Annotated in this window: 45 protein-coding genes and 2 pseudogenes; 20 read left to right on the top strand and 27 right to left on the bottom strand. The window is 74.0% G+C overall.

All coding sequences use genetic code 11. From position 1 onward, the window contains the following. Nucleotides 1-231 precede the first annotated feature (231 nt). Nucleotides 232-1,167: an NADP-dependent oxidoreductase gene (locus V9U70_RS11335; protein WP_336674394.1), complete on the bottom strand. Its 936-nt coding sequence runs from the start codon at nucleotides 1,165-1,167 to the stop codon at nucleotides 232-234. Nucleotides 1,168-1,327: 160 nt separating this feature from the next. Here V9U70_RS11335 and V9U70_RS11330 point away from each other — a divergent pair, with 160 nt between their 5' ends. Then, nucleotides 1,328-2,350 carry a phosphotransferase family protein gene (locus tag V9U70_RS11330; protein WP_336674393.1) on the top strand — a complete coding sequence of 341 codons (1,023 nt, stop codon included), beginning with the start codon at nucleotides 1,328-1,330 and terminating at the stop codon, nucleotides 2,348-2,350. 5 nt (nucleotides 2,351-2,355) lie between these two features. Next, the gene (locus V9U70_RS11325; RefSeq protein WP_336674392.1) at nucleotides 2,356-3,570 is read left to right on the top strand and encodes an acyl-CoA dehydrogenase family protein; all 1,215 of its coding nucleotides are present in this window, start codon (nucleotides 2,356-2,358) and stop codon (nucleotides 3,568-3,570) included. A gap of 115 nt (nucleotides 3,571-3,685) precedes the next feature. On the opposite strand, the gene V9U70_RS11320 is transcribed toward V9U70_RS11325, so the two are convergent. From V9U70_RS11320 to V9U70_RS11310, 3 genes are all read right to left on the bottom strand, one after another. After that, a complete protein-coding gene (locus tag V9U70_RS11320) occupies nucleotides 3,686-5,023 on the bottom strand; it encodes a M28 family metallopeptidase (protein WP_336674390.1) in 1,338 nt (445 codons plus the stop codon). 374 nt (nucleotides 5,024-5,397) lie between these two features. Beyond that, on the bottom strand, nucleotides 5,398-5,991 hold the full coding sequence (locus tag V9U70_RS11315) for a TetR/AcrR family transcriptional regulator (RefSeq protein WP_336674388.1): 594 nt from the start codon (nucleotides 5,989-5,991) through the stop codon (nucleotides 5,398-5,400). A gap of 249 nt (nucleotides 5,992-6,240) precedes the next feature. Further along, nucleotides 6,241-7,011, bottom strand: a complete 771-nt coding sequence (locus tag V9U70_RS11310) for an SDR family oxidoreductase (protein WP_336674387.1) — start codon at nucleotides 7,009-7,011, stop codon at nucleotides 6,241-6,243. Between the two features lie 197 nt (nucleotides 7,012-7,208). On the opposite strand from V9U70_RS11310, the gene V9U70_RS11305 reads away from it, so the two are divergent. Next, entirely contained in the window at nucleotides 7,209-8,495 is a 1,287-nt protein-coding gene (locus V9U70_RS11305; RefSeq protein ID WP_336674386.1) for an exo-beta-N-acetylmuramidase NamZ family protein, read from the top strand. A gap of 189 nt (nucleotides 8,496-8,684) precedes the next feature. On the opposite strand, the gene V9U70_RS11300 is transcribed toward V9U70_RS11305, so the two are convergent. Further along, on the bottom strand, nucleotides 8,685-9,167 hold the full coding sequence (locus tag V9U70_RS11300; protein WP_336674385.1) for a GNAT family N-acetyltransferase: 483 nt from the start codon (nucleotides 9,165-9,167) through the stop codon (nucleotides 8,685-8,687). Nucleotides 9,168-9,446: 279 nt separating this feature from the next. Here V9U70_RS11300 and V9U70_RS11295 point away from each other — a divergent pair, with 279 nt between their 5' ends. Next, on the top strand, nucleotides 9,447-10,049 hold the full coding sequence (locus tag V9U70_RS11295; protein WP_336674384.1) for a hypothetical protein: 603 nt from the start codon (nucleotides 9,447-9,449) through the stop codon (nucleotides 10,047-10,049). 75 nt (nucleotides 10,050-10,124) lie between these two features. Here V9U70_RS11295 and soxR read toward each other — a convergent pair whose 3' ends face one another. Beyond that, nucleotides 10,125-10,592 carry a redox-sensitive transcriptional activator SoxR gene (gene soxR / locus V9U70_RS11290; protein ID WP_336674383.1) on the bottom strand — a complete coding sequence of 156 codons (468 nt, stop codon included), beginning with the start codon at nucleotides 10,590-10,592 and terminating at the stop codon, nucleotides 10,125-10,127. A 180-nt stretch (nucleotides 10,593-10,772) separates the two neighbouring features. On the opposite strand from soxR, the gene V9U70_RS11285 reads away from it, so the two are divergent. Further along, the gene (locus tag V9U70_RS11285) at nucleotides 10,773-11,234 is read left to right on the top strand and encodes a MaoC family dehydratase (RefSeq protein ID WP_336674382.1); all 462 of its coding nucleotides are present in this window, start codon (nucleotides 10,773-10,775) and stop codon (nucleotides 11,232-11,234) included. 121 nt (nucleotides 11,235-11,355) lie between these two features. On the opposite strand, the gene V9U70_RS11280 is transcribed toward V9U70_RS11285, so the two are convergent. From V9U70_RS11280 to V9U70_RS11270, 3 genes are all read right to left on the bottom strand, one after another. Then, nucleotides 11,356-12,000, bottom strand: a complete 645-nt coding sequence (locus tag V9U70_RS11280) for a TetR/AcrR family transcriptional regulator (RefSeq protein ID WP_336674380.1) — start codon at nucleotides 11,998-12,000, stop codon at nucleotides 11,356-11,358. A 110-nt stretch (nucleotides 12,001-12,110) separates the two neighbouring features. Next, nucleotides 12,111-12,401: a YiaA/YiaB family inner membrane protein gene (locus V9U70_RS11275; RefSeq protein ID WP_336674378.1), complete on the bottom strand. Its 291-nt coding sequence runs from the start codon at nucleotides 12,399-12,401 to the stop codon at nucleotides 12,111-12,113. 91 nt (nucleotides 12,402-12,492) lie between these two features. Then, nucleotides 12,493-13,644 (bottom strand): acyl-CoA dehydrogenase family protein, encoded by a 1,152-nt coding sequence (locus V9U70_RS11270; RefSeq protein WP_336674376.1) that lies wholly within the window; start codon nucleotides 13,642-13,644, stop codon nucleotides 12,493-12,495. A 63-nt stretch (nucleotides 13,645-13,707) separates the two neighbouring features. Here V9U70_RS11270 and V9U70_RS11265 point away from each other — a divergent pair, with 63 nt between their 5' ends. The 3 genes and pseudogenes from V9U70_RS11265 to V9U70_RS11255 all read left to right on the top strand — a co-directional run bounded on the left by V9U70_RS11265 (nucleotide 13,708) and on the right by V9U70_RS11255 (nucleotide 16,334). Continuing rightward, nucleotides 13,708-14,418 (top strand): TetR/AcrR family transcriptional regulator, encoded by a 711-nt coding sequence (locus V9U70_RS11265; protein WP_336674375.1) that lies wholly within the window; start codon nucleotides 13,708-13,710, stop codon nucleotides 14,416-14,418. A 14-nt stretch (nucleotides 14,419-14,432) separates the two neighbouring features. Next, nucleotides 14,433-15,172 (top strand): annotated as a pseudogene (locus tag V9U70_RS11260) (ArsR/SmtB family transcription factor); the annotation flags it as partial. 196 nt (nucleotides 15,173-15,368) lie between these two features. After that, a complete protein-coding gene (locus V9U70_RS11255; protein WP_336674374.1) occupies nucleotides 15,369-16,334 on the top strand; it encodes a DMT family transporter in 966 nt (321 codons plus the stop codon). Between the two features lie 169 nt (nucleotides 16,335-16,503). Here V9U70_RS11255 and V9U70_RS11250 read toward each other — a convergent pair whose 3' ends face one another. Further along, on the bottom strand, nucleotides 16,504-16,923 hold the full coding sequence (locus V9U70_RS11250) for a hypothetical protein (RefSeq protein WP_336674373.1): 420 nt from the start codon (nucleotides 16,921-16,923) through the stop codon (nucleotides 16,504-16,506). 371 nt (nucleotides 16,924-17,294) lie between these two features. On the opposite strand from V9U70_RS11250, the gene V9U70_RS11245 reads away from it, so the two are divergent. Further along, complete coding sequence (locus V9U70_RS11245) at nucleotides 17,295-17,864, top strand: TetR/AcrR family transcriptional regulator (RefSeq protein ID WP_336674411.1); 570 nt, start codon at nucleotides 17,295-17,297, stop codon at nucleotides 17,862-17,864. Between the two features lie 76 nt (nucleotides 17,865-17,940). Next, on the top strand, nucleotides 17,941-19,119 hold the full coding sequence (locus V9U70_RS11240; protein WP_336674372.1) for a GDSL-type esterase/lipase family protein: 1,179 nt from the start codon (nucleotides 17,941-17,943) through the stop codon (nucleotides 19,117-19,119). Between the two features lie 217 nt (nucleotides 19,120-19,336). On the opposite strand, the gene V9U70_RS11235 is transcribed toward V9U70_RS11240, so the two are convergent. The 4 genes from V9U70_RS11235 to V9U70_RS11220 all read right to left on the bottom strand — a co-directional run bounded on the left by V9U70_RS11235 (nucleotide 19,337) and on the right by V9U70_RS11220 (nucleotide 25,337). Then, nucleotides 19,337-20,416, bottom strand: a complete 1,080-nt coding sequence (locus tag V9U70_RS11235) for a Zn-dependent alcohol dehydrogenase (protein WP_336674371.1) — start codon at nucleotides 20,414-20,416, stop codon at nucleotides 19,337-19,339. A gap of 43 nt (nucleotides 20,417-20,459) precedes the next feature. Beyond that, nucleotides 20,460-21,854 (bottom strand): aldehyde dehydrogenase family protein, encoded by a 1,395-nt coding sequence (locus tag V9U70_RS11230; protein WP_336674369.1) that lies wholly within the window; start codon nucleotides 21,852-21,854, stop codon nucleotides 20,460-20,462. Between the two features lie 376 nt (nucleotides 21,855-22,230). Next, nucleotides 22,231-24,426: a molybdopterin-dependent oxidoreductase gene (locus V9U70_RS11225; RefSeq protein WP_336674368.1), complete on the bottom strand. Its 2,196-nt coding sequence runs from the start codon at nucleotides 24,424-24,426 to the stop codon at nucleotides 22,231-22,233. A gap of 290 nt (nucleotides 24,427-24,716) precedes the next feature. Then, nucleotides 24,717-25,337, bottom strand: a complete 621-nt coding sequence (locus V9U70_RS11220; protein ID WP_336674367.1) for a TetR/AcrR family transcriptional regulator — start codon at nucleotides 25,335-25,337, stop codon at nucleotides 24,717-24,719. Between the two features lie 186 nt (nucleotides 25,338-25,523). Between V9U70_RS11220 and hmgA the strand changes: the two genes are divergently transcribed. The 4 genes from hmgA to V9U70_RS11200 all read left to right on the top strand — a co-directional run bounded on the left by hmgA (nucleotide 25,524) and on the right by V9U70_RS11200 (nucleotide 30,383). Further along, nucleotides 25,524-26,843 (top strand): homogentisate 1,2-dioxygenase, encoded by a 1,320-nt coding sequence (gene hmgA, locus V9U70_RS11215; RefSeq protein WP_336674366.1) that lies wholly within the window; start codon nucleotides 25,524-25,526, stop codon nucleotides 26,841-26,843. A 100-nt stretch (nucleotides 26,844-26,943) separates the two neighbouring features. Continuing rightward, the gene (locus V9U70_RS11210; RefSeq protein ID WP_336674409.1) at nucleotides 26,944-27,702 is read left to right on the top strand and encodes a GntR family transcriptional regulator; all 759 of its coding nucleotides are present in this window, start codon (nucleotides 26,944-26,946) and stop codon (nucleotides 27,700-27,702) included. 71 nt (nucleotides 27,703-27,773) lie between these two features. Then, complete coding sequence (locus V9U70_RS11205) at nucleotides 27,774-29,048, top strand: type ISP restriction/modification enzyme (protein ID WP_336674365.1); 1,275 nt, start codon at nucleotides 27,774-27,776, stop codon at nucleotides 29,046-29,048. A gap of 138 nt (nucleotides 29,049-29,186) precedes the next feature. Continuing rightward, complete coding sequence (locus V9U70_RS11200; RefSeq protein WP_336674364.1) at nucleotides 29,187-30,383, top strand: CaiB/BaiF CoA transferase family protein; 1,197 nt, start codon at nucleotides 29,187-29,189, stop codon at nucleotides 30,381-30,383. Between the two features lie 47 nt (nucleotides 30,384-30,430). On the opposite strand, the gene V9U70_RS11195 is transcribed toward V9U70_RS11200, so the two are convergent. Then, nucleotides 30,431-30,694 carry a hypothetical protein gene (locus V9U70_RS11195; protein ID WP_336674363.1) on the bottom strand — a complete coding sequence of 88 codons (264 nt, stop codon included), beginning with the start codon at nucleotides 30,692-30,694 and terminating at the stop codon, nucleotides 30,431-30,433. Nucleotides 30,695-30,939: 245 nt separating this feature from the next. After that, the gene (locus tag V9U70_RS11190; protein WP_336674362.1) at nucleotides 30,940-31,743 is read right to left on the bottom strand and encodes an SGNH/GDSL hydrolase family protein; all 804 of its coding nucleotides are present in this window, start codon (nucleotides 31,741-31,743) and stop codon (nucleotides 30,940-30,942) included. Between the two features lie 235 nt (nucleotides 31,744-31,978). Between V9U70_RS11190 and V9U70_RS11185 the strand changes: the two genes are divergently transcribed. Next, nucleotides 31,979-33,076 (top strand): DUF5925 domain-containing protein, encoded by a 1,098-nt coding sequence (locus V9U70_RS11185; protein WP_336674361.1) that lies wholly within the window; start codon nucleotides 31,979-31,981, stop codon nucleotides 33,074-33,076. Between the two features lie 52 nt (nucleotides 33,077-33,128). Here V9U70_RS11185 and V9U70_RS11180 read toward each other — a convergent pair whose 3' ends face one another. Continuing rightward, nucleotides 33,129-33,503, bottom strand: a complete 375-nt coding sequence (locus tag V9U70_RS11180; protein WP_336674360.1) for a GntR family transcriptional regulator — start codon at nucleotides 33,501-33,503, stop codon at nucleotides 33,129-33,131. A 129-nt stretch (nucleotides 33,504-33,632) separates the two neighbouring features. On the opposite strand from V9U70_RS11180, the gene V9U70_RS11175 reads away from it, so the two are divergent. Continuing rightward, a complete protein-coding gene (locus V9U70_RS11175; protein ID WP_336674359.1) occupies nucleotides 33,633-34,553 on the top strand; it encodes a GNAT family N-acetyltransferase in 921 nt (306 codons plus the stop codon). Further along, nucleotides 34,534-35,046: a ribonuclease FAU-1 family protein gene (locus V9U70_RS11170; protein ID WP_336674358.1), complete on the top strand. Its 513-nt coding sequence runs from the start codon at nucleotides 34,534-34,536 to the stop codon at nucleotides 35,044-35,046. The genes V9U70_RS11175 and V9U70_RS11170 overlap by 20 nt, the downstream gene beginning before the upstream one ends. A gap of 29 nt (nucleotides 35,047-35,075) precedes the next feature. Here V9U70_RS11170 and V9U70_RS11165 read toward each other — a convergent pair. From V9U70_RS11165 to V9U70_RS11150, 4 genes and pseudogenes are all read right to left on the bottom strand, one after another. Beyond that, a pseudogene (locus tag V9U70_RS11165) lies at nucleotides 35,076-35,395 on the bottom strand (NUDIX hydrolase); the annotation flags it as partial. Nucleotides 35,396-35,430: 35 nt separating this feature from the next. Then, a complete protein-coding gene (locus V9U70_RS11160) occupies nucleotides 35,431-36,324 on the bottom strand; it encodes an esterase/lipase family protein (RefSeq protein ID WP_336674357.1) in 894 nt (297 codons plus the stop codon). 283 nt (nucleotides 36,325-36,607) lie between these two features. Next, nucleotides 36,608-37,618, bottom strand: coding sequence for a DNA polymerase Y family protein (locus V9U70_RS11155; protein ID WP_336674356.1), 1,011 nt, complete (start codon nucleotides 37,616-37,618; stop codon nucleotides 36,608-36,610). Further along, the gene (locus V9U70_RS11150) at nucleotides 37,615-41,175 is read right to left on the bottom strand and encodes a DNA polymerase III subunit alpha (protein ID WP_336674355.1); all 3,561 of its coding nucleotides are present in this window, start codon (nucleotides 41,173-41,175) and stop codon (nucleotides 37,615-37,617) included. Before V9U70_RS11150 ends, V9U70_RS11155 begins: the two co-directional genes overlap by 4 nt. 217 nt (nucleotides 41,176-41,392) lie before the next feature. Here V9U70_RS11150 and V9U70_RS11145 point away from each other — a divergent pair, with 217 nt between their 5' ends. Beyond that, the gene (locus V9U70_RS11145) at nucleotides 41,393-42,451 is read left to right on the top strand and encodes a DUF3533 domain-containing protein (RefSeq protein ID WP_336674354.1); all 1,059 of its coding nucleotides are present in this window, start codon (nucleotides 41,393-41,395) and stop codon (nucleotides 42,449-42,451) included. Between the two features lie 129 nt (nucleotides 42,452-42,580). Here the strand turns inward: V9U70_RS11145 and V9U70_RS11140 are convergent, their stop codons facing one another. The 4 genes from V9U70_RS11140 to V9U70_RS11125 form a co-directional block, all read right to left on the bottom strand. After that, the gene (locus tag V9U70_RS11140) at nucleotides 42,581-46,096 is read right to left on the bottom strand and encodes a HelD family protein (RefSeq protein ID WP_336674353.1); all 3,516 of its coding nucleotides are present in this window, start codon (nucleotides 46,094-46,096) and stop codon (nucleotides 42,581-42,583) included. Between the two features lie 279 nt (nucleotides 46,097-46,375). Further along, entirely contained in the window at nucleotides 46,376-47,272 is an 897-nt protein-coding gene (locus tag V9U70_RS11135) for a S1 family peptidase (RefSeq protein ID WP_336674352.1), read from the bottom strand. A 234-nt stretch (nucleotides 47,273-47,506) separates the two neighbouring features. Further along, the gene (locus tag V9U70_RS11130) at nucleotides 47,507-48,316 is read right to left on the bottom strand and encodes a DUF1684 domain-containing protein (RefSeq protein ID WP_336674351.1); all 810 of its coding nucleotides are present in this window, start codon (nucleotides 48,314-48,316) and stop codon (nucleotides 47,507-47,509) included. A 120-nt stretch (nucleotides 48,317-48,436) separates the two neighbouring features. Next, a complete protein-coding gene (locus tag V9U70_RS11125) occupies nucleotides 48,437-49,633 on the bottom strand; it encodes a DUF5685 family protein (RefSeq protein ID WP_336674350.1) in 1,197 nt (398 codons plus the stop codon). Nucleotides 49,634-49,942: 309 nt separating this feature from the next. Between V9U70_RS11125 and V9U70_RS11120 the strand changes: the two genes are divergently transcribed. Beyond that, on the top strand, nucleotides 49,943-50,386 hold the full coding sequence (locus V9U70_RS11120; protein WP_336674349.1) for a cell division protein SepF: 444 nt from the start codon (nucleotides 49,943-49,945) through the stop codon (nucleotides 50,384-50,386). Between the two features lie 65 nt (nucleotides 50,387-50,451). Here V9U70_RS11120 and V9U70_RS11115 read toward each other — a convergent pair whose 3' ends face one another. Both V9U70_RS11115 and V9U70_RS11110 read right to left on the bottom strand, forming a co-directional pair. Next, nucleotides 50,452-51,672, bottom strand: coding sequence for an acyl-CoA dehydrogenase family protein (locus V9U70_RS11115; RefSeq protein WP_336674348.1), 1,221 nt, complete (start codon nucleotides 51,670-51,672; stop codon nucleotides 50,452-50,454). Between the two features lie 103 nt (nucleotides 51,673-51,775). Continuing rightward, the gene (locus tag V9U70_RS11110; RefSeq protein WP_336674347.1) at nucleotides 51,776-53,461 is read right to left on the bottom strand and encodes an MFS transporter; all 1,686 of its coding nucleotides are present in this window, start codon (nucleotides 53,459-53,461) and stop codon (nucleotides 51,776-51,778) included. Between the two features lie 500 nt (nucleotides 53,462-53,961). Here V9U70_RS11110 and V9U70_RS11105 point away from each other — a divergent pair, with 500 nt between their 5' ends. Further along, complete coding sequence (locus V9U70_RS11105) at nucleotides 53,962-54,972, top strand: phosphatase PAP2 family protein (RefSeq protein ID WP_336674346.1); 1,011 nt, start codon at nucleotides 53,962-53,964, stop codon at nucleotides 54,970-54,972. The last annotated feature ends 63 nt before the right edge of the window (nucleotides 54,973-55,035 follow it).

Raw genomic sequence — 55,035 nt, 5'->3', positions numbered from 1 at the left:
CAACCCCGAACCACCCCACACCGAACTCGGACGCCTTGACGAAAGACATAGAGGCACCCCCCGTCATGTCCCCGGCCTCCCTGCGCGGCCCGCCCCGCCGCGACGGCCCGCCCGGCCGCCGACGCCGGGCCCCGGCGTCGGCGGCCGGGAACGCGGCAACCGGGAACGCGGCGGTCGGTCGCCGCCGGGAAGGGCCCCGGGAGGGCGTCGCCCGCCCCGGAGCCGCGCTCCTCAGTGGTCCCAGTCCACCGTCACCACGATCTTGCCGCGGGTCCGTCCCTCCGCGTTGAGCCGGTGTGCCTCGGCCGCCTGCTCCAGCGGGAACACCCGGTCCACGTGGACGGTGACGACGCCCTGCTCCGCCAGTTCCGCCAGGTGCGCCAGGTCGGTGGCGTCGGGGCGCACGAAGGCGTAGCGGCCGCCGTACGAGAAGACCTCGCTGTCCACGATGGAGGCGAGCCGGCCGTCCGGCACGAGCGTCTCCGCGGAGACCCGCAGGGCGTCGCCGCCCACCGTGTCGAAGGCGGCGTCGATGCCCTGGGGGGCCAGCTCGCGCAGCCGGTCGGCGAGGCCTTCGCCGTACTCCACGGGCTCCGCGCCGAGGCTGCGCAGGTGGTCGTGGTTGCGGGCGCTGGCGGAGCCGATGACCCGGCAGCCGGTGTGCCGGGCGATCTGCACGGCGAGTGATCCGACGCCGCCCGCCGCCGCATGGATCAGGACGGTGTCGCCGGAGCGGACCTTCAGCGTGCGGTGCAGCACCTGGTAGGCGGTCAGCCCGGCCAACGGCAGCCCCGCGGCCTCCTCGAAGCTCAGGCTCAGGGGCTTGCGGGCCAGGGTGCGCACAGGTGCGGCGACGTACTCGGCGAAGGTGCCGCGTGACAGGAAGTCCTCCCGCACGTAACCGATGACCTCGTCGCCCACCGCGAACTCGTCGACGGCGACGCCGGGTTGCACCACGACCCCTGAGACGTCCCAGCCGGGGATCACCGGGAAGACGGCTTCGATCGCACCGTCCAGATGGCCTTCGCGGGCCTTCCGGTCCACCGGGTTGACGGCGGCGGCCCGCACCTTCACCAGGACCGAGTCGGGGCCGACCGTGGGATCGGGCCGCTCACCGTATTCCATGACGTCTTCGGAGCCGTACGTGGGGTAACTGATCGCCTTCATCCCTCGACCTTGCGTGCAGAGCGCGGGCTTTGCAACCCGGCGCCGCGCCGTCGGGCAGAGCGGCCGCCTCCCGGCCACCGGATCAGGGGAGGCACTGGACGACATACCGACTGGTCGGCATCATGGTCGGCGACCGTTCCGTCGCCCGGAGGTGCGCACCATGAGCTCAGTTCCCCCACCAGGTCTCGATCCCGGCCCGCTGCGCCGCCATCTCGACCGCGAGCGGCCGGGGATGGTCAGCGGGCCCCTCGAAGCGAGGCTGATCGAGGGCGGCCGCTCCAACCTCACGTACGTCGTCACCGACGGGCCGGGCCGGTGGGTGGTGCGCAGGCCGCCGCTCGGCCACGTGCTGGCCACCGCGCACGACATGAAGCGCGAGCACCGCGTGATCAGCGGCCTGCACCCCACCGCCGTGCCGGTGCCGGAGCCTCTGCTGCTCTGCGAGGACGACTCGGTGATCGGCGCGCCGTTCTACGTCATGGAGTACGTGGAGGGCACCCCCTACCGGACCGCGGAGCAGCTCGCCCCGCTGGGGGCCGAGCGCACCCGGGCGGCGGTCCTCGGGCTGGTGGACACCCTGGTCGATCTGCACGCCGTGGACCCCGAGGCCGTGGGGCTGGGGGACTTCGGACGCCCCGACGGCTTCCTGGACCGGCAGTTGCGGCGCTGGGGCAAGCAGCTGGACGCCTCGCGCAGCCGTGAGCTGGCCGGCGTCGACGAGCTGCACACCGCACTCGGCCGCGGGCTGCCCCGCTCCCCCGCCCCCACCGTCGTCCACGGCGACTACCGCCTCGACAACGTCCTGATCGGCGCCGACGACCGGATCAAGGCCGTCCTCGACTGGGAGATGTCCACGCTCGGCGATCCGCTGACCGACCTGGGGCTGCTCGCGATGTACAGCTGCCGACTGGACCTGCCCCGGTCGCCGGTCTCCACCACCAGCGGCGCGGCCGGTCACCCGACCCCCGCCGAGCTGGTCGAGCGGTACGCGGCCCGCTCGGGCCGGGACACCTCCGCCGTCTCCTGGTACACCGCGTTCGCCTGGTTCAAGCTCGCCGTGATCCTGGAGGGCATCCACTACCGCTACACCCTCGGCCAGACCGTCGGCGCGGGCTTCGACCGGATCGGCGAACTCGTCCCCGTCTTCATCGAGCACGGCCTCACCACTCTTCAGGAAGGCTGAACGCCATGGATTTCGCATTCGACGCCCGTACCGAGGAACTGCGGGGCAGGCTGCTCGCCTTCATGGACGAGCACGTGTATCCGGCGGAGCGGACGGCGGAGGACCAGCGGGCGCTGCTCGCCTCTCCGTGGGACACCCCCGCGGTGGTGGAGGAGCTGAAGGCCGAGGCCCGCCGGCAGGGCCTGTGGAACCTCTTCCTGCCCGACGCGGAGTACGGGGCAGGGCTCACCAACCTCCAGTACGCGCCACTCGCGGAGATCACCGGCCGCTCGCCGCACCTCGCGCCGACCGCGCTGAACTGCGCGGCCCCGGACACGGGGAACATGGAGCTCCTCGCCCAGTTCGCCTCCAGCGAGCAGAAGAAGCGGTGGCTGGAGCCGCTGCTGGCCGGGGAGATCCGGTCCGCGTTCGCCATGACGGAGCCGGAGGTGGCCTCGTCGGACGCGACGAACGTCGAGACCCGGATCGTCCGGGACGGCGACGACTATGTCGTCAGCGGCCGCAAGTGGTACATCTCCGGGGCGATGAACCCCGACTGCGCCGTCTTCATCGTGATGGGCAAGACCGATCCGGACGGCGACGACATCCGCCGCCAGCAGTCGATGATCCTGGTGCCGCGCGACGCGCCTGGGCTCGAAGTGCGGCGCGCCATGCGGGTGTACGGGTACGAGGACCATTCCCACGGCGGCCACGCCGAGGTGGTCTTCCACGACGTGCGGGTGCCCGCGGCCAACCTGATCGGTGAGGAGGGCGGGGGCTTCGCCATCGCGCAGGCGCGGCTGGGCCCCGGGCGCATCCACCACTGCATGCGGCTGATCGGGATGGCGGAGCGGGCCATCGAGCTGATGTGCCGCCGGGCGGTCTCGCGCACGGCGTTCGGCAAGCCGCTCGCCCAGCAGGGAGTCGTGCAGAACTGGATCGCGGACGCACGGGTCGCGGTGGAGCAGTCGCGGCTGCTGGTGCTGAAGACGGCCTGGCTGATGGACACCGTGGGCAACAGGGGCGCGCACACCGAGATCCAGGCCATCAAGATCGCCACCCCGCGAGCGGTGGTGGACATCCTGGACTCCGCGGTGCAGCTGCACGGCGCGGGCGGGGTCAGCCAGGACTTCCCGCTGGCGGAGCTGTGGGCGGCGGCGCGTACGCTGCGGCTCGCGGACGGGCCGGACGAGGTGCACCAGCGGTCGCTGGCCCGGCGGGAGCTCAAGCAGTACCTCTGAACCGCGTGCGGCCCCCTCCCGAGGAGGGGGCCGCAGCGCGAGGGGCCGGCGGCCGGCGCCCGTGGTCAGGTCCGCCGGCCCGGGCCGGTGCGCGCCGGACGGCGCGCGGAGGCGGTCAGAAGGTGAGCTTCCAGCTGTCGACGTACCCGGTGTCCTGGCGGGCGACGTCCTGGACCCGGAGCCTCCAGGTGCCGTTGGCCGCCTCGCCGGAGGCGTTGACCGTGTAGGTCGTGATGACGTTGTCGGCGGAGTCGCCGCTGCTGGAGTTCTTCAGCCGGTAGGCGCTGCCGTCCGGCGCCACCAGGTCGACGACCAGGTCCCCGCGCCAGGTGTGCTTGATGTCCACGCCCACCCGCAGGGCGGACGGGGCGTTGCCCGTCCGGCCGGTGACCGCGATCGGCGAGGTCACGGCCGCTCCGGCGTCCGGGATGGCGACGTCGGCGGTGTTGGTGAACACGTCCCCGTCGGTGGGCGGCTCGCCCGCGTCGGCGGAGAGGGTCCAGATCGCGTGGGCGGCCGCGTCGCTGTTGCGGTCCAGTGCGGTGTCGTTGATGTTGCTCGTGGTGTCGCACGACGAGTGGTAGCAGCGGTCGAACGCCTGCCCCGCGGTGCCGCCCCACTTCTGCGCCTGGGCCGCGGACTTGGTGTATCCGGCGCCGGTGAAGAGCCCGCCGACCGGTACGCCGACGTTCTTGAACGGTGCGTGGTCGGAGCGGCCGTCGCCTTCGGTCTCGATCTCGGTCGGGACCGACAGTCCGGCGAAGTAGTCCTTGAACGTCTTCTCGATGACGGGGTCGTCGTCGTAGACGAAGTAGCCGGCGTTGGGCGAGCCGATCATGTCGAAGTTGAGGTAGCCGGACAGCCGGGAACGCTCGGTGGTCGGCAGATTGTTGACGTAGTGCCTCGAACCGATGAGCCCCAGCTCCTCCGCGCCCCACCAGGCGAACCGCAGGTGCTTGTCGGGCTGGTACTGGGCGCGGGAGACGGCGAGCGCGGTCTCCAGCACGGCGGCGGAGCCGGAGCCGTTGTCGTTGATTCCGGCGCCGGAGGAGACCGAGTCCAGGTGGGCCCCGGCCATCAGCACCTGGTCGGGGTCGCCGCCGGGCCAGTCGGCTATCAGGTTGTAGCCGACGGCGCCACTGGCCGTGAACTGCTGGAGGGTCGTGGTGTATCCGGCCGCGTCGAGCTTGGCCTTCACGTAGTCGACGGACGCCTTGTAGCCCGGACGGCCGTGGCCGCGGTTGCCGCCGTTGGCGGTCGCGATCGACTGGAGCTGCGTGAGGTGGGCCTTGACGTTGGCCACGGGTATGTCGGGCGCCGCGGCGGCGGCTGCCGCCGAAGGCGCCGTCCCGGCCGCGTGGACGGCGGGCGCCGCGGCCCCGAGGACGGCGGCGAGGGCGACGGCGGTGACGGCCGCCGCGGATCTGCGCAGGGCGAAGCGGTTCGGTCTCATTCACGGGCTCCGGATTCCGTTGGGGATGGACGGAACGTGCGGGGGGCACCCGGCCACGCGGTGCCGGCCGGGTCCTGGAGCAGGGGTGCTTCTTCCGGACACGTGTACCGGGGCGTCGAGCCCGGCGCCGTCCGGAGGGGAGACCCAGAGGTGCGCGATGCGTGACCGATGCTCAAGGAAATGACCGTGCTCCGTCAAGAGCGGAAACCGGACAGTTCTGTCCTGTGAACGGACAGGCGGCGCCCGTTTCCCGCGGCGCGACCCTCGTGCGCCGCGTTCCGGGGGCAGGACGTACGGCATGTCTCCAGGCTCGCCCCGGTCGGCGGAGCAGGCCAGTGGAGGCCGCCGCGCGGCCCGCCGCCGGCCTCCCGGCCCTACGGGCGCAGCGCCCGGAGCAGGAGGTCCGCGAGGTGGTCGGCGACCTCCTGGCGGCTCAGCGGGCCGTTGGGGCGGTACCAGGTGGAGAGGTGGTGCACCGAGCCGAAGTGGTAGTCGACGACCAGGTCGGCGGGGGTGGCGCGGGAGAACACCCCGTCGCGCTGCCCTTCCTCGACCAGCGCCCGGAAGCGCTCGTGGTAGCGGCGGCGCTCCAGCCGCACCTGCCGGTTCTTCTCGGGGCTCAGGTGGTGCATGGAGCGGAAGAAGATCGCGGCGTCGTCGAGGTTGTCGAGGGTCGTGACGACCACGTCGGCCGCCGCGTCGCGCAGCCGCCGCTCGATGGGCGCGTCGGTGTCCGCGACGGCGTCCAGGCGCTCCTGCTGGAGCCGCAGGACCCGGGCGTAGACCTCCTGGAGCAGGTCCTCCTTGGAGCCGAAGTAGTGGTAGAGCGCCCCCTTGGTGACGCCCGCCGCTTCGACGATCTCCTGGACCGACGTGCGGTCGTAGCCCTGCTCCGCGAAGAGCCGGGTGGCGGCGGCCAGCAGCCTCTGGGGGACGGGGGTGCCGTTCCCGTCCGTCGCCTTGGCCATGAGCCGCCACCTTTCTTTCGTACCGTACGTGCGCTGTTTCGACGCCGTTCCCCTGGGGTGAACGCGGTCCCCACCTGAGGATCTTCCCACTCGCCGTCTTCGGCGGCTCCGTCAGGATCTCCGCCCGGCGCGGGGCGCCCGAGGCCCCGGGGCCGCCGGGGCGGCGTCCGGCCCGGCCGGGCGGGCGGGCGACGAGCCTCCCCGGGCGGGCCTCACCGGGACGAGGCCCGGCCGCGCGCACCGGGTCCGTCACACGCCCCGCTCCTCCCAGGCGCGCTGGAGGCGGTTCATGCCCCCCAGCCAGCGGTCGGGGTCGGCGGCGCGGGCCTGGTAGTACCCCGCCGCCTCCGGGTGCGGCAGGACCAGGAAGCGGTCGGCCGCCATCGCGTCGAACAGCGCGTCGGCGACGGCCTGCGGTTCGATGGCCCCGGGGGCCAGGACCAGCTCGCCGGCCGAGCCGGCGGCGGCGAGCATGTCGGTGCGCACGCCCTGCGGGCAGATCGCGTGGACCTTGATCCCGCGGTGGCGGTAGGTGAGCGAGAGCCATTCCGCGAAGGCGACCGCCCCGTGCTTGGTGACGCTGTAGGGAGCCGCCCCGATCATCGTCAGGAGCCCGGCGGCCGAGGCGGTGGCCACGAAGCGGCCGCTGCCGCGCTCCAGCCAGTGGGGCAGCAGCGCCCGGGCCGCGCGGACGTGGGCCATCACGTTGACGTCCCAGGCCGCGGCCCAGACCTCCTCCTCGGCGAACGCGTCGCCGGGCGAGGCCAGGCCGGCGTTGGCGCAGTAGACGTCCACCGTGCCGCCCAGCGCCTCCCTGGCCTCCTCCACGATCTCGGAGGCGTCGCCGGCGAGGGCGAAGCCGCCGATCTCCCTCGCGAGGGGCTCGATCCGCGCGGGGTCCAGGTCGTTGACGACGACCCTGGCCCCCCGCTCGGCGAAGCTGCGGGCCAGCGCGGCTCCGATGCCGCCTCCGGCCCCTGTGACCACCACTCCGGCGCCCTGCACCGCATCCATCGTCATCCCGCCCTTCCGTCCGGCCGCACCGGCAGACTAACCGGTCGGTATGTGATCGGGAAGGGGGCGGGGCGGGCCCGGGAAGGACGGGAGCCGTGCGGGTGGCCCACGGGAAATGCTCCCGGCCCGGGTCGTTCCGCGCCGCCCCGGCCCGCGCTAGCGTGCGGGGCCATGACAGTCGGTGCGATCGAGGAGGTAGCGGAATGAGCCTGTCCCGACGTGGGTTGCTGGCCGCGGGAGGCGCTGTGGGAGCGCTCGCGGCGACGGCGTCCGGTACCGGTCCCGCCGCCGCCTCGGCCGCCCTGGGCGCCGGGCACGGAGGCGGACGCGGGCGCCGCGGGGTCCGCACCGGCTTCGACCGCCTGGCGGACGACGGGTACCGGCTGCTGGAGGGCGAGAGGGTCGGCGTCGTCACCAACCCGACCGGGGTCACCGCGGACGTCCGGCACATCGTCGACGTGATGCACGCGGACCCCCGCGTGAACCTGACCGCCGTCTTCGGCCCCGAGCACGGTTTCCGGGGCACCGCCCAGGCGGGCGGCTCGCAGGGCCGACACGACGATCCGGCGACCGGGCTGCCGGTGTACGACACGTATCTGAAGAGCGGGCAGCCGCTCGCGGACGTGTTCACCGCCTCGGGCGTGGACACGGTCGTCTTCGACATCCAGGACGCGGGGTCCCGCTTCTACACCTACATCTGGACCCTGTACGACTGCATGGAGGCGGCCGCGCTCACGGGCAGGCGCCTGGTCGTGCTGGACCGGCCGAACCCGGTGACCGGGCGGGCGGCGCTCGGGCCGGTGCTGGACCCGGCGTTCGCCACGTTCGTCGGCCGCCGGGAGATCGCGCAGGCGCACGGGATGACGGTGGCGGAGCTGGCCCTGCTCTTCAACGAGGAGTTCCTCCGGAACGACCCGGTGCGCCTGGACGTGGTGACCATGTCGGGCTGGCGGCGGTCGCACTTCTTCGACGAGACCGGGCTGCCGTGGGTGCCGCCGAGCCCCAACATGCCGACGCCGGACACGGCCCTGGTCTACTCCGGCACCTGCCTCTTCGAGGGCACCAACCTGTCGGAGGGCCGGGGCACCACCCGGCCGTTCGAGCTGCTGGGCGCGGAGGGCGTCGACCGCCGCTGGGCAGCCGCGGTGAACGCGCTGGAGCTGCCGGGCGTCGCCTTCCGGGAGGCGTACTTCGCTCCGACGTTCTCCAAGTTCGCGGGCAAGACGGTGGGCGGGGTGCAACTGCACGTCCAGGACCGCGAGGCCTTCGACCCGGTCCGCACCGGCATCGCCCTGTTGGTGACGGCGAAGCGGACCTGGAGCGGCTTCGCCTGGCGGCCGGACCACTGGATCGACAAGCTCACGGGCAACGCCCGGGTCCGCACCATGATCGACGCGGGCGCGGACACCGAGGACGTGGTGGGCGCGTGGCAGGAGGACCTGGCGGCCTTCAGGGCGCGGCGGCGCCGCTGTCTCCGCTACGGCGGATAGCGGGGCGGCCGGTCACCGCCCCGCGGCGCTCCGGGGCGACGACCGCCGTACGGGAGCACGCGCGGGCCCCCGTACGGCCTGGCCTCCGCTCCCCCGCCCCGCCGGGGGGCGCGGTCCAGGGCCCGGACGGGCCCCCGACCCCCGACCCCCGGCCTCAGGCCTCAGGCCTCAGGCCTCAGGCCTCAGGCCTCAGGCGCCGAGGTTCAGCTCACCGAGGCGTTCGCCGTCCGGGGTCAGGCCGCGCTTGCGGTATCCGAGCCGCAGGTAGAACTCTTCCGGGCCGCCCTCGCCGGGGTGCCAGGTCACGGTCGAGAGCGCTCCGCCGCGTCGGCGGATCTCCTCGTTCACCGCCTCCACCGCGAACCTCCCGTAGCCCCGCCCCTGCTCGCCGGCGGCCACGGCCAGCCGCCAGAGCCCGGAGCGCGGCGGTGCTCCGGGCACTTGGGCGTCGTAGTCGAAGGGCACGTCGAAGAAGGCCATCACGAAGCCCACGACGCGCTCGCCGTCACGGATCAGCCGGGGCCAGGCGACGTCGGGATGCACATAGGCCTCGGCCAGGGACTGGGCGACCGGTGCGACGAACTTCTCCTGCTCTGGGGCGACTTCCAGCCGACAGGCGGCGAGCACGGTGTCGGGGGCGACCTTTTCGAGGCGCGGGGAGACTGCGGTCATACGGGCAGCCAACCGCACCCGGCCACACCGGTGCCACCGGATTTCTCCCGTTCGACAGGGGGCCAGGCGCCCCGGGGGCGGGCGGTGCGACCACCTGCCCGGCCGGACACGCGCGCCCCTCACCACCCGTCCGCGCGCCGATCCGCTTCCGCCGCGCACCCCCGTCCCAGGTGCGGCGTCTCAGCCAATGGACGGATGGCGTCTTTCGATGGAGCCGAAGCGGGCAGACGTACGTCCATTCCCTGACGTCCGAGGACGAACGACGGAGGTGGCAGCACCATGGCCGGTTTCCGGGGCCTTGCGAGACAGGTCCGCGATCCGCTGGGAGATCTGGCCCTGCGACGGCACTCCCTGCGCAAATGTCTGGAGATCTTCGCCCCGTACGGTCACCGGGCGACCTGGGACCATCTGTGCGCACGGCACGGAATCGATCCCGAGGACCGGGCGCCCGACCCGGAACGCCTGATGCGGGCGCTGGACGAACTGGAGGAGGCGCGGGCGGTCTGGCTCGCGTACGAGGCGGGGTTCGCCGAGCGGCGGCGGCGCGAGAAGCACGCGGGGCTGCGGCGGCCCGGCGCGTTCGACGACTGGCACCGCCGCACATGGGGCGGCCACGGGGTGGCTCGCTGCGTCGACCCCGGGGTCCATCCCACCGAGCCGCTCGCCGAGGTGCTGCGCCGCCTCATCGCCGCCCTCGGGTCCGGACCGGGCGCGGCCTGCCCGGTCTGCGGGGGCGTCGGCATCGAGTGGCGGCGGGAGCCGGCGGCGGGCCCGGTGTGCACGGGGTGCGGCATCACGGTGCCCCGGCCCGCCCTGACGGACCGGGCCCTGGCCCGCGCCCGGCCGCCGCGGTTCGCCAGGCCCACCGCGGCGGCGGCGTGAGACACCGCGCGTCCGCGCCGGTCCCTGGCCGCGCCGCCCCGGGCAAGCGGCCGCGGCACGGACGCGCGGATCGTCCTACGGGCGCCGCCCGCGCTCCGGCATCAGCCGGGAGCCGGTGATCCGCTCGCCGGAGATGTCGTCCGGGTTGGAGAGCACACAGGTCTCCAGTGACAGGCAGCCGCACCCGATGCAGTCGGTGAGGTGGTCGCGCAGCCGGTGCAGCTGCGTGATCCGCTCGTCCAGCTCCTTGCGCCAGGCCTCGGAGAGGCGGGCCCAGTCCTCGTGGTTCGGCGTCCGCCCCTCCGGCAGTTGCGCCAGCGCGTCCCGGATCGTGGCCAGCGGGATGCCGACGCGCTGAGCCGCCCGCACGAAGGCGACCCGGCGCAGCGCGTCGCGCGAGTAGCGGCGCTGGTTGCCACCGGTGCGGCGGCTGCTGATCAGGCCCTTGGACTCGTAGAAGTGCAGGGCCGAGACCGCGGCTCCGCTGCGCGCCGCGAGCTGGCCGACCGAGAGTTCGTGGAGTGTCTGCGGGATCTGTGGCACTCGCAAAACCCTACTGCTCCGGCTCGGAGCCCGGTCGGCATCATCGAAAACCCATCCGGACGACGGCCGTATTTCCGACGGCGGTGTCGTTGACAGGAGCGCAGGGCACCAGGATGCTGAGCAAGCGCTTAGACATCGCGCCGGAAGGGTGCGGCGAGCCGGAAGGCAGGGACCGGGAACATGGCAGAGCCGAAGATCTTCACATCCGCGCAGGAGCTGCGGGACGGAGTGGGCGAGCAGCTGGGGCACAGCGACTGGCTGGAGGTCGACCAGAAGCGGATCGACCTGTTCGCCGAGGCGACCGGCGACCACCAGTGGATTCACGTGGACCCGCGACGCGCCGAGGACGGCCCCTTCGGCACGACCATCGCGCACGGCTATCTGACGCTCTCCCTGCTGCCCGTTCTGGTGCCGCAGGTGCTGCGGGTCGAGGGCACGAAGATGGGCATCAACTACGGTGCCAACAAGGTGCGTTTCCCCTCGCCCGTCCCGGTGGGCTCCCGGCTGCGGGCCACGGCGGTGCTCCGGGACGTCGAGGAGGTGGGCGGCGGGGTGCAGGTCACCGCCGTCGTGACGGTCGAGCGCGAGGGCGGCGAGAAGCCGGCCTGCGTCGCGGAGTCGGTGTCCCGCTACTACTTCTGAGCCGCACCGCCGGACCGCCGCCGACGGGCGGGGCCGCGCGTCCGGTCCCGCCCACGGGCCGCGACCCCGCGCACGAGCCGCCGCCCCGTCCCGCCTGGGCCCGGCGGGGCGGGGCGGCGGGCTACCGCGGGCCGGCAGACCCGTCGGCGCGGACCTTGACCATCCGCTGGACGAGGTCGGCGTAGAGATCGCCGACCTCGTCGGGCGTACGGCTGCCCTGGGCGTCGAACCAGCGGGCCACGTCGATGCACAGGGACAGCACCGCGAGCGTGGTGCCGGCGACGTCGGGGACGTCGAACTCCCCGTTGCGCACCCCCTCGCCGATGATCCGGCGCACCACCGCGTCGCTCCGGCGGCGCAGGGCGACGATCTCCGTGCGGTGCTCGTCCCCGAGGGCGCCGAGCTCGTACTGCACGACCCGCGCCGTGGTGTGGCGCTCCGCGTGCCAGCGGACGAAGGAGCGGACGGCTCCGGCCAGCCGTTCGGCGGCCGTGCCGTCCCGGTCGGCCTCGGCCTCAAGGACGTGCAGCGCCCGCTCGTGGCCGATCTTGCTGATCCGGTGGAGCAGCTCTTCCTTGGTCTTGTAATGGATGTAGAGGGCGGCCGGGCTCATCCCGGCCCGGCCGGCGATGTCGCGGGTGGTGGTCGCGTGGTAGCCGCGCTCGGCGAAGGCGTCCACCGCGGCGACGAGGAGCCTCCGGGCCGCCTCGGGCGTGACCTCGCCCCACGGCCCGTCCTCGCCGCTCGTGTCGTCCGCCGTACTCATCGCCCAGGGCCCCTCTCCATCAGCAGGACGAACACCATACCCCGACCCTGAGCAAGCGCTTAGGGCGCGGTGCGCGGGAGCGTACGGCATCGAGCGGCGCCCGGGAGCGCTCAGAGCTTCTGGAAGGGGTCGTGCTCCGCGAGGATCTTCTCCAGCCGGGCCTGGTCCACCCGGCTGACGAGCTGCCCCGCCTCCTGCCGGTCCCTGACCACCTTGGCGAGCGTGAAGCAGGAGGTGACCAGGTAGAGCACGCCGATGGCGAGGAAGCCGCGGACCCAGGCGTCGGCGTCGAGGGAGTAGACACCGAGGGCGACCGCGCCCATGGCCACCCCGAAGGACGCGACGGCCTGCCCGTAGAAGGCACCGGTGTTCTGCTGCTTGACCGCTGTCGTCTCACTCATGGGCCCCAGCATCCGGCGTGACGAGGGGCGCCGCATCCGCGCCCGTACTCAACGCCGTACTCAGGCGTGCGTTCGAGCGCGGGGCCGGTGGTCAGAAGGCGGAGACGCCGGTCAGCGCGCGGCCGATGATGAGCTTCTGGATCTGGCTGGTGCCTTCGTAGAGCGTCATGACGCGGGCGTCCCGGAGCAGCTTGCCGACCGGGTACTCGTCGATGTATCCGTACCCGCCGAAGACCTGGAGGGCGTTGTTGGCGCAACGGACGGCGGCTTCGGAGGCGTAGAGCTTCGCCTTCGACGCGGCGGTGGCGAACTCCTGCCCCCGGTCGACGAGGTCGGCGACCCGCCAGGTGAGCAGCCGGGCGGCGTCGACGTCCACGGCGATGTCGCTGAGCAGCTCCTGGACGAGCTGGTGGCGGGCGATGGGCTTGCCGAACTGCTCGCGCTCGCCGGCATAGCGGACGGCGGCGTCCAGGGCGGCCTGCGCGATGCCGACACAGCCCGCCGCGACCGACATCCGCCCCTTGGTCAGGGCGGACATGGCGACGGAGAAGCCCTTGCCCTCGGGGCCGAGGAGGGCGCGGGCCGGTACGCGGACGCCGTCGAGGACCAGCTCGGCGGTGGCCTGGCCGCGCAGCCCCAGCTTGCCGTGGACGGGGCGCCGGGTGAGGCCGGGGGCGTCGGCGGGGACGAGGAAGGCGGAGACGCCCCGGTGGCCCGGCTCCTCGCCGGTCCGGGCGAAGAGCAGCACCACGTCGGCCCAGGTGCCGTTGGTGATGAACATCTTGGTGCCGTCGATGACGTAGTCATCGCCGTCGCGGACGGCCCTGGTGGTGAGGTTGCCCGCGTCGGACCCGGTGCCGGGCTCGGTGAGGCCGAAGCAGCCGATCGCCTCGCCCGCCGTCAGCCGGGGCAGCCACTGCCGCTTCTGCTCCTCCGTGCCCCAGGAGGCGATGGTCTTGGCGACCAGACCGAGCGACACGGAGACGATGCCCCGCACCGAGGAGTCCCCGCGTCCCAGCTCCTCCGTGACCAGGCAGTAGGCGAGGTGATCGCCGCCGGAGCCGCCGTACTCCTCGGGGACGGTCAGGCCGAGGAAGCCCAGATCGCCCAGCTTCTTCACGATCGACCGGTCGACGTCCTCCGCCCGGTCCCACGCGACGACGTGCGGCGCGACCTCACGGGCGACGAAGTCTGCGGCCAGCCGCCGGACCGCCTCCTGCTCCTGGCTGAGCTCCAGGTCCATCGTGCGCCACCTCGCTTAATTAGCACTGCTAGTTTCTGATCGGCAGGGCCTACTATGAGCCGCATGGCCCGACCGCGCAAGCCCCTCCTCAGCAGAGAGCTCATCGTCGAGGCCGCGAGCGCACTCGTGGACTCCGAAGGGCTCGACGCCGTCTCCACGCGTCGGCTGGCGGCCGTCCTGGGGGTCAGCGGCCCCTCGCTCTACAACCACTTCCGCAACAAGGAGGAGATCCTCGACGCGGTCGCCGACGCGGTCTCCGTACAGGTCGACCTGTCGATGTTCGACGCCACGGACCCGCGGGACTGGCGTGAGGCGCTGCATGACTGGGCGCTGTCCTACCGGGCGGCCCTCGCGGCGCATCCGCACATCGTCCCGGTCCTCGCCCGGGGGCCCGGCCGTCGCCCTGCGGGGCTGCGGGTGGCCGACGCGGTGTTCGGGGCGATGACCGACGCGGGCTGGCCGCCGGCCCAGGCCACCCGGATCGGGGCGTTGATGCGCTACTTCATCACCGGTTCGGCGCTGGGCTCCTTCGCCGGGGGCTTCGTCGACGACGAGAGCGCCTACGACCCCGCCGACTATCCCCACCTCGGCCAGGCCCATCTTCTGGCCGACCACCGCCGCCAGGTCGACGAGGGGGCTTTCGAGACGGGGCTGCGGGCCCTGCTGGACGGCCTCGCGCTCCAGTACGAGCAGCACGGGCGGCCGGAGGCCCCCGGCAATCCGGCGGCCCGGGCGGCCTCGCCGACGTTTCGGCGCGCGCCGAAACGTTCCTGACGCACCCTGGAACCATGGACCGTCCCCCGCGCTCCTCGGCCCGCCCGGCCCGGCCGCTGCCGCACGACGCGGCCACCCCGCGACTCGCCGCGCTGGCGGCCCTCCTCGCCGATCCGACCCGCGCCTCGTTCTGCCTGGCCCTGCTCGACGGGCGGGCCTGGACCGCCGGCGAGCTGGCCCGGTACGCCTCGGTGGCGCCGTCCACCGCCAGCGAGCACCTGGGGCGCTGATCGCGGGCGGGCTGCTCTCCGAGGAGCGGCAGGGCAGGCACCGCTACGTCCGGCTGGCCGACGAGCGGATCGCCCACCTGGTGGAGGATCTCGCCTCCCACGCGGTGCCCGGCGCGGCAGAACGGCTGCGCTCCCTGCGGGCGGCGAGCGTCGGCGGTGCGCTCGCCCGGGGACGCACCTGCTACGACCATCTCGCCGGACGGCTCGGCATCCGGATCACCGAGGCGATGACCGGCCGGGGGCTGCTGCGGCAGGACACGGGGTTCGCGCTGACCGACGCGGGGCTGGACTGGTTCGGCGTGCTCGGCGTCCGGCTGGACCGGTCCGCGCGGCGGCCCCTGGCGCGGGGCTGCCTGGACTGGACGGAGCGGCGGCCGCACCTCGCGGGGGCCGCGGGCGCGGCGCTGTGCACGCATGTGCTGGAGCAGGGCTGGTGCGAGCGGTTCGGGTCGGGGCGGGCGGTGCGGGCGACCCCGAAGGGGCTGCGAACCCTGTCGGAGCTGCTGGACATCGACCCGGCCTCCTTCGAGACGGCCCCCCAAGGCGTGACGGCGCGCCGGCCGCCTGCGCGCCCCGGCCGCCTGCGCGTCTTGACATCCCGGTGCCCCGGCTTCCCGGCGCCTCTGCTTCCCGGGCTTCCCGACTTCCCGACTTCCCGACGATTGACGGTCCCCGACAATTCGGTGGGGACCGAAGCGTCACGGTTCTACGGTCGTGGCCATGACGACGACCTCGACCCCCACGACGCACCCGACGCATCCACCGGCCCCTGTGCCCGCCCCTGGTTGGCGCGCCCCGGCCGCCGCCTGCACCACCGTCGTGCTGTGGGCCTCGGCCTTCGTCTCCATCCGCAGCGCGGGGGAGGCCTACTCCCCCGGCGCACTGGCCCTCGGGCGACTGCTGGCGGGCTCCCTCGTGCTCGGGGCGATCCTGCTCGTACGCCGCGAGGGGCTGCCCGGCAGGGGGGCCTGGCCGGGGATCATCGCCTCGGGGCTGCTGTGGTTCGGGCTGTACATGGTGGTCCTGAACTGGGGCGAGCAGGAGGTGGACGCGGGCACGGCGGCGATGCTGGTGAACACCGGGCCGATCCTGATCGCCCTGCTGGGCGCCCGGATGCTGGGCGAGGGGCTGCCGCGCCGGCTCCTGCTGGGGATGGGCGTCTCGTTCGCGGGCGCGGTGGTGGTCGGCGTCGCGATGTCCGGGGACGGCGGCTCCTCGATGCTGGGCGTGGCGCTCTGCCTGTTGGCCGCGGTGGCGTACGCGGCGGGCGTGGTGAGCCAGAAGCCGGCCCTGGCGCACGGGTCCTCGCTCCAGATCAACGCCTTCGGCTGCCTGATCGGAGCCGCCGCCTGCCTGCCGTTCACCGGGGCGCTGGTCTCCGAGGCGGCCGCCGCGCCGCTGTCCGCCACGCTGAACATGGTCTACCTGGGCGTCTTCCCGACCGCGCTGGCCTTCACGACCTGGGGCTACGCGCTGGCCCGTACCACCGCGGGCCGCATGGGGGCGACCACGTACGCGGTCCCCGCGCTCGTCGTGGCGATGGCGTGGGTCCTGCTGGACGAGGCGCCCACCCTGCTCGGTGTGGCCGGCGGGGCGCTCTGCCTGGCCGGGGTGGCCGTCTCCCGGAGCCGCCGAGAGGCCGGGGCCCCGCGCGGGGGCCCGGCCCGGCCGGAGCGCAACGGCTAGGGAGGCGCCCGTCGCGGCCCCGACGCCCCTCCCGGGCAGGTTCCGCCCCGTCGCGGTACCGGGCCGCTTCCTGGGATCACCGCGGCCAGGGCCGCACACGCCCCGCCGGCACGCCGCCCCGGCACTGCGCGGACGGCAGAGGCCCGGCGTGCTCGGCCCCGGCGCCGCCTCAGCCTCGGGGGGCGTTGCTTTCGCCCTCCGCGGCGTCCTCCTCACAGAGGAGCGCGTGGACGCGTTGCAGTACGTCGAGATGGGCGCGGTTGTGGAACTCGAGCAGCGCCTGCACGACGACCGACTCCGCGACCGCCGTCTCCCGGTGCGAGGACAACCCGAGATCGGCGAGACACGGGTGGTCCCGCTGCTGTCTGCGGACCTCGGGCGCCATGCGCTCCGCCAGTTGCTGCCGCACTTCGTCCGGGGCGTCCTCGTCGAGTGCTGCGAACTCCTCGTCGATGTCCCCGCGAGGTTCTGAGAGCTGTTTTCGGAGGGCGGCCCTCGCCCCGGGTGTGAGGATGCTGGAGTAGGCCAGCAGCAGGGACCGCTGGGTCTCGGGCAGGTCGTCGGCGAGCGTTCTGAAGTCCGGGGGCATATCGAGCGCGGCCCGGTTCGCCCCTCAGGCCCCGGACCACCGCCGGTGCGGCCCGGCGTCGTCCGGGACGGAGCCGACCACGGGGCGCCCGTGCCGGCGGCGCCGCTCGCCCAGTGCCCGGAAGATCGCTCTCAGGAGCGACGCCGGGCCGCTATGCGCGGGTAGGAAGCGTTCGACGTCGTCCGCGTCGTTCGGCGAGGCCGCTTGAGCGGCCGTCGCGCCGAGGTGGGGCGGCTGTGGGCCTTCGCCGAACCGGTCGTCGCGCTCGCCCCGTGCGGCGGAGTGCCAGCCCTTGAGGCAATACGCCATTTGCCTACAAGGCATAGGTTGAGTCATGGTGGGCGTAGGCACATGGAGAGTAGGTGATGGTTGTGGTTCGAGCAGGACTCAGCCCGGAGCGGCTGACGCTCGCCGGTGCGGAACTCGCCGACGAGGGCGGTTTCGACCAGGTGACCCTGTCCGCGCTCGCCCGGCGTTTCGACGTGAAGCCGGCGAGCTTGTACGCGCATGTGCGGAACTCCCACGACCTCAGGACCCGGATCGCGCTGTTCGCGCTGGAGGAACTGGCCGACCGGGTCGCCGACGCCGTGGCCGGGCGCGCCGGCAAGGACGCCCTGACGGCCTTCGCGAACGCCTACCGGGACTACGCCCGGGCGCACCCCGGCCGGTACGAGGCAGCGCGGTACCGGCTCGACGCGCAGACCGCCGCGGCCAGCGCCGGCGTCCGGCACGCGCAGATGACCCGGGCGATCCTGCGCGGCTACGAGCTGGCTGAGCCGGACCAGACGCACGCGGTCCGCATGCTGGGCAGCGTCTTCCACGGCTACGCCTCCCTGGAGGCAGCGGGTGGCTTCGACCACACCGACGTCGCCGCGCAGGAGTCCTGGGCCTGGACCCTGGACTGCCTCGACACCGCATTGCGGAGCCGGTCCGCCCCCTGACCGGTCACGCCCCCGCGACGGCGCCTCTCCACCGACCCGGCACCCGACCCACCCCGGAACGAAAAGACCTGAGGCGATGAGCACCGAACAGAACCTGGTCACCACCCCGATCACCGCCGACTTCCTGCGCGGCCACCTCGACGTGGAAGAGACTGCCCACGGTCTGCTGCCCCACCGGCTGCCCGCCTGGGCGCGTCGCCAGATCCCCGACGACCTGCTGGCCGTGGCCGAGGCCCAGCCCTCCGGCGTCCGGGTGGCCTTCCGTACGGGCGCCACCTCCGTCCGCCTGGACACCCTGCCGACCAAACGCGCCTACCGGGGTTTCCCGCCCCCGCCGGACGGCGTCTACGACCTCCTGGTCGACGGACGTCTCACCGCCCAGGCCACTGTGGACGGCGGGAACCTGCGCACCATCACCGACATGCAGACCCAGACCGCGGAATTCACCCCGGGCCCCGTCGGCACCGCCCACTTCACCGGCCTCCCCGCCGGCGAGAAGGACATCGAGATCTGGCTTCCGCACACGGAGATCACCGAGGTCGTCGCCCTGCGCACCGACGCCCCCGTCGAGCCGGCCCCGAAGAGCGGGCGGCGGGTGTGGCTGCACCACGGCAGCTCCATCAGCCACGGCTCCAACGCCGTCTTCCCCAGCACCATCTGGCCCGCGCTGGCCGCCTCCGCGGGCGATGTGGAGCTGATCAACCTGGGATTCGGCGGCAGCGCACTGGTCGACCCGTTCACCGCCCGCACGATGCGCGACACCCGCGCAGACCTGATCAGCCTCAAGCTCGGCATCAACGTCGTCAACAGCGACGCCATGCGCCTGCGCGCCTTCGTCCCCGCCGTCCACGGCTTCCTCGACACCATCCGCGAGGGCCACCCCACGACCCCCTTGCTCCTGGTCTCCCCCCTCCTGTGTCCGACCCACGAGAACACCCCCGGGCCTCTCATGCCGGACCTCTCCGGAGGAGCCCTGAAGTTCAGGGCCACCGGTGATCCGGCCGAGACCGCCGCCGGACGGCTGACGCTCACGATCGTCCGCGACGCCCTGGCCGACATCGTCAAGCAGCGGTCGGCCGAGGACCCCAACCTCCACTACCTCGACGGGCTCGACCTCTACGGCGAGAGCGACCACGACGAGTCCCCCCTGCCGGACGCGCTCCACCCCGGCCCCGAAGGACACCGCCGCATCGGCGAGAACTTCGCCGAGCTGGTCTTCGCCCACGACGGGCCCTTCGCCGTCACGACCGGCTGACCCGGACCCCCGTAGCCGGCGGGGAGGGCGCGAGCAGGCTCCCCCGTACCGCACCGCCGCGTAGGCGAAGCAGGACTCCGAACTCGCCACACCATCCGGGGGCTCCCCCTCCTCGTCACCGTCCTGTGGCGCGTTCCGGATCACGGAAGGGCCACCGGGGGCTCCCCGGCCGTGGACGGGGATCACTCACCGTCCGTGATCCGTTTTCGGCACCGGTCTAGAACACCACCAGCGCGCGGCCGCCCTTGCCCGCGATCATGTTGTCGAAGGCGGCGGGGATGCCGTCCAGGCCGATGTGCTCGGTGACCATCATCGACAGGTCGAAGCGGCCCGCGCGGATGTGGTCGGCCAGATCGGGCAGGTCGCGGGCCGGGTCGCTGTTGCCGTAGACGCAGCCCGTCAGGGACCGGCCCCAGTGGAAGATCTCCAGGGCGTTGAAGGTGACTTCCTGGTCCTTGCCGCCGATCCCGAGGACCGTGGCGCGCCCGCCGCGCCGGGTGGACTCCCAGGCGGCCCGGATGGTCGCGGGGCGGCCGACGCACTCCACGGCGACGTCCGCGCCCCGGCCGCCGGTCAGCTTGCGGATCTCGCGCGGGGTGGTGGCGGAGGCGACCACGTAGTCGGTCGCCCCGGCCCTGCGGGCCAGCTCCTCCTTGGCCGGGGAGACGTCGACGGCGATGATCCGGGACGCGCCCGCGATCCGGGCGGCCTGGAGCACGGCCAGGCCGACGCCGCCGATCCCGAAGACGACGACGGTCTCGCCCTCGCGGACCTTCGCGCTGTGGTGGATCGCCCCGTAGCCGGTCAGCACCGCGCAGCCGAGGAGGGCGGCGTCGGTGAGCGGGACGCCCTCGGGTGCGGGCAGCACGCAGTTGGCGGCGACGACGGTCTCCTCCGCGAAGGCCGCGACGTTCAGGCCGGGGTGGAGGTCGGCGCCGTCCGCCGTCCGGGCGTGGAGGTTGGCCATCCCCTTCAGGGCGTCCACGCAGAGCCACACCTCGCCGATCCCGCAGTGGTAGCAGACACCGCAGGAGGGGGCCCAGTTGAGGACCACGCCGTCGCCGGGGGCCAGATGCGTGACGCCCTCCCCGACCGACAGGACCGTGCCGGCGCCCTCGTGGCCGAGGACGGCGGGCACCGGGACGCGCATGGTGCCGTTGGACAGGGACAGGTCGGAGTGGCAGACCCCGGCGGCGGCGAGCGAGACGCGCACCTGGCCGGGGCCGGGCTCCGGCAGGACGATGTCGGTGATCTCCAGCGGAGCTCCGACGGCGGGCAGTACGACGGCGCGGACCACGAACAGGCTCCTCGGTGAGGGACGTCTGGGACGGTTGCGGGTTTCAGAACTGGAGCGACTTGGTCTGGAGGTACTCCGCCAGACCGTGCGGCCCCAGCTCGCGCCCGACCCCCGACTGCTTGTAACCCCCGAACGGGGCCAGGGGGTTGAACCGCCCGCCGTTGATGTCGACCTGACCGGTGTCCATCCGGCGGGCGAAGGCCACCGCCTCCTCGTCGTCGGCGGCCCACACGGCGCCGGCGAGCCCGTACACGGTGTCGTTGGCGATCCGCAGGGCGTCGTCCACGTCCTCGTACCGCAGGATCGAGACCACCGGGCCGAAGATCTCCTCGCGGGCGATCGTCATCTCCGTGGTGACGTCGGCGAATACGGTCGGGCTGACGTAGTAGCCGGTCTCCAGGGGCGCGTCCGGGCCGCCCGCGATCAGCCGGGCGCCCTCCTCCATGCCCTGCTGGATGTATCCGCGCACCCGGGCCTGCTGCCTGGCGTTGACGAGCGGGCCGACCCGCTCGCCGGGCACGTACTTCGTGACGGCGTTCGCCGCGAGCTCCACGGCCTCGTCGTACCGCTCGGCGTCCACCAGCATCCGGGTCCAGGCACTGCACGTCTGGCCGGAGTTGGTCATCACGTTGGCGATGCCGACGTTGACCGCCTTGGCGAGGTCCGCGCCGGGCAGGATCACGTTGGCGGACTTGCCGCCCAGCTCCAGGGCGACACGCTTGACGGCGGCCCCGGCGGTCGCGCCGATCTGCCGGCCCACGGCGGTGGAGCCGGTGAACGAGACCAGATCGATGTCCTCGTGGGCGGCGAGCGCCTGTCCCGCGACCGGCCCGAGGCCGGTGACGAGGTTGAAGACGCCGGGCGGCAGACCGGCCGCCTCGGTGGCTTCCGCGAAGAGCTGGGCGGTGAGCGGGGTGTCCTCCGCGGGCTTGAGGACGACGGTGCAGCCCGCCGCGAGCGCGGGGGCGACCTTGGCGACGATCTGGTGGAGCGGGTAGTTCCAGGGGGTGATCGCGCCGACCACGCCGATCGGTTCCAGCAGCACGGTGGAGTTGCCGATCCGCTCCTCGAAGGCGTGACCGGCGGCCAGTTCGGCGTAGGAGGCGGCCACCAGCACGGGCACGCCCGCGTGGACCGTCTGCGACAGCGGCAGCGGTGAGCCCAGCTCTGCCGTGATGGTCTCGGCCATCACGTCCTTGCGGGCGGCCAGCGCGTCGGCCAGCGCGGTGAGCCGGGCCGCGCGCTCCGCGGGCGGGGTCGCGGCCCAGGCGGGGAAGGCGGCGCGCGCGGCCCGCACCGCCGCGTCGACGTCCTCGGCCGTCCCCGCCGGCACATGGGCGATGACCTGCTCGTCGGCCGGGTTCACGACCGCGATCGTGTCCTGGCCGACGGCGGGCCGCCACGCGCCGTCGATGTACATCTGGTCATGGGCCTTCATGGCTGTTTCCTCCCGGACGTGCTGTGCGGAGTGCCGGAGCCGTGCGGCGCGGAGCACACGTCGCACCCGACCAAACTAGCGCCGTTAGTTTTCCGACGCCAGGGACCCTGCGGAGACGCGGGTCACGCCGGGGCCGGGCCGGAGGCGGAGCGGTGACGGGGCCGGGCTCACGGCGGAGCGCCGCCGGGGCCGGGGGCGGCCCGGTGCGCGGCGGCGCCGGACGGCACCGAAGAGGGCACCGCCGGGCGAGCGCGACGAGCGGGGCCGGCACCGCCCGCCCGGCGGCCCCGAGCAGCACCGCCGCGACCGTGGCGGCCGACGGGGCGACGGCGAGCCCGGCGTCGCACCAGTACGGCCTCGGCGGAGCACGGGCCGGTCAGCACGGTGCCACGGGAGCGGGGGTCACGGACACGGGAACGGCGTTGAGCACGGCGGTCCCGGACAGCGGGTCCAGGAGCGAGCCGTCGAGCAGCTGGTTCACGTTCGCCCCGGGCCGGGCGGCGGCCACCGACAGCCGGGCGCCGGGGCGGCTGTGGCCCCATCCGTGCGGCAGGCTCACCACCCCGCTGCGCACCGAGTCGGTGATCTCTGCGGGGGCCTCGATCCCACCGCCCGACGACTCGATCCGGGCGAGGGCCCCGTCCACGAGCCCGAGACGGGCCGCGTCGTCGGGGTGGATCTGGAGCGTGCAGACGTTGGAGCCGCCGGCGAGCGAGCCGACGTTGTGCATCCAGCTGTTGTTGGAGCGCAGATGGCGACGGCCGACGAGGACGAGCGGGGCGGGCCGGCCGCCCAGCGCCCGTCGCAGGCGCGGCAGATCGGCGGCGATCGGTCCCGGCAGCAGTTCGATGCGGCCGGAGCGGGTGCGCAGGATCTCCGGGACGCGGGGCTTCAGCGGGCCGAGGTCGATGCCGTGGGGGTGGGCCAGGAGCTGCTCCAGCGTCAGCCCGTACGGGCCGAGGCGCAGCATCAGGTCCAACCGCCGTTCGGGGCCGTTCGCGCCGGTGAGCTCGGCGGCCCGCTCCTTCGGAGCCCCGGCCCGGGTGAGCGCGGCGTCGATGGCCCGGTCGTCGACGGCGGAGGGCGGCGCGCCGTGCTTGCCGCTCACGGCGAGGACGAGGCGGGCGTGGATCTCGCTCTCGTCCATCCGCCCGTCCTCCAGCGGGACGGCGGCGCGGGTGTAGCGGACCTGGTTGTGCACGGCGAAGGTGTTCAGCGCGAAGTCGAAGTGGGCGCTCTGCGAGGGCGGCGGTGGAGGCAGGACGACGTCGGCGTGCCGGGAGGTCTCGTTGAGGTACGGGTCGACGCTGACCATGAAGTCGAGCCCGTCGGCGAGGGCCGCGTCCAGGCGGTCGCCGTCGGGCGCGGAGAGCACGGGGTTGGCCGCGATGACCACCAGGGCGCGGATGCGGCCCTCGCCGGGGGTGTCGATCTCCTCGGCAAGGGCCGCGGTGGGCAGTTCGCCCTTGGCCTCGGGGTGCCCGGAGACCCGGCTCGACCAGCGGCCGAGGGCGAAGCCCTTGCCCGGGCCGGCGGGGCGTGGGGCGCGCGCGGTGGCGGAGAGCGGGAACAGTGCGCCGCCGGGCCGGTCGAGATTGCCGGTGAGGATGTTGAGGACGTCCACCAGCCAGCTGGCGAGGGTTCCGTGCTCGACGGTGCAGCTGCCGATGCGCCCGTAGACGGCCGCGGTGGGGGCGGCGGCGAGTTCGCGGGCGATGGCGGTGATGGTGTCCGCGTCCACGTCGCAGGCGGCGGCGACGGCGTCCGGGGTGAAATCCGCCAGGGCGGCGGCGAGTTCGTCCGTTCCTTCCAGGTGTTCGGCGAGCGGACCGGGGTCGGCGAGCTTCTCCGCCAGGAGGGTCCGCGCGAGCGCGGCCAGCAGAAGCGCGTCCGCGCCGGGCCGGATCGCGACGTGCCGGTCGGCGAGGCGCGCGGTGCGGGTGCGGCGCGGGTCGATGACGGTGAGGGTGCCGCCACGCCGGCGCAGGGCCCTGAGCCGTCCGGGGAAGTCGGGGGCGGTGCAGAGGCTGCCGTTGGACTCCAGCGGGTTGGCGCCGATCAGGAGGAGGTGGTCGGTGCGGTCGAGGTCCGGTACGGGGATGGCGTGCGCGTCGCCGAAGAGCAGGCCGCTGGAGACGTGCTTGGGCATCTGGTCCAGGGTGCTCGCGGTGAACACGTTGCGGGTGCCCAGGGCGGCGAGCAACAGGGGCGGGTAGAGGGCCCCCGCCATGGTGTGCACGTTGGGGTTTCCGAGGACCACGCCGACGGCACTCGGCCCGTGGGTCGTCACCAGGTCCGGTATCCGTGCGGCGATCAGGTCGAACGCCTCGCTCCAGGCGGCCTCGCGCAGCTTTCCGTCGCCGCCGCGTACCAGGGGGACGCGCAGCCGGTCGGGGTCGGCGTCGAGCCCTCCGAAAGAAGCTCCCTTGGGGCAGATGAAGCCCCGGCTGAAGATGTCGTCGCGGTCGCCGCGCGCACCGGTGACGGCGGTCCCCTCGATGGTGAGGGTGAGGCCGCAGGTGGCCTCGCAGAGGGGGCAGATACGCGGTGCGGTACGGGATTCGTGGGACATGGGCCCTCCCCGGGGCGGCTGCGGTGACGGCACGCGGACGTGGGCCGGGTGTGGGAGCCCGGCCGGGCCGAGCATACCGACCGGTACGCATGGTGGGGAGGGCGTCGAGCGGAGGAGAAGAGGGACGGACCTTCGACCAGGGGCGACGCGGAAGACCGGCCGCGCAGACGACCGTCCGCACGGAAAGCCGGCGACGCGGAAAGCCGGCGACGCGGAAGACGGCCGGACATCGGACGAGGCCCGCGAGGCCCGGCAGGGGCCGGCCCCGCGGCGGGGAGGGGCGCCGTCGCTCAGTCGAGCGTCTGGGCGAGGTAGGAGCTGACCAGGAGGCGGGTCTCTGCGACGATGGCCGCGTCCCCCGACGCTTCCGCGCGGAAGGCCAGCTGGAGCAGCGCGTCGGCGGCCTCGACGCTCACCAGGATCGCCCGGGACAGCGCCTCGTCGGGCCGGCCGCCGAGGTGGTCGGCGAGCAGTGCGGCGAGCCGGTCCGCCAGTCGCCGGTTGGCGTCGTCGGCCGCGCCGTCGGCGGGCGAGGGCGGCCCGAAGTCGACGAGCGCGAAGCCGGGGACGCTCCGCTTCATCGCCAGGTACTCGTCGAGCATCGCGTCGACGGCGGCACGCCAGTCGGCGGCGGGGAGGTCCGCGAGCCGGTCGGCGATGCGGTCGGCGTAGGTGTCGAGGTTGCGCAGCGCGAGGGCGTCGACGAGCGCGCGCTTGTTGGGGAAGAACCGGTAGACGGAGCCGATGGGCACGTGGGCGCGCTGGGCGACGGCCCGGGTGGTGAGCTGCTCGTAGCCGGTCTCGTCGAGGAGGGCGGCGCAGGAGTCGAGTATGCGGGCCAGGCGGTCGGCGCTGCGCTGCTGCACGGGGGCGCGACGGAGGTTCGGGGGGAGATGGGGCACGGGCCCCATGATGCCGTGCCCCCTCCGTCCGGTGAACGACAGCGCCGCCGCCCGGCTCCGCGCCCCTGTCCCCCGGACACGCCACGGATGGCGCGATGTATGCCGTTGACGTGCCCCGCTCCTATTCCTACGGTGGTGCATAGGATTTGCCGTCCGGCGAATCCGAGGGTTTTCTTGGGGACCGGGAGTTGCGGGATGAGCGCGATCGACCAGGCGAGGAAGACGGCCGAGGGGCTGACGTATTCCTCCGGCTTCGGCAACGAGCACAGCTCCGAGGCGGTGCCCGGGGCGCTGCCGCACGGCCGCAACTCCCCCCAGCGCGCCCCGCTCGGGCTGTACGCGGAGCAGTTGAGCGGCTCCGCCTTCACCGAGCCGCGCGCCGGCAACCGCCGCTCCTGGCTCTACCGCATCCGCCCGTCCGCCGCCCACCCCGTCTTCGCGCGGACCGGCAACGGCGCCCTGCGCTCGGCGCCCTTCACCGAGTCCGTGCCCGACCCGAACCGGCTCCGGTGGAACCCCCTGCCCGACCCCGCGCCCGGCACCGACTTCCTGAGCGGGCTGTGGACGCTGGGCGGGAACGGGGACGCCGCCCGGCGCAGCGGCATGGCGGTGCACCTGTACCACGCCGACTCCTCGATGACGGACCGCGTCTTCAGCGACTCCGACGGCGAGCTGCTGATCGTCCCGGAGCGCGGCGGACTGCTGCTGCGCACCGAACTGGGCCTGCTGCGGGCGGAGCCGGGCCACGTCGCGCTGATCCCGCGCGGCGTCCGCTTCCGGGTGGAGCTGCTGGAGGAGACCGCGCGCGGTTACGTCTGCGAGAACTACGGCCGCCCCTTCGCGCTCCCCGACCTCGGCCCGATCGGCGCCAACGGCCTGGCGAACGCCCGGGACTTCCTCGCCCCCGTCGCCGCGTACGAGGACCACGAGGGCCCGGTGGAGGTGGTCAACAAGTTCTGCGGGAACCTCTGGTCGGCGACGTACGACCACTCGCCGCTCGACGTGGTCGCCTGGCACGGGAACCACACCCCGTACGTCTACGACCTGCGCCGGTTCAACGTGATCGGCACCATCAGCTACGACCACCCCGACCCCTCGATCTTCACGGTCCTGACCTCGCCGTCCGACACGCCCGGGCTGGCCTCGGTGGACTTCGTCGTCTTCGCCCCGCGCTGGCTGGTCGGCGAGGACACCTTCCGCCCGCCCTACTTCCACCGGAACGTGATGAGCGAGTACATGGGCCTGATCGAGGGGGCCTACGACGCCAAGGCGGACGGCTTCGTCCCCGGCGGCGGCTCCCTGCACAACATGATGTCGGCGCACGGCCCGGACCGGGAGACCTTCGAGCGGGCGAGCGCGGCCGAGCTGGAACCGCAGAAGATCGACGACGGCCTGGCCTTCATGTTCGAGACCCGCTGGCCGGTCACGGCGACCGCGCAGGCGGCCTCCGCCGGCCATCTGCAGCGCGGCTACGACGAGGTGTGGCAGGGTCTGAGCCGCCACTTCCGACCGTAGAAGGCGAAGGGGCCCGAAGCGACGGGACGGGGACGAGGACGTGAAGAAGAGCCATCGGACGGCCGGGGCGGACGCCCGGACGGACACCGGTGAGGACCCGGTGCGCCACCCGCCCGCCTTCGCCCCCGACTCCCTCGTCCTGAACCGGAAGCTGCCGCTCTGGTACCAGGTCTCGCAGTCGCTCCGGGCCTCCATACTGGGCCGCCCGCAGGACGCCTCCGCCCGCCTGCCCACCGAGGAGCAGCTCGCCGCGCACTACGGCGTCAGCGTGCTCACGATGCGCCAGGCGCTCAAGGAGCTGGAGACGGAGGGGCTGATCAGCCGGCACCGGCGGCGCGGCACGTTCATCGAGCCGCGCGCCCGGCGGGTGTCGCCGGTGCGGCTGCTGGGCTCGGTCGACGCGATCGTCGCCCAGCAGTCCGGCGAGGCCACGACCGTCCTCGGCCACGGCCCGGCGCCGGTGCCGGGCGATCTCGCCGAGTTCTTCCCCGACTGCGCCGAGGTCACCAGCTACCGGCGGCTGCGCCGGGACGGCGGGAGCGGCGAGCCCACCAACTGGGCGGAGAACGCGGTGCGTCCGGAGATCGCCGCCCGGATCGACGTCGCCGATCTCGAACGCTGGCCGATGACCAAGGTCCTGCGGGACGTCGTCGGGGTGCGGATCTCCCGGATCACCGACACGGTGGAGGCCCGGCTCGCCGACCCCGTCACCGCCGAGCTGCTCCGGGTCCCGCTGCTCAGCCCGATCCTGCACTACACGGGCGTGACCTACGACGACGAGGGGCGCGTCGTGGACGTGGCCCGCATCCGCTACCGGGGCGACCGGTTCTCGTTCTCCGTGACGGTGGAGGCCCACTGACCCCGCCCCGGGGGCGTTACCCGCGCCGTTACGATGCCCGGGAGTCACTGCGGACAGGGGAGGACGGCTCGGTGGCAGGCCACAGGCCGGCGGCGGCCGGGGCGGGCGAGGGCGCGGGAGCCCTGCCGCTGGAGGAGCTGATGCCCTGGTCCGTGCGGCCGCTGAGAACCGGCCGTTCCTGGGTGACCGGGCCCGATCCGGACGCGCTGCGGGCCCGCTGGGAGCGGCTGGCCGCCGCAGGACCCGCAGAGCAGGAGCGGCTGTTCGGCCCCACCCGTGCCCGTACGCCTCGTACGTCGGTCGCCGCGCTGCCCGGCCGGTCCGCCGGGACGGGCCGCTTCGCCCGGACGCCGGGCCGCTGCCCCGACCCCGTGAGGATTCTGCACGGCCCTTTCGACCAGCAGTGGCTGCTCCCCGACCACCGGCTGATCGACGCGGCCCGCCCGGAGCTGTGGCGGGTGGCCGACGGGCGGCAGCTCTTCGCGGTCGAGCACGGCTCCGCGCCCGGGGACCGCGGGCCCGCCCTGTCCGTGACCGCGCTGCTGCCCGACGGGCACTGCCCCGCCGGGCGGCCGGGGCGGATCAGGCCGCTCTACCGCAGGCCCGGTGGCGGGGAACCCAATCTGGCGCCGGGGCTGGCCGCCTTCCTGCACGGGCGGCTCCGCGGCCGGGCGGAGGCAGGCGCGTTCACCCCGGAGGCGGTGCTGGCCTGGGCGGTGGCCGTCGCCGGGCCCGCCCCCGCCGGCCGTCCCGTGCCCCTGCCGGTGGAGGCGGAGGTGTGGTCGGCGGGGGTGGAGCTCGGCCGGGAGCTGATCCGGGTCCAGTCGCGCGGGGCGTGGGGCGGGGAGCGCCCCCGGTTGCCGGGCGGGCGCAGGCCGTATGTGCGGGCGACCCTGCCGGCCCGGCCCGCGGGGCTCGTCTACGACGCCGGGCAGGAGGCGCTGCTCATCGGTGAGGGCCGGATCTCCCCGGTGTCCGCGGGCGCCTGGGAGTTCACGGTGGGCGGCGTGCGGGTGCTGGAGCTCTGGTTCGGGCTCCGGGCCGCGGCGGTGGCGGGCAGGGGCCCGGACGGTGCGGAGGCACAGGGGCTGGCGGCGCTCGGCACGCGCGGCTGGCCACGGGAGTGGACCTCGGAGCTCCTGGAACTGATCACCGTCCTGGCGCTCCTGGACGAGACGGCGGGGCGGCGCGAGGAGCTGCGGGCCTGGTTGGAGCGGGCGCCCCTGGTCTCCCGCGCCGAGCTGCGGGCGGCCGGGGTGCTGCCGGTACCGGACTCCGCCCGGCGTCCGGCCTCGGTCCTCGGCCACCAGGAGGAGGGCCCAGAGGGGCAGTTCGCCCTGCTATGAGCGGTGGGGCCGCCCCGCTCCGGGAGCCCCGGGGCTCGCCCGGTTCGCGGGCGCGGTGGCGCCGGGGCCCGGTGAGCGGCGCTCTCCGTACGGGCTCGGGGTGGCGAAAGCCGTGTGCAGCGGGTATGCACGGGGACCATGGACACTCAGCCACTCCCCCTCGACGGCGTCACCGTGGTGGCCGTCGAACAGGCCGTCGCCGCTCCGTTCGCCACGCGGCAGCTCGCCGACCTCGGAGCCAGGGTCATCAAGGTGGAGCGCCCGGACGGCGGCGACTTCGCCCGCGGCTACGACACGGCGGCCCGCGGGCTGGCCTCGCACTTCGTCTGGTGCAACCGCGGCAAGGAGTCGCTCGCGGTCGACCTCAAGGACCCGCGCGGCCTGGCCGTGGTGCGCGAACTCGTCGCCGGGGCCGATGTGTTCGTACAGAACCTGGCCCAGGGGGCGGCGGCCCGGCTCGGTCTCGACGCCGCGACGCTCTGCGCCGCGCACCCTCGGCTGGTGGCCGTCGACGTCTCCGGTTACGGGGTGGGCGGACCGTACGCGCACAAGCGGGCCTACGACATGCTCGTGCAGTGCGAGGCAGGCCTGGTGTCGGTGACCGGCACCGCCGGCCGGCCTGTGAAGGCGGGCATCCCCGCGGCCGACATCGCGGCGGCCATGTACGCGTTCTCCGGGGTGCTCGCGGCCTTGCTGCGGCGGGCGACGACGGGACGGGGCGGGCCGGTGGAGGTCTCCCTGCTGGACGCGCTGACCGAGTGGATGGGTCACCCGCTGCACCACGGGATGCACGGGGCTGAGCCTTTGGCCCGCACGGGGCTGGCCCACGCGGTGATCGCCCCGTACGACGCCTTCCCGACGGCGGACGGCGAACAGGTCCTCCTCTCCGTGCAGAACGACCGGGAGTGGCGACGGCTCGCGGAACAGGTGCTGGGACGACCCGAGTTGGCCGAGGACCCGGACTTCGCCACGAACGCGGCGCGCACCGCGAACCGCGAGCGGACCGACGAGGCGGTGGGCCGGGCGCTGGCGGGCCTGACGGGAGACGAGGCGCTGGAGAGGCTCGAAGCGGCGGGCGTCGCCTGCGCCCGGCTGAACACGGTGGCCGATGTGGCGGCGCATCCGCAGCTCGCGGCACGGGACCGGTGGCGGGACGTGGCGTCCCCGGTGGGGCCGCTGCGGGCGCTGCTGCCGCCCATCACCCTGCCGGGGAGCGAGGGCGCACGGATGGGCGCCGTACCGGCGCTGGGCGAACACACCGATGCGCTGCTACGGGCCCTGGGGATGACGGACGAACAGGCATCGGTGCTGCGCCGGGACGGGGTGGTCGCCTGAGCCGTCCCGAGAGGGGGCCGGTTCGAAACGCGGTGGCGTGCGGTGGGTCAGTGGCGGCCACCGAAGAGCGAACGCCGCAGCCGCCGCAGCGGGGCGAAGAGCGACACTCGCGCGCCCCTGCTCCGGCCGGCGTGCGCCGCGTCCCGCGAGATCAGCTCACGCATCAGCGACGTCGCCTCCGCCGACTCGCGCTGCGGGACGACGGGGCCGCCGAGCACCGCGAGGTGGCGGTCGAGGCGCGTGCTGGTCGCACCGCTCCCGCATGTGATGGCAGGGACACGCGCCCTGCTCCGCACCGTTATCTGTTCCATGTCACTCCCCACCCGTACGAGGGCACCCGGTCCGGGCAGGTTAACCCTATCGCCCCGTGGTGACACCTGTGCATCCCGGTCACGGGATCGCGCACACACATACGGGGGTTGACGGTCTGTTACCGAAATATTCCGGCCGCAAGGCGGCTTGGGGCCGTTCGACTGGTTTGCCCGTCGCCCCCGCGCGGGAGGCCTCCATGGGCGAGGCTCCCGCGCGGGGGCGACGGGCCGCGTGAACGCGCCGGTCAGGCCGCGGACCTGAAGACGGGGAGGTAGCCGCCCGACTGTCCGGCGGCGGTGGGGTGGTAGGACTCACCGATGTTGAGCCAGTTCACGCTGTGCAGCCAGGCGTTGCCCGAGCAGATCTCGTGCCCGGAGAAGGTCTGCCTGACGTCGCCGAAGGTGAAGCCGTGGTCCGCGGCGCGCTTGGCGGTGGCCGCGTTCAGATGGTCGGACGCGCCGTTGATGGCGGAGCGCTCCTTCTCGCTGAGTCCGGCCAGGCAGCTGCCGCTGAGCTGGTAGAAGCGGGGGTAGCCGAGGACGACGACGCGGGCGGAGGGGGCCTTGGCGCGGATCGCCCCGTACACGGAGTCCAGACGGCCTGGCAGGGTCGAGTCGACGTAGGAGCGGGCGGTGGCGATGCGGCTGAGGCAGGTGGCCTCGGACTGCAGGACGCAGGTCGTCATGACGTCGGCGAAGCCCGCGTCGTTGCCGCCGACGGAGATCGAGACGAGATCGGTCGAGGTGGTCAGGCGACCAAGCTGACTGCCCGTCACATCGTTGGTCCGAGCACCGGAGCAGGCGGCGAAGTGGAACGAGGACGGGGAGTTGGCGGCGGCCCAGAGGGCGGGGTAGGCGCGGCTGCTGCGCTTGCAGCTGGAGCCGTCGTAGCCGCCGGCGCCGACCCCGGAGGAGTAGGAGTCACCGAGGGCGACGTAGTCGACGGCCGCTGCGGACGAGTCGGCGGTCGCGACCCCCGCGCCGGTGAGGGCGAGGGCGGCGCCGAGCAGGAGAGAGGACGAGAACGCCACGAGTCTGGACATTTTCATGGGACCTCCTTGAGCAGGGGGATCTGCCTACTCCGTGGTAGCAGTCACCGCGCCCCGCCGGAAGTGTTCATGCCAAAAATTGCCGCCGAGTGCTCCCGCCCGCCCCCGGCTGTTCAACCCCCGCACTCCGGGGCGCGGCTGGTGTCCCGTCAGGTCCGACGGGTCTCCTGGCGGCCGGGCGAGGGCACGGGGAAACCGCGTGCACGCCGTGCCCCCGTGCCGGATCATGGACGGCATGTCTGCCACCACTCCCGAATCCGCTCTGCCGATCCGGCTCAACGTCGACGACAGCGATTCACCGTCCGATGTCGTCGACGCGCTCTTCCTCGGCCGCTTCGCGACGGGCGAGGAGCCCTATTCGTTCAGCTCGTCCCTCGACCGGGTCAAGGCCGGAGCGCCGCTGCTGCCGTCGCACGCGAAGGTGTTGCGGGTGGCCCGCGACGACGACCGCAGCGCCACCCTCGCCGAGGGCGACGGCTGGACGCTGCTCGCCTCCCGGTGGAACCGCGGCGCGGACGTCACCGTCACCGCCACCAGCGCGGAGCTGGCGGAGCAGATCCTCGGCGAGGCCACCGCCGGCGCGCAGGACGAGCCGGAGCCCCAGCCCGACAACGTGACCATGGGTTTCTGGTACGTCTCACCGCGCCGCGGCCCGTACCGCACGACCCGTCGGATCACCGCCGGCACCTGGGACGAGGTGCGCCCCAACTACACCGCTCCGGTGGCCGACGCCATGGACCGGCTGATGAAGGTGACCCCGGACGACATCGCGGGCCGTCTGCTCCTGCTGCACGGCCCGCCGGGCACCGGCAAGACCTCCGCCCTGCGCACCCTGGCCCGTTCCTGGCGCGACTGGTGCCAGGTCGACTGCGTACTGGATCCCGAGCGGCTGTTCAACGACGTCGGCTACCTGATGGACATCGCGATCGGCGAGGACGACGGCACGGCGAACGGCCGGTGGCGGCTGCTGCTCCTGGAGGACTGCGACGAACTGATCCGCGGCGAGGCCAGGCACACGGCGGGCCAGGCCCTGTCCCGGCTGCTGAACCTCACGGACGGGCTGCTCGGCCAGGGCCGCAACGTACTGGTGGGCGTCACCACCAACGAGGACCTGGAACGCCTGCACCCCGCGGTCGTCAGGCCCGGCCGCTGCCTGGCCAGAATCGAGGTCGGCCCGCTGAGCCGCCAGGAGTCGGCGGCCTGGCTGGGCACGGAGGAAGGGGTGGGCCGGGAGGGCAACTCGCTCGCCGAGCTGTACGCGCTGCGCCGGGGCTTCGGCCCCGCGTCGGTGCCGCGGCAGGACGCCGGGGCCGACTCCGGGCTCTACCTGTGACCCGCTGGAACGCGGCTCGGCCCGCGCGCCCCGCGCGCAGCGGCCCGCCCCCTCACCTGTCGTACGCGGCCCGCACGGCGTCCCGGGCCAGCGCCAGGGCCTGCTCCCGGGAGAGCCCGAGCCGCTCCGCGGTCTCGGCGTACCGCTGGGCGGCGGCCGCGGCCCGCTGCTCTGCGGCTCCCCCGGCGGCCGCGACGAAGGTCCCGTTGCGCCCGCGCGTCTCGATCACCCCGTCGGCCTCCAGAGCCCGGTAGGCCTTGGCCACGGTGTTGGCCGCGAGGCCCAGCTCCTCGGCGAAGCCGCGTACGGTCGGGAGCCGGTGGCCGACGGGCAGGGCACCGGACCGGGCCAGTTCGGAGAGCTGGGCGCGCAGTTGCTCATAGGGGGCGACGGCGGAGTCGGGGTCGAGGACGATCTTCTCAGTCACGGGCCCGATTGTCTCCCACGGGACGCGGCCACGGGCCGTCCTCCCCCACCGGGCACGGCCACGGGCCACTCCCCCCGGCGGAGAAAAAAGGGGAGGCGCTCGGGGCGCGGCTGCGCATACCGTCCCCGCATGACTGTGATCGTGCGTGACTTCCGGCCGTCCGACGCGGAGGCGTGGACCCGTGTCCGCCGGGCCTCGACCCCGCATATCGTGGCCACCCGCGAGCAGGTCCTCCACGACAGGGCGCACGCGCACCCCGACCGGCACTACCGGTTGCTGGTCGCGGAGGAGGACGGCGAGATCATCGGCACGGCGCAGGCCGGCATCGCCCACGACAGCGCGGAGCCGGGACAGGGGTACTTCACCCCGCACACGCTGCCCGGCCGCACCCGGCGCGGGGCGGGGTCGCTGCTGCTGAAGGCAGCGGAGGAGCACCTGGCGCATGCCGGGGCCTCGGTCCTGTACGCCTGGGTGCTGGACACGCCGGAGGGCCTCGCGTTCGCCCGCTCCCGCGGCTACCGGCCCAGCCGCTCGGCCCACTTCCTGCGCCTGGACCTCGCGGGCGGGGTCCTGCCGCCTCGTCAGGAGGTTCCGGCGGGAGTCGAACTGCGGCCCGCGACCGTCTTCGACGACGACCCGCGGCCGCTGTTCGACGCGGACGCGGAGACGACGGCTGACGAGCCGGGGGACATCCCGTACGAACTGGCGGACTACGAGGACTGGCTGTCGAACACCTGGCGCCACCCAGCGTTCGACCGGGAGTTGACGTCGGTCGTGCTGGTGGACGGCGAGGTGGCGGCGTTCAGCGCGGCCACCACCGACGGGGAGCGGACGTACGCGACCGGGATGACCGGCACCCGGCGCGCGTTCCGGGGCCGGGGGCTCGCGAAGCTGGCGAAGAACGACTCGCTGCACCGGGCGCGGGCGGCCGGGTACACGGACGCCTACACCGCCAACGACGCCGGCAACGGCCCGATGCTGGCGATCAACGAGTGGTTCGGCTACACGATCTGCGCCACGGAGGTCCGCCATGTCCGCACCCTCCCCTGAGCCCCGCGCCGCCCGCCCGGAAGACGTCGTCGTCGCCCTGGGCAAAGGCGGCCGCACCAAGATCAGGTATCCGGCGGAGCTGCTCCACGACGACGGCGTCCGCATCACCGTCCGGGCCCCGTGGGCCGCGCCCGGCGTACGGGACTTCGGCTTCGTCCGGTTCGAGCCGGGCGACGTCTTCACCGAGCACTACTGGCGTGATCGGTGGTTCGCGGTGAAAGAGGTCCGCGCGGGCGACGGCGAGCTCAAGGGCTGGTACTGCGACGTCACCCGGCCCGGCGCCCTGGCCGACGGGGTGCTGGCGGTCGAGGACCTGGACTTGGATCTGTGGGTGTCGGCGGACGGCTCGCGCATATTGCGGCTGGACGAGGACGAGTTCGGGGCGAGTGGGCTGGCGGAGCGCGACCCGGCCGCGGCCGCCGCGGCGGTACGGGCCCTGGACGAGCTGGAGCGCTTGGCCCGGACCGAGGGGCTCGCCCCGCTCTGCGGCTGATCGCCGTACGCGGCGGGCCTGCGGCGCGGTCAGGGCCGCCCGGTCCGCGGCGGGGACCGCCGGGTGGTCGAGGCCGGGGTGGAGGCGGCCAGCGGAACGGCCCGGCGGACGCCGTCCGGCTCGTACGCGATCGGGTCCCCGTCCTGGTGCCAGTGGACCAGGAAGCGCTCCCCCCTCCCGGTATCCGTCCAAGCCCGCGCGGCAGTACGCGATCATGTCGTCCGGCAGCGCGGCCAGCGGGAACCAGCCCAGCTCCGAGCACTTGTCCGGCTCCGCGTTGCGCGGCGGGCGGTCGGCGTCGTAACTCCGCGACGAAGAACCATCCCGTCCGCGCGGCGCCGGCGGCTCCCCCCGGCCGGCGCCGGCCCGTCGTCGCGCGCCGGGTCAGCCGAGCACCGAGGCGCAGGTGGTCGGGGTGGCCCGTGCAGGGTCGAGGGAGTTGGCCACTTCGTGGAAGGCGACGCGGTCGACGGTACCGATCGCCACGTGCTCGGAGAAGTCGAGCGGGCACAGGTCCTGGAGCAGCACGTTGCGTACGTTCGGCCCGTCCAGGTACTGCGTGCGGTAGGGGGTCACGACCTGGTCGTACCGGGTCGCGATGACGGTGTAGCGGACGCCGGGGACCGTGTCGCCGCCCGCGGTGAGCTTGGTGATGAAGGGGGAGCCGGCGACCTGGTCGGCGAGCCCGGGGGTCTTGTCGGTGATGAACTTCTCGACGCCCGGGAAGTGCGGCAGCAGCTTGGTGAGGCCGAGCAGCGTGGTGCCGTGGTTGTCCGGGGCGAGGCCGACGAGGGCGTTGACCTTGTCCGCGCCGCCGAGGAACTTCAGGTAGTAGTTCGGCATCATGCCGCCCTGGGAGTGGCCGACGAGGTCGGCCTCCGGGGCTCCGGTGGCGGCGAGCACCCGGTCGACGAACACGTCTAGCTGTTCGGCGGACTCGTCGATGGGGCCGAGCCCGTGGAAGAACGGCACGCCGGGAAGCTGACCGTAGTCGAGGGAGAAGACGCAGTAGCCCCGGGCGACCAGGTAGGGGGCGAGCCCCAGCCAGTTGTCGATCGCGTTCCCGAAGGTCCCGTGGACCAGGACGACGGGGCGGGGGTGGGCGGTGGAGGGCTTGCAGGAGTAGTCGTTCCAGCCCCGCGACGTGGAGGTGGCGGCGGTGGGAGCGGCCGCTGTCGCGGTCGCCGCGGGGGCGACAAGGACGGTGACGCTCAGCAGGAGGGCGGCGAGAACGCCGCGTACGCGGGGGGCGCGCATGGCGCGGGTCCAGGGCAGCATCGTGGGGACTCCTTGCGGCTCAAGGGAGGTTCGATGGCGGTGCGCCCTGCGGCCCGGACCACAGCTTTAGGTGTTCACGTCAAGTTACGCATGGGTACGGCCGGCTGGGAAGTTACGTGCCGGTAAAAAAACCGCGCGGCCTCTCCGCGGACCGCCCCGCCACCACGGCCGGCTCCGGCCGTGGTGGCGGGGGCCCGGCCCCGCGCTGCTCCCCCGCGCACGGAAGACCCGAGGGACCTTCCGCCCCGGGCATCGCGGGCAGCCGGTCCTCCCCCGCCCGGGCTCAGGCCGCGAGTCCGGCCGGCTTCACCGCATCGGGCCCGAACTTCTCCCGCAGCAGATCCGCCACCTCCTCGATCCGGCGCGCCCGCTCGTCCGCCGGATCGAAGGTGAGCTGGTGGGAGGCGCGCCCGGCGTCGCCCAGCCCCTCGGCGCGCAGCGCGATTCCCCGCACCCGGGCCCGCTGGAGCCCGAAGGACTCGTGAATCCGGTAGGCGAGCGCGGTGAGCGCGGCCGAATGCGCGGTGGGCTCCCGCAACGTCCGGCTCCGGGTCAGGGTCGCGTAACCGGTCCGGTCCGCGTACCGCACCGAGACCGCGAGCGCCCGGCACACCTGCCCCTCGCCCCGCAGCCGCGCCCCCAGCTCCTCGGTGAGCGAGAGGAGCGCGCGGCGGTGCTCACCGGGGGCCAGCTCGTCGCGCGGGAAGGAGCGTTCCGCGGCGATCGAACGGGCGGCCGCGTTCGGCTCGACCCGGCTGCGGTCGATGCCGTTGGCCCGCTCCCAGAGATCGCGCCCCGTGCGTACGCCGACGATCCGCTGGAGGGTGGCGAGGGGGGCCGCGGCGATCCGGCCGACGGAGTCCAGCCCGTAACCGCACAAGGTGCGGGCGGTCGCCGCGCCGACGCCGTCCAGGGCCGCGACCGGTAGCGGCGCGAGGAACACGGCCTCCTCGCCCCGGCCCACCACGCAGGTGCTCCCGGGCGCGGCCCGCCTGGCGGCCATCCGGGCCGCCAGGGGGCTGCCGGCTGCCCCGATCGCGCAGTCGACGCCGTGCAGGGCGAGCGCCCGGACCCGGATCAGCGAGGCCAGGCCCCGCGCGTCCCGCCCGAAGTAGCGCAGCGCGCCGCTCACGTCGGCGAGCGCCCCGTCGGGCGGGAGGGCCTCGACGACCGGGGTGAACGCGCCGAGCAGGGCGAGCAGTCCGGCGTACCCGGCGCCGTCCGGGAGCCCACCGCCCGCTCTGCGAAACCGCAGGCACAGGATGTCCGGGCCCCCCTCCCCGTCGCCGCTCATCCCGCGCTCCCCGGTGACCGGTGCCACAGCTTCCTTCCGGTGGGCGTCCCTTCGCCGGGCGGCCGGAGGTCGGCCCAGGGGTTCATCTCGTAACCGGTCTCCATCCGTATGCGGCGTCCGGGGCCGGGGTCCGGCTCTCCCTCGGTCCTCTCTTCCGGTTCTTCCTGGCCCTTCGCCGCTCCTTCGGCCAGCCGGGCCGCGACGGCGTCGAGTCCGCCGGTGCGCCGCAGTTCGGCCAGGTCCGCGAGGTTCCAGGCGGCCTCGCCGACCACGCTCAGGCTGCGCGGGCCGCGCCGCTGCACCACGCCGCGCACCAGCAGCAGCCAGGAGTGGAAGACCGTATGGGCGCAGGCGGCATGGCTGTCGTCGAAGAACGCCAGGTCGACCAGGCCCGTGCCGTCGTCCAGGGTGGTGAAGACGACCCGGCGGCCGGAGCGGATCGGCGGTGTCTGGGTGGCCGCCTTGGCTCCGGCGACCAGCACGGTCTCCCCGTGCCGGGCCTCGCGCAGCCGCTTGGCGGAGAGCGCGCCCAGCTCGTGGAGGAAAGCATGGTGATCGTCCATCAGGTGGCGTGAGACGTCCATGCTCAGCACCCCGAGTTCGGCGCTCAGCCGCTCCGCCTCGTTGAGGTCGGGCAGCCCGACGGAGCCCGTCCGGCGCCCCTCCCCCAGCGGGAGCTGGGCCCCGTGGGCCCCGGGCCGCGAGGTGCGGTGGGCGCGGTGCAGCTCGGAGAGGTGCAGCAGCAGGTCCCGGCGGTTGGCGCCGAAGGAGTCCAGCGCGCCGACCTGCGCGAGGCGCTCGGCGGCCGGGCGGCCGGGGCGGGCGCGCTGCCAGAAGTCGAGCAGGGAGGCGTAGGGCTGCCCCGCCTCGATCCGGGTGGCCTCGGCCTCACTGATGCCGTGGACGTCCGAGAGCGCCAGCCGCAGCCCCCACTTCTTCTCCCCGGCCCTCTCTCCGCCCCCATCATCAGACACCAGTTCGATTCGATGGGCGGCCGCCGACCGGTTCACGTCCAGGGGCAGCACCGGCACGCCGCGCCGCCGGGCGTCCGCGAGCAGCAGCCGCTTCGGGTACATACCGGGGTCGTGCGTGAGCAGCCCGGCGTAGAAGGCGGCCGGGTGGTGCGTCTTGAGCCAGGCCGACTGGTACGTCGGCACGGCGAAGGCGACCGCGTGCGCCTTGCAGAAACCGTAGCTGCCGAACGCCTCGATGATCTCCCAGGTCCGGGCGATCACCTCGATGCCGTAGCCCCGGGCCGCCGCGCGCTGCGCGAACCAGACCCTGATCCGGCTCTGCGACTCGGGGTGGGAGAGGCCGCGCCGCACCCGGTCCGCCTCCCCCCGGCCGCAGCCGGTCATGATGGCGACGATCTCGATGACCTGCTCGTGGAAGACGACCACGCCGTAGGTCTCGCGCAGGGGGCCTTCCAGATCGGGGTGCGGGTAGCGGATCGGCGCGCGGCCGTGCCGGGCCTCGATGAAGGGCCGGACCATGTCGGCGGCGACCGGCCCCGGCCGGAACAGCGAGATGTCGACGACCAGGTCGTGAAAGGCCGCGGGCTGGAGCCTGCCGACCAGGTCCCGCTGACCGGGCGACTCGATCTGGAAGCAGCCCAGCGTCTCGGCGCTCCTGATCAGCCGGTAGGTCTCGGGGTCGTCCGGCGGCACGGCGTCCAGGTCCACGCTCCTGCCGGAGGCGCGCTCCACCTCGGCGACGGCGTGCGCCATCGCCGACTGCATCCGCACCCCCAGCACATCGAGTTTGAGCAGACCCAGGTCCTCCACGTCCTCCTTGTCGAACTGCGCCATCGGGAAGCCCTCGCCGCTGGTGGGCATCACCGGCGTACGGTCCAGCAGCCCGGCGTCCGAGAGCAGCACTCCGCACGGGTGCATGGCGACGCCGCGCGGCAGGGCGTCGAGCCCCTCCACCAGCTCCCAGAGCCGCCCGTACCGCTCCCGGTTCCGCGCGACCTCCCTCAGCTCGGGCAACTCCTCCATCGCGGCGCGGGCGTCGCGGGCCCGGATGTGCGGGAAGGCCTTGGCGAGCCGGTCGGTCTCGGCCGGGTCCATGGAGAGCGCGGCCCCGACGTCCCGGATAGCGTGGCGCACCCGGTAGGTCTCGGGCATGGCGACGGTGGCGACGCGCTCGGGTCCGAAGCGCTGGATAATCCTGCGGTAGACGTCGAGACGGCGGGCCGACTCGACGTCGATGTCGATGTCGGGCAGCACGAAGCGGCGTTCGGACAAGAACCGCTCCATCAGCAGTCCGTGCTCGACCGGGTCCGCGTGGGCGATGCCGAGGAGATGGTTGACCAGGGAGCCGGCCCCGGAGCCGCGTGCGGTGACCCTGATCCCCATCTCCCGTACGTCGTCGACTACCTGGGCGACCGTCAGGAAGTAGGAGGCGAAGCCGTGGTGGGCGATGACGTCCAGCTCCCGGTGCATCCGCTGCCAGTAGGCGGGGTCGCGGTCGTGGCCGCGCAGCACCATCCCCGCGGCGGCCCGGGAGGCCAGCACCCGCTGGGCGGTGCGCCGGCCGGCCCCGACCAGGTGGGGCTCGGGGAAGTGGACCCCGCCCAGGCCCAGGTCGGCGGCGGGATCGACGCGGCAGGCGTCGGCGGTGCGCCGGGTCTCCGCCAGCAAGCGGGCGGCGGCGCTCCGCCCCAGACCGGCGGCGGAGGCGATCCGCTCTGCGGTCTCCCGCATCGCCTCCTCTCCCTTGAGCCAGCGCTCACCGCTGTCCAGGGGCGAGCGGCGCGGGTCGACGGGAACGAGCCGGCGGGCGGAGTCGAGCACGTCGGCGACAGGCCCCTGTCCCGGGTCCGCGTACCGGACGGCGTTGGTCAGCACGGCCCGCAGGCCCTGCTCGGCGGCGAAGCCGAGGGTGCGGGCGGCCAGCCGCAGCGACCCGGGGCCGGTGCCCGCGCGGCCGTGGTGGACGGCCTCCAGGCGCAGGTCGTCGCCGTACGCCTCCCGCCAGGGCGCGAGCAGGGCGGCGGCCCGGTCGGGGCGGCCCGCGGCGAGCGCCCGGCCCACCTCGGAGGCGGGCCCGAGCAGCACGGTCAGCCCTTCGGCGGGCAGCACGGCCCGGCCCACCCGCGGCCCGGGAGCGTCGAACGGGCCGGAGGCGACGGGCGGCCCGGAAGCGTCGGCGGCCCCGGCGCCGGCCCCCCTGGCGTGGGCCGCGGTGACGAGCCGGCACAGCTCGGCCCAGCCGCGCGCGCCGTCCCGGGCGAGGAAGGTGACCCGGGGGGCGGATTCGTCGACGAAGACGCCGCCGCGCACCGGCGTACGCGGTCGGGGCGTCCGGCCCGCGGCGGGCGGGGACGGCGCGTACGGCTCCACCGCGAGGTCCGCCCCGAAGAGCGGCCGGACCCCGGCCCCCGCCTCCCGGCAGGCCTTGGCGAAGCGGACGGCCCCGGCGAGGGTGTCGCGGTCGGTCAGCGCGAGGGCGTCCATCCCCCGCTCCGCGGCGCGCTCGGCCAGCCGTTCGGGGTGCGAGGCCCCATAACGCAGGGAGAACCCCGAAACGGTGTGCAGATGCGTGAATCCGGACATCGCACCTCCTGAACCGTTCCGTCGCTCACCACCCCGTTCTCCACCATAGACCAGTTTCGAACACTCGTACGATATCTAGTGTGCCTCCTGGCCCGCGCACCTCGTGCGCCCACGCCGAGCAGCCGGGGCGGCGGGCCGAGGGCCGGACCCGCTCCCCCTTCAGCCATTCAGCCCCGCCCCGCCTGCGCCCCCACCGCCCGGGCCGGACGGTGGGGGCATGACTTTCGTCGACGAGGTGAAGAACGCCGTCACGCCGCGGGCCGCCCTGCTCGTCATCGGTGTGCTCGGACTGCAACTGCTGTTCATCGCGTCCTACGTCGGGGCGCTGCACAACCCGAAGCCGACGGACGTCGCCTTCGGAGTGGCAGCCCCCCGGCCCATGGCCCAGCAGCTCGTCGACAGACTGGACGGGCTTCCCGGCGGGCCGCTGGACCCCCGTACGGTGAGCAGCGCCGACGAGGCTCGCGAGCAGATCATGAACCGCGACATCGACGGCGCTCTGGTCGTCTCGCCGGAGGGCCGGACCGACACGCTGCTGGTCGCCTCCGGTGGCGGAACCGCACTGGCCTCCTCGCTGGAGCGGATTCTCACCGAGGTCGACGCCTCCCAGCAGCGGACCGTGCGGACCGTGGACGTCGCCCCGGCCTCCGGCCAGGACTTCAACGGCCTCTCGTCCTTCTACCTGGTCGTCGGCTGGTGCGTGGGCGGCTACCTCTGCGCCTCGATCCTGGCGATCAGCGCCGGCGCCAAGCCCATCAACCGGCAGCGCGCGGTGATCAGGACCGGCGCCATGGCCCTGTACTCGGTGCTGGGCGGCATCGGCGGCGCGATCATCATCGGCCCGGTCCTCGGCGCGCTGCCCGGCAGCTTCTGGGGGCTGGCCGGTCTGGGCGCCCTGGTCGTCTTCGCGGTCGGCATGTTCACGCTCGCCCTGGAGGCCCTCACCGGCATCGTCGGCATCGGCCTGGCCGTCCTGATCATCGTCGTCGCGGGCAACCCGAGCGCGGGCGGCGCTTTCCCGCTGCCGATGCTCCCCGACTTCTGGCGGGCGATCGGCCCCGCCCTCCCGCCGGGGGCGGGTACCTGGACGGCCCGCTCCATCGCCTATTTCCAGGGCAACGCGGTCACCGGCCCGCTGCTGGTGCTCTCGGCCTGGGCGGTCGTCGGCACCGCCCTGACCCTGCTCGTGTCGATGCGGCGCCGGCCGGGAGCGGGGACGACAGGCGCCCCGGACGCCGCGCCGGCCCCGGGCGCCGGCGGCTCGACGGCCGTCTGAGGCCGGGCCCGTCCCCGCTGCTCGTCACCCCTTCGCTCCCACGCCCCGCCGGCCCCGCGCCCTCCTCACCGCTGCGGGGCGCGGCCCCGGCGGCGGCCCGTCCGCGAGGCCGCCCGGGGCGCCTCCGTCTCACGTCCGGTCGCCTCCCAGGGCTGCGGTGACGTCCCGGCCGCCCCAGCCGTGCTGCGGAGTGCGCCACAGGACGTGGACGCCGAAGACGTCGTGGAGGGCGGCGGCCGCCCAGTCCTCCGCCGGGGGCCCGGTCAGGACGAGGCAGAGCCGGTCGGCCTCCATGGCCAGCACGTGGTCGATCTCACGGAGACGGGCCGCTCCCGAGCGGAGGTCGGTGTAGGAGGTGAGGCCCGCGCCCAGCACCTCGTAGAGCAGACGCCCCTCGGCGGTCGCACAGGCGGCGTCGACGACCGGGTGTTCGGGCTCCGGCTGCCGGTCCGCTCGCAACAGGGCCGCCTTCAGCTCGAAGCGCACCGCCTCATGGGTCTTGCAGGTGCGGTCCGACGCGGCCGAGGCCTCCAGGAGCAGAGGGAGGCCCGCGCCCGGTCCTGCCTTCTCCGGTGCGGAGGGGACGGTGGTCGTGGTGGTCATGGCTGCGGCTTCCTCGGGCTCGGACGACATGGACGGCGGGGGCGGCCCGGACGGGGACGCTTCGGATGACTCGGGCGGCTCGGGTGCTTCCGGCGGCTCGGGAGCCGCGGGCCGGTGCGCGGGGGGCTCGGCCTTTGTCGCGGGGACGGCAGCGGCGCGGATGCGCCCCTCCACGGTCCGCCGGGCCCCGGCCAGGTCCTCGGCCCAGCCGCTGAGCTCCAGTTCGGCCCGGAACCGGTCCAGGTCCGGCGTGCCGGAGGCCGGGACGCGGCCGGTGGCGGCGAGGTCGCGCAGGGCGTTCAGACGCGCTCTGTCCGGGGAGCCGAGGACGCGCCAGACGTCCAGCCAGTCGTGCTGGTCACGGCGCAGACAGCGGTTGGCCATACCCTTGAGCTCCGAGAGCCGGGGGCGGACATCGTCCGGAACGTTCCCGCCGGCCAGTTCCTCGACGACCTTGAGCGCGGCCGCGTAGCGCGGAGCCATGGTGGGCGAGATGGGGCTGCGGCCGCGTCCGTCGACCGTGACGAAGCTGACGCCGGAGACGTGGCGGAGCACCCAGGCGTCCAGCTCCGCGCCCACGGCGGGCGGCGCGGAACCGTGGCGCACCGCCATGAGCAGGGGGCGGTCCGTGGTGGGCGAGACGGCCTCGACCCGGTAGTTGCCGCCGGTGGTGTGGCCCACCACCCGGACCCGGATGTCCGAGCCGATCTCCGGGACGTCGCTCTCCGCCGCCGGAGCGGGTTCGGCGCCGGCGGCGCGCGGCCGCGGTTTCGTCGGCTCGCCGGTGTCCGTCAGGGCGGCGGGCAGCGGCGCGGTGTGCAGGACGGTCAGGCTCTGGGTGCTCCGGGTCAGCGCGATGTAGAGCTGGCGCAGCCCGGAGGGGCCCCGGTCGGCGATGGTGGCGGGTTCGACGACGAGCACGTGGTCGTACTCCATGCCCTTGACCTGGCGGGCGGCCAGGACGGACACCGCTGCCCGCTCCTGCTCCGTGATCCCGTCGGCGGCGTCCAGGTGCCGGCGGATCTCGTCGAGCCAGCCGGAGTCGTCGGGCACGATGACGGCCACGGAGCGCAGCGTGCGTCCGTCGCTGCTGCCGACGAGGCGGACGGCCTGGGCGACGGTGTCGCCGAGCAGCTTCCACGGCGCGGTCGCGACCGTCCGCACGGCGTCCGCTCCGGCCTCCCGCACCGCCCGCGGGTAGGGGAGCGAGGGGGCGACCGCGCGGGCCAGCGGGGCGACGAACTCCATGATCTCGGCGGGGACGCGGTAACTGGTGTTCAGCTCCTCGACGCGCCAGTCGCCGTGGTCGGACAGGAGCGTGCCCAGCCGGTCCCATCCGGAGTACGGATACGGGCCGGTGGCCTGGGCGAGGTCGCCGAGCACGGTCATCGAGCCGCCTCGCGCGACGCGGCGGCGCAGAGCGCGGGCCTGCATGGGGGTGAGGTCCTGGGCCTCGTCGACGACGATGTGGCCGTAGCGGCGCGGGGGCTCGCCGGTGATGAGGTGGCGGAGCTCCTCCAGACAGACCCGGTCGTCCAGGGTCCACGGGTCGTCCTCCGCCCGGTCGGCCCGGGGGCGGTGCAGCGCGGCCCGCTCCTCCTCGTCGAGGATGCCGTCGGAGCAGGCGCGCAGCAGCTCGGGCGAGTCGTAGAGGCTCCGCAGGGCTTCGCGAGCGCCGGGCGAGGGCCAGGCGCGGTCGAGGAGGCGCTCCACCTGCCGGTTGCGTTCCAGGCTGCGGCGGATCGTGCCGTCCGCGCCGCGCCGCGGGGCCAGGGCGGCCAGTTCTCCGAGGAGCCGGTCGACGAGCAGGCTGCGGAAGCGGTCGCGGCGCTCGCGGTGGGCCCCCTCCCCGCCACGAGCCTCCTCGAACAGGGCGTGGACCTCCGTACGGGGAACGCGCAGCGTCGTGCTGCCCGCGGTGACGGTGAAGGCCGGCTCTTCGCCCTCGAAGGAGGGAGCGGCGAGGAGGCCGTCGATGGCCTCCGGGCGGCACTCGTGCTCGACGCGACGCCGCAGGACGGCCGACATCCGCTCGTCGGACTTCACCAGCCGCGCCTGCGGGGTGTCGTCGCCGGGCGCCTCGCCGTCCCACAGGCGGGAGAGCTGCACGGCGTTGACGTCGCGGGTACCCAGCGTGGGCAGGACCTGGCCGACGTAGTCGAGGAACCGCTGGTGCGGTCCGATGACGAGGATGTCCGGGGCCTTGAAGTGGTCGTTGTTGACGAGCCAGGTCACCCGGTGCAGCCCGACGGCGGACTTTCCCGTGCCCGGCCCGCCCTGCACGACGAGGATGTCGGAGGGGGAGCCGGTGACCAGGTCCATCTGGTCGCGGCGGATGGTTTCGACGATGTCCCGCATGCGGCCGCTGCGGGAGCGCTGGAGTTCACGGAGCAGGAAGTCGTCGGGCTGGAGCGGTTCGCGGCGCCGCCTCCGGGCGGTCTCGGCGGGGGCAGGGGCCGGCGGGCGGCCTCCCGGCGCGGCGCCCGCCTCCTCCACCGCCGCTCCTTCGTCGCCGGAGGGCTCCGGCACGGCGGTGTCGTCCCCGGCCGGCCGGGGCGCCGGCACGGCCGGCAGCACGGGAGGGGTGGGGGCCGGGACAGCGGGCGCGATGTCGTCGAAGTAGTCCTCGACGACGCGCTGCACACAGCGCAGCTGCCGCCGCAGGGTGATGTCGCCGGGCGCCTGGGGCCGCACCGCGGCCCACTTCGTCGCCAGCGGGCTGGTCCACAGCACGACGACGGTGTCCCGGGTCCGGACGTCGGAGACGGCACGCCGTCCGATGTACCAGGGCCGGGGCTCGCTCCCCGGCTCGTCCGGCGCGTCCACGCGTCCGGTGACCAGTGACTCGCCGCCGAGTCCGTCGTACGCCGCCGCCTTCTCCTGCGCGTCGAGCCGGTTGGCGATGCCGTCCTTGTTGCTGGCGGCGGCTGTGGCCGCCGCCGTCCCGGTCATCTCGGCGAGCCGCTCTGCGTAGCAGTCGTACGCGCGGTCCACGGCCTTCTGCTCATCGGCGATGACCTGATCGCGTGTGGTGGTGTTCATCTGCTGTCCCTCCCTGGCGGCGTCCGGCGGAACGTCGCTGCGGGTATGCACCCGCAGCGCCAACTTAACCACCGAAAGAGGGCCCCGTGACTGCCGGTCAGAACACCGGGCCGGCGGTGGCCGCGGACGGCTCCTGCCATCGGCGGGCACCCGTCGCGCCGCTGCCCGGCCTGCCGCTCACCCGTACCGCGACGCCCGGGCGGACAAGCGGGAGCCCCCGCCCGGAGTTCCGGGCGGGGGCTCGCGTCAGGAATACGTCTGGCCCGTCGACGGGGCCGGTCAGTACACGGCGACGCCGTACGCGCTCAGCGCCTCTGTGACCGGCTGGAAGAAGGTCGTACCGCCGGTGCGGCAGTTGCCGCTGCCGCCCGAGGTGAGACCGATCGCCCGGGTGCCGGAGTACAGCGGGCCGCCGGAGTCGCCGGGCTCGGCGCACACGTTGGTGCGGATCATGCCGTAGACGACGTCGCCGCCCCCGTAGTTGACGGTGGCGTTGAGCCCGGTGACCGAACCGCCGTGGGTGCCGGTGGTGGAGCCCCGGCGGGTGACGGACATTCCGACGGTGGCGTTGGCGGCGCTGGTGATGTCCTGGCCGCCGACCGTGCCGTCCTTGGGAATGGTGCTGTTGGTGTAACGCACGATGCCGTAGTCGTTGTTCGGGAAGCTGGACCCGGCGGTCGTGCCGAGCACGGTGGTGCGGCCGGAGTTCGCCCACCAGGTGCTCGCGCCGTCGGTGCAGTGACCGGCGGTCAGGAAGTAGTAGGTGCTGCCACTGCGGACGTTGAAGCCGAGCGAGCAGCGCCCGGTGTTCGAGTAGATCGCGTCGCCGCCGGAGATCAGCTTGCTGAACTTCCCGGGCGTGCGCTCGATGCGCAGGGCGTCGGCGTTGGCGCCGGCCGACTTCTTGATCCGGTTGATCTCCGCCTGCGAGACCGTGCTGTCCACGGTGACGACCAGGCGCTTGGACTGCGGGTCGATGTTCCAGGCGGTTCCCGCGATGTCGGCTTCGAGTACGGCGTCGCTCGCCGCGTTCAGCTGGGTGGCGCTGAACGTGCCGACGGTCTCCGCGCTGGCGGTGGGGATGGCGAGCGCCGCGACGGCGGCGAGCCCCGCGAGAACGGCCGTGGTACGGACGCGTCCGGCGGTCTTGGGGCTGGTGGTGCGCTTGATCCTCACTTCGGGTTCCTCCGAGGGGAATCGGGGGCCCTCCTGTGGGGTGGCGGGCCCGTGAGGCGCCGTCAGAGGCGGTCCGGATTCCGGATTTGCCGTGCCCCTGACAATCGCTGACGGGAGTATCGAGGCGGCCGGACAGGCCGCGCAAGCGCATCTTTCAGCCACACGGGGTCCCGTACGCCCATCGACCCCCGGCAGCCGCTGGGGCCGCCGGGGGCCGCAGGGCCCTCGCGCGCCTCAGGCGTCGATCCTGTTCCGCTCCCCCGCCGGGACGGGCGCCGGCAGGGTGTTGCCCGGGGGCGGGAAGGGGCAGATGAAGTGATCGGCGAAGGCGCACGGCGGCAGCAGCGCGCGGTTGAAGTCGACGCTGACGCCGCCGTCGTCGTCGGGGGCCTCGGGGCGCAGGAAGCGGAAGCGGTAACTGCTCTTTCCGCTGGTGGCGTCGGCGAAGACGGCCCACAGCGAGCCGTCCGGCTCGATGGCGGCCTGGAGTGTGCACGCGACCCCGTCCACCGTGAAGGCGATCTCCCCGCCCAGCCCGAGGCCTCGCTCGACGCCGTCGGCGTTGGCCACCCGCACGGACCGGCCCTCCCCGTACGGGCGGAAGGTCCCCGGCAGCGTCCAGCGGGGGTCGTGGGCGGTGGCCTCGATGGTCGAGAAGGCGTGCCGTGCCGGTGAGCCCGGGTCGAAGTCGCGTACGGCCCAGAGGCCTTCACGGCGGAGCACCATCAGTCGCCGGTCCCCCCGCGCGACCCGGGAGGCGTCGACGGGTCCGCGGTCCGCGCCGAGCCGGACCTCCCCGGTCAGCGGCTCGCCGTCGACGAGGACGCCGTCCTGGGCGACGGCCGTGAGCACCACCCCGTCGCCGTCCTCGCGCCAGTGGCCGGGTACGGCCGGAATTAGCCCTTCCGGGTAGTCGGAGAGCCAGTGGGTCCCCGTCAGGGAGAGCGGGCCGTACGGGGCGGCGACCGCGACGATGCGCCCCTCGTGCCACCGCTGCCACTCCCGCGCGGCGTCCTGCTCCTGGTGCTGTGCGTCCGTGCTCATGCGGCCACCCTTCCACACCGGCCCGCGGGGGACGGCGTACGGCGGAGAGACGCTCCGGGGCCGGGAGCCCGCCGGGCGGTCCGCCGCCGAGCCGCCGCCAACCGCCGCACCGCGGGCGGCTCAGCAGTCGCAGCCGCAGGAGTCGCCGCAACAGCAGCAGCCCTCTCCGCAGGTGCCGCAGCAGTCGCACGCCTCGCAGCAGTTCCCGCAGTCGCACTGGCCGCACAGGCCGTCGCGCCGCTCCCTGCTCCAGGGGTCCTCGAAGCTCCCGCAGCACATCTGGCAGGTACAGGCGAGCCCGGCCCAGACCAGGCAGCCGGCGATCAGCCCCCGGCGGTCGCGGGGCGGCCGGGGGCCGGGCGGCGGGGCGGCCGGGCCGCCGGGAGCGTACGGGGCGCCGGGAGCCGGCCCGAAGGCGCCCCGGGCCTCCCCGCCCTCCCGGCGCCCCTGGTGCGCACAGGAGGAGGAGCCGAACGCCCGGTCGACCGAGCGCCGCAGTTCATGGACGAGCAGCACATGGACGAGCGCGGCGTCGGCGAACTCCACCTCACGCAGTGTCAGCCGTATGCCGTGCAGCGCGTCGTCGCACAGCCGGCGGGCCTCCGCGAGCGGGGCGCCGGTGGCCGCGAGCGGGTTCCAGGCTCCCGACGCGGCGTCGGCCTCGCGGTCCTCCACGGCGTCCAGCAGATGGGCGAGCCGCCCGAAGAGCCGGCCGGCCTCCGCGAGCGGCGCGGCGTTCCGCGGCCTGCCCGCGAGCACGGCGGTGTGGGCGAAGGCGGCGGCGGTGGCCGTCTCTGTGGGCTCGGTGACCGTCAGCAGCGAGGCGCCGGGGCCGGCGAGCGCCTCGATCCCGACCTGCCGGTCGACCGCGTCGACCAGCAGAGCGGTGTCGAAGCCGAGGGCCGCACCGGTCCGGGCGCCCGCCCGGTCCCACCCCGCCGCCACCCGGCGCGCGGCGGCCGCGACCGGGCGGCGCCCCAACACCCCGTCCCGGTCGGCGACGTGGTCGCGGACCTTGGCAGAGGCCAGGACGAGCGAGACGGCGGCGGCCAGCCTGGCCCCCTCGCCCCGGGCGACCGACGCCGTGCGCATGGCCCGCAGCGGGCAGGGTCCGGCGGTTCGGCGGCCGGCGGGGGTGCGGCCCTCCTGAGCCTCCGTCAACACAGAGACGATCAGACCGTCATAGTTCGTGACGATCCGTGCGAACTGCCCATGATCCGCCCTCAGGGCGAGGCAGAGACCGCAGAGATGAGCCGTCCACGCGCTCCGGAGCCCCTCGGAGAGCCGGTGCGTACAGGGCCTGACGATTCCGAACACGACGATCCCCCGGGAGCCGTTCAGCCGGTACGCGACGTCCGCGCGCCGGAGCGCCGTGCATCGTATCGAGTGACCCGTTCACTCGTACGTCCCCTCCGTCACCCGTACGGTCCGGAGCATCACATTTTTCCTGCCGCTCCCCGCCATGCAGGGACGAAGCCTGACGAAGCGCCACATTTTCTGCACCAGTACCGTCACGAACCGCCTGCACGCCGACTATCCACTTGGCGCGGAATCCGCATCATGCACGACGATGGGGATACGAAAGAGATGCGGAACGCCAAGGAACCGCGGTGAGAGGAGGCGTCCATGGGATCGGTGCGCAAGGCGAGTGCCTGGCTGGGTCTCGTAGAGGACAACGACGAGCGGTACTACGACGACGAGTACGCCGAGGGAACGGAGACGGGCACCGGCAACCAGGCCTGGGTCACCGACCCGCGGGTGCAGGTGGCCGCGGAGGCTGCCGAGGAGCAGGACCGCCGGATCGCCACGGTGACCCCGGACAGCTTCCGGGACGCGCGGGCCATCGGCGAGCTGTTCAGGGACGGCGTCCCGGTGATCGTCAACCTCACGGCCATGGACCCCGCCGACGCCAAGCGCGTGGTGGACTTCGCCGCCGGGCTGATCTTCGGTCTGCGCGGCTCGATCGACCGGGTGGCCACCCGGGTGTTCCTGCTGTCCCCCGCCGACACCCAGGTGCTGGCGGGTGAAGCCGCCGGCCGCAGGACCGACGGCTTCTTCAACCAGAGCTGAGCGGGGCGCTCGCCGGACAGGTCCGGCTCAACGCGTCCGGTCGACGCGCCCCCCGGCGCGTCCGTTCACCGGAAGGCGTCGAGACCGGTGAGCGCCTTGCCCAGCACCAGCTGGTGCATCTCCGCGGTGCCCTCGTAGGTGAGCACCGACTCCAGATTTGTGGCGTGCCGCATCACCGGGTACTCCAGCGAGATCCCGTTGGCCCCCAGGATCGTTCGCGCGGTGCGGCAGATCTCGATCGCCTCCCGCACGTTGTTGAGCTTGCCGAAGCTGATCTGCTCCGGCCTCAGACGCCCCGCGTCCATCCGGCGGCCCAGGTGGTGGGCGAGCAGGATGCCCTTGTGCAGCTCGACGGCCATGTCCGCCAGTTTGGCCTGGGTGAGCTGGAAACCGCCGATCGGCCGGCCGAACTGCTCCCGGCTCTTCGCGTAGTCGAGGGCGGACTCGAAGCTGGCCCGCGCGGCCCCCATGGCCCCCCAGACGATGCCGTAGCGCGCGTGGCTCAGACAGCTGAGCGGACCGCGCAGCCCGACGGCCCCCGGGAGCACCGCGTCGGCGGGCAGGCGGACGTCGTCCATGACCAGTTCGCTGGTGACCGAGGCACGCAGCGACCACTTGTGCCGGATCTCGGGAGCACGGAAGCCCGGGACGCCGGCCGGCACGAGGAAGCCCCGGATGCCCCCGCCCGCGTCGCTCGCGTCGGTCTGCGCCCAGACGACGGCGACCCCCGCGACGGAGCCGTTGGTGATCCACATCTTGCGGCCGGTGAGGACCCAGTCCTCACCGTCGCGTCTGGCGTAGGTCCGCATCCCCGCGGGGTCGGAGCCGTGGTCCGGCTCGGTGAGGCCGAAGCAGCCGATGATCTCGCCCGCCGCCATGCCGGGCAGCCAGCGCTGCTTCTGCTGCTCTGAGCCGAAGCGGTGGATGGCGTACATGGCGAGCGAGCCCTGTACGGAGACGAGCGAGCGGATGCCGGAGTCGGCCGCCTCCAGCTCCAGGCAGGCCAGGCCGTACTGGACGGCGCTCGCCCCGGCGCAGCCGTAACCGTCGAGGGACATGCCGAGCGCGCCCAGGCCGCCGAGTTCGCGCGCCAGTTCGCGGATGCCGGGCAGCTCGCCCTTCTCGTACCACTGGGCGATATGCGGCAGGACCCGGTCCGCGGCCCACGAGCGGACGGTGTCGCGGATCGCCAGGTCGTCGGGGCCGAGCAGATCGTCGGCGCCGAGGGGGTCAGAGGCGTCGAACGGCGGCAGCTTCGACGGCTTCGCGGACTCGGTGCTGGACATGGGGGTGCCTCCGGCGGCTCGCACGGTGCTCGGAGGTCCGGGGGACGCCCGCGGCCTCCGAAAACTATCAGTGGTAGTCAGGGCGTCGTGCTGACGTTACGGCTCAGTGTGCCGCTCGTCCAGAGCCGGCCGCCCCGGCAGGCTCGCGCCGCGCCGACAGCGCCGGACGGGGGGACGACCGGTCCCGGCCGGCCGCTCGGACGGCCTCGTGGACCGCGGCCTCGCCGCGGAGGCAGGGCTCATCGGCGCCCTCGCCGTCCATGGCCTTCGGCAGCCGCAGGGCGGCGAGGGCGCCGAGCAGCAGGAGCCCGGCGCTGACGAACAGTGTGATGTGGAGTCCGCCGATGAACGCGTGCCGGGCCGTGGAGCGCAGCAGGTCGCCCATCGGGCCGCCGAGCTGGGCGGCGACCTGGTAGGCCTCGCCCAGGGAGTGGGCGGCCTCCGCCCCCGCACGGGCGGGCACGCCCTGGTCCGTCAGGGCGGCGAGGCCGGGCGCGTAGGCGGCGTTCATGACGCTGCCGAGCAGCGCGATGCCGAGGCCCGCGCCCAACTGGTAGGAGGTCTCGCCGATCGCCGCCGCACCGCCCGCCCGCTCCGGCGGGGCGTCGCTGAGCATCGATTCGTACGCGCCGAAGAGCGTCGTCTGCAGCCCGAAGCCGAGCAGGACGAACGCGGTGGTGAGCAGGGCGGGCCGGTCGTGCTGGCCCATGGAGGTGAGCAGCAGCACCGAGGAGGCGGTCAGGACGAAGCCGCAGCCCACCATGCGGCGCGGGCCGACGCGGCGCAGGACGTACGAGCCGGCGGCGCCGGCGGCCATCGCGGCGAACGTCAGCGGCAGCAGTCGCAGCCCCGTCTCCAGCGGGCTGAGCCCCAGCACCAGCTGGAGGTACTGGACGGCGATCAGCTGGAGGCCCACCAGGGCCAGCATCGCGAGGACGATGCAGCCGACGGCGGTACTGAAGGCCGGGCGGGCGAACATGGAGATGTCGATCAGCGGATGCGTGCGGCGCTTCTGGCGGCGCACGAACAGGGCCAGGAGCGCCAGGCCGAGGGCCAGCGGGGCGAACGAGAGCGGGTCCACGAGATCCGCGCCGCCGCCGAGCCGTTTGACTCCGAGAACGACGCAGAGGACCCCCGCCGCCGCGGTCAGCGCTCCCAGCACGTCCCACGGACCGTCGCCGCCGCCGCGCGACTCGGGCAGCAGCCAGCGGGCCAGAGGCAGGATCACGGCCATCAGCGGGATGTTGATCAGGAAGACCGAGCCCCACCAGAAGTGCTCGACCAGGAAGCCGCCGACGACCGGCCCGGTCGCGGCCCCGACCGCGGCGACCGCGGTCCACACCCCGATGGCGAGCGCCCGCTCCCGGCGGTCGGGAAAGACCTGGCGCAGGATCGACAGCGTGGCGGGCATGATCATCGCGCCGCCGACGCCCAGCAGGGCGCGGGCCGCTATGAGGACGGCGGGGGCGCCGGCCGTGGCGGCGAGCGCGGAGGCGACGCCGAACAGGGCGTAGCCGAGCAGCAGCACCCGCCGCCTGCCGATCCGGTCGCCCAGCGTGCCGAAGAGGATGAGCAGCGAGGCGCAGACGAGCGGGTAGGCGTCCACGATCCAGAGCAGTCCCGCGCCGCTGGGGCGCAGGTCCTCCGTGAGCGAGGGCACGGCGACGTGGAGGACGGTCGCGTCCAGGGCGACGACCAGGAGGCTGAGGCAGAGGACCACCAGGACGACCCAGCGGTTGGCCTCGGCGGCGTGGCGCAGCCGGACTCCGGCCGTGGTCGTCCCGGACATCTGTGTACCTCCCGAAGAGTCCCTCGCGCTCGGCGGACCGGCGGTGACGCGGGGGACGCGTCCCAGGGGGGCCCGGCGTCGACGGGCGAGCGAGCCGTCAGCGTACGCGAGTTCGGTGCGGTTCCACGTGGTCCACCTCATACACCCGTACGCCGCACGGTGTGGTGTACGCCACGCCGGTCCTGGTCAGCGGCCTCGCCCGGGAAGGCCCGAGGTCCGCCGGCGCCGCGGCCGCGAGCGGCCCCCGGCGCCGTCCGGCGCGACGGCGCGCGGCCCCCTCGAATGGCGGGGGCAATTCCCGGGGATTCCCGAACGCGCAATTATCCGAAAGATCAAACATGCTTCCGAACGCAACCGGCGGACTATTGGGCTCAAGATCATGAGCATTCTGCTCCGCACCCGGAAAAGTCGCCGTTCCGAGACGAAGTCCACATCACATCGTCATCACAAAGCGGCCGGATTGGCCTGCACGCTCACTCACTCGCTGTAACGTCGATTGCGTGCGTACCGACATCTTTGCCCGCCTGGACCGGGAGCCGGAACCGCCGAAGATAGAAGCGCCGCGGATGAGCCGTCACCGCATCGCCCTCTTCGGCGGGACGTTGGCGTTCTATCTCGCCATCGTGTCCGCGGTGCTCGTCACGTCCTGGCTGGTGGCCCTGGACTGGAAGGTCATGCTGTTCCGGCCCTACCAGCAGTGGCCCGAACTGCACGCCTTCCTCGACTACTACGTCGTGCTCGGGCAGCGCGGGCCCACCGCGGTGATGGTCGCCTGCTGGCTGGGCTGGCGCTCCTGGCGCCAGCACACGCTCCGGCCCCTGCTCGTCCTCGGCACGTCCCTGCTGCTGCTCAACGTGACGGTGGGCGCGGTCAAGCTCGGGCTGGGACGGCTGGGGCCGCACTACGCGACGCAGATCGGCTCGGCCGAGATGTTCGCCGGCGGCGATATATTTCCCTCCGGTCACACCGCCAACGCCGTGGTGACCTGGGGAATCCTCGCCTACCTGGCCACCACGCCACGCGCCAGGCGCTATCTGTCCGCGCTCTCCGCCACGGTCTCGCTGGGCGTCGGGCTCACCACCGTCTACATCGGTACGCACTGGCTCAGCGACGTCCTGCTGGGCTGGGCGGCCGGGCTGCTCATCCTGCTGGCCCTGCCCTGGTTCGAACCGCTGATCGCCCGTACCGAAGCCTGGGTCTTCGCGCTGCGCGAGCAGTGGCGGGCACGCCGGGCCGGCGCGCGCCCCGGGCCCGCGACAGGGATCGGGCCGCAGCCCGTGCTGCTTCCGCAGCCGGCCGGGACCGAGAGCATCACCGCCGAGCCCGCGGGCCCCCCGGCCGGACCGGTCCTCACCGGGGCCCATCCCGCGCCCGGGGCCAGGGCGCGGGCCCACACGCGCCCTGGCGGCGCTCCGGCCGCCGCCCCGGCCGGCGTCCGCCGGCCGCCGCCGCACACCGAACGCGGCCCCCGGGCGGCCGGCAGCCCGGCCCGCCCGATGACGGGCGGCTGAGGCCGCTCCCCCGCGCCACGGGGGGCGGTAGGCACGTCCGCTCCCCGTACGCCGAAGGCCCCG

It is taken from the genome of Streptomyces pratensis (genome assembly GCF_037137275.1).
Classification (GTDB): domain Bacteria; phylum Actinomycetota; class Actinomycetes; order Streptomycetales; family Streptomycetaceae; genus Streptomyces; species Streptomyces pratensis_B.
Note: the sequence above shows the minus strand (reverse complement) of the source record. Positions and strands in the feature narration are given on the sequence as shown.

Excerpts from the sequence above, each read along its gene's own strand:
- V9U70_RS11335 (WP_336674394.1), bottom strand. The coding sequence starts at position 1,167 with ATGAAGGCGATCAGTTACCCCACGTACGGCTCCGAAGACGTCATGGAA.
- V9U70_RS11330 (WP_336674393.1), top strand. The coding sequence starts at position 1,328 with ATGAGCTCAGTTCCCCCACCAGGTCTCGATCCCGGCCCGCTGCGCCGC.
- V9U70_RS11325 (WP_336674392.1), top strand. The coding sequence starts at position 2,356 with ATGGATTTCGCATTCGACGCCCGTACCGAGGAACTGCGGGGCAGGCTG.
- V9U70_RS11320 (WP_336674390.1), bottom strand. The coding sequence starts at position 5,023 with ATGAGACCGAACCGCTTCGCCCTGCGCAGATCCGCGGCGGCCGTCACC.
- V9U70_RS11315 (WP_336674388.1), bottom strand. The coding sequence starts at position 5,991 with ATGGCCAAGGCGACGGACGGGAACGGCACCCCCGTCCCCCAGAGGCTG.
- V9U70_RS11310 (WP_336674387.1), bottom strand. The coding sequence starts at position 7,011 with ATGACGATGGATGCGGTGCAGGGCGCCGGAGTGGTGGTCACAGGGGCC.
- V9U70_RS11305 (WP_336674386.1), top strand. The coding sequence starts at position 7,209 with ATGAGCCTGTCCCGACGTGGGTTGCTGGCCGCGGGAGGCGCTGTGGGA.
- V9U70_RS11300 (WP_336674385.1), bottom strand. The coding sequence starts at position 9,167 with ATGACCGCAGTCTCCCCGCGCCTCGAAAAGGTCGCCCCCGACACCGTG.
- V9U70_RS11295 (WP_336674384.1), top strand. The coding sequence starts at position 9,447 with ATGGCCGGTTTCCGGGGCCTTGCGAGACAGGTCCGCGATCCGCTGGGA.
- V9U70_RS11285 (WP_336674382.1), top strand. The coding sequence starts at position 10,773 with ATGGCAGAGCCGAAGATCTTCACATCCGCGCAGGAGCTGCGGGACGGA.
- V9U70_RS11280 (WP_336674380.1), bottom strand. The coding sequence starts at position 12,000 with ATGAGTACGGCGGACGACACGAGCGGCGAGGACGGGCCGTGGGGCGAG.
- V9U70_RS11275 (WP_336674378.1), bottom strand. The coding sequence starts at position 12,401 with ATGAGTGAGACGACAGCGGTCAAGCAGCAGAACACCGGTGCCTTCTAC.
- V9U70_RS11270 (WP_336674376.1), bottom strand. The coding sequence starts at position 13,644 with ATGGACCTGGAGCTCAGCCAGGAGCAGGAGGCGGTCCGGCGGCTGGCC.
- V9U70_RS11265 (WP_336674375.1), top strand. The coding sequence starts at position 13,708 with ATGGCCCGACCGCGCAAGCCCCTCCTCAGCAGAGAGCTCATCGTCGAG.
- V9U70_RS11255 (WP_336674374.1), top strand. The coding sequence starts at position 15,369 with ATGACGACGACCTCGACCCCCACGACGCACCCGACGCATCCACCGGCC.
- V9U70_RS11250 (WP_336674373.1), bottom strand. The coding sequence starts at position 16,923 with ATGCCCCCGGACTTCAGAACGCTCGCCGACGACCTGCCCGAGACCCAG.
- V9U70_RS11240 (WP_336674372.1), top strand. The coding sequence starts at position 17,941 with ATGAGCACCGAACAGAACCTGGTCACCACCCCGATCACCGCCGACTTC.
- V9U70_RS11230 (WP_336674369.1), bottom strand. The coding sequence starts at position 21,854 with ATGAAGGCCCATGACCAGATGTACATCGACGGCGCGTGGCGGCCCGCC.
- V9U70_RS11225 (WP_336674368.1), bottom strand. The coding sequence starts at position 24,426 with ATGTCCCACGAATCCCGTACCGCACCGCGTATCTGCCCCCTCTGCGAG.
- V9U70_RS11220 (WP_336674367.1), bottom strand. The coding sequence starts at position 25,337 with ATGGGGCCCGTGCCCCATCTCCCCCCGAACCTCCGTCGCGCCCCCGTG.
- hmgA (WP_336674366.1), top strand. The coding sequence starts at position 25,524 with ATGAGCGCGATCGACCAGGCGAGGAAGACGGCCGAGGGGCTGACGTAT.
- V9U70_RS11200 (WP_336674364.1), top strand. The coding sequence starts at position 29,187 with ATGGACACTCAGCCACTCCCCCTCGACGGCGTCACCGTGGTGGCCGTC.
- V9U70_RS11195 (WP_336674363.1), bottom strand. The coding sequence starts at position 30,694 with ATGGAACAGATAACGGTGCGGAGCAGGGCGCGTGTCCCTGCCATCACA.
- V9U70_RS11190 (WP_336674362.1), bottom strand. The coding sequence starts at position 31,743 with ATGAAAATGTCCAGACTCGTGGCGTTCTCGTCCTCTCTCCTGCTCGGC.
- V9U70_RS11185 (WP_336674361.1), top strand. The coding sequence starts at position 31,979 with ATGTCTGCCACCACTCCCGAATCCGCTCTGCCGATCCGGCTCAACGTC.
- V9U70_RS11175 (WP_336674359.1), top strand. The coding sequence starts at position 33,633 with ATGACTGTGATCGTGCGTGACTTCCGGCCGTCCGACGCGGAGGCGTGG.
- V9U70_RS11170 (WP_336674358.1), top strand. The coding sequence starts at position 34,534 with ATGTCCGCACCCTCCCCTGAGCCCCGCGCCGCCCGCCCGGAAGACGTC.
- V9U70_RS11160 (WP_336674357.1), bottom strand. The coding sequence starts at position 36,324 with ATGCTGCCCTGGACCCGCGCCATGCGCGCCCCCCGCGTACGCGGCGTT.
- V9U70_RS11155 (WP_336674356.1), bottom strand. The coding sequence starts at position 37,618 with ATGAGCGGCGACGGGGAGGGGGGCCCGGACATCCTGTGCCTGCGGTTT.
- V9U70_RS11150 (WP_336674355.1), bottom strand. The coding sequence starts at position 41,175 with ATGTCCGGATTCACGCATCTGCACACCGTTTCGGGGTTCTCCCTGCGT.
- V9U70_RS11145 (WP_336674354.1), top strand. The coding sequence starts at position 41,393 with ATGACTTTCGTCGACGAGGTGAAGAACGCCGTCACGCCGCGGGCCGCC.
- V9U70_RS11140 (WP_336674353.1), bottom strand. The coding sequence starts at position 46,096 with ATGAACACCACCACACGCGATCAGGTCATCGCCGATGAGCAGAAGGCC.
- V9U70_RS11130 (WP_336674351.1), bottom strand. The coding sequence starts at position 48,316 with ATGAGCACGGACGCACAGCACCAGGAGCAGGACGCCGCGCGGGAGTGG.
- V9U70_RS11120 (WP_336674349.1), top strand. The coding sequence starts at position 49,943 with ATGGGATCGGTGCGCAAGGCGAGTGCCTGGCTGGGTCTCGTAGAGGAC.
- V9U70_RS11115 (WP_336674348.1), bottom strand. The coding sequence starts at position 51,672 with ATGTCCAGCACCGAGTCCGCGAAGCCGTCGAAGCTGCCGCCGTTCGAC.
- V9U70_RS11110 (WP_336674347.1), bottom strand. The coding sequence starts at position 53,461 with ATGTCCGGGACGACCACGGCCGGAGTCCGGCTGCGCCACGCCGCCGAG.